The following is a 56,118-nucleotide window of genomic DNA, read 5'->3' as shown; positions in this document are numbered from 1 at the left end:
TGCTCGAAGCCTCAGGCCGGCTGGTGGTGATCAGCTTCCATTCGCTGGAAGACCGCATCGTCAAGCAGTTCATCGCGAAGCATTCGCGCGAGGAATTCGACCGCCGCGCGCCCTTTGCCCCGGCCAAGCCGATGAAGCTGCGCGCCCTCGGGCGCGTGAAGCCCGGCGCCGGGGAAGTGCAGGGCAACCCGCGGGCGCGCAGCGCCATCATGCGCGTGGCCGAGAGGACGGCAGCATGATCCTCCGCCTGAACCTGACCCTGCTGGTGACGGTGATCGCCAGTGCCCTGTACCTGGTGCAGGTGCAGTACGAGTCGCGCCGCCTCTACACGGAGATCGAGCGGGCGCACAACGAGGCGCGCAAGCTGGAGATCGACAACGAGCGCCTGCAGGTGGAGAAGCGGGCCCAGGCCACTTCGGCGCGCGTCGAGAAGGTCGCGCGCGAGCAGCTGCACATGCGCCCCGCGACGCCGGCGATCACCCAGTACGTCACGCTCAAGGGCCAGGCCAGCGAGGCATCCCCATGAGCGGCCGCGTCGTTGCCTATTCTTCCAGCCCGCTGCTGGCCAGCCGCACGCCGGTGTGGCGCAGCAAGTTCATCGTCGCCGGCATCGCGCTGGGCTTCCTGGCGCTCGCCGGGCGCGCCGCGTGGGTGCAGGTGTTCGGCAACGACTTCTATCGCAGGCAGGGCGAGGTGCGTTTCGCCCGCACCCTGGAGCTGCCGGCCAACCGCGGCCGCATCTTCGACCGCAACGGCCTGCTGCTCGCGACCAGCGTTCCGGTGCCGAGCATCTGGGCGATCCCCGAGGACGTGGAGCGCGACCCGCCCAGGCTCGCGAAGCTCGCGAAGCTGCTGCAGGTGCCGCTGGCGGAACTGATGGCCAAGCTGGAGGAGGACCGCAACTTCGTCTGGCTCAAGCGCCAGGTCGACGAGGCCACGGCGAAACAGATTGCCGCCCTCGACCTCAAGGGCATCTACCAGCGCAAGGAATACCGCCGGCAGTACCCCGAAGGCGAGGCCGCGGCGCATGTCGTCGGCTTCACCAACGTCGAGGACCTCGGGCAGGAGGGCGTGGAGCTGGCCTTCAACAAGGACCTGGCCGGCCGGCCGGGTTCGCGCCGCGTGATCAAGGACCGCCTGGGCCGCATCGTCGAAGACGTGGGCGAGCAGGTGCCGCCGGTGGCCGGCAAGGACCTGCAGCTGTCCATCGACAGCAAGGTGCAGTTCTTCGCCTACCAGCAGCTGCGCGACGCCGTGGTCGCCAACAAGGCCAAGGCGGGCAGCGTCGTCGTGCTGGATGTCGACACCGGCGAGGTGCTGGCGCTGGCCAACTATCCGAGCTACTCGCCGGCGCACCGGCAGAACCTCACCGGGGCGCAGTTGCGCAACCGCGCGCTCACCGACAGCTTCGAGCCCGGTTCGACGATGAAGCCGTTCGCGGTGTCGCTGGCGCTGGAGAAGGGGCTGGTCAAGCCCACCACGCTGATCCCGACCGCGCCGGGCCGGCTCACGATCGCCGGTTCCACGATCAGCGACTCGCATGCGCACGGGGACCTGACGGTCACCGAGGTGATCCAGAAATCCAGCAACGTCGGCACGGTGCGCATGGCGATGCAGCTGCAGCCGCGCGAGATGTGGGAGCTGTACACGCAGGTCGGCTTCGGCCAGCGGCCGCAGGTGCCGTTCCCCGGCACGGTGAGCGGCAAGCTGCGCGCCTGGAAGACCTGGCGGCCGATCGAGCAGGCGACCATGAGCTACGGCTACGGCGTCTCGACCAGCCTGTTCCAGCTCGCGCGCGCCTACACGGTGTTCGCGCGCGACGGCGAGCTGGTGCCCGTGACGCTGCTCAAGACCGACACGGCCACGCCCGGCGTGCGCGTGCTGCAGCCCCAGATCGCGCAGGAGATGCGGCAGATGCTGCACCTGGTGACCATGAGCGGCGGCACCGCGCCCAAGGCGCAGACGATGGGGTATTCGGTGGGCGGCAAGACCGGCACCGCGCACAAGCAGGAAGGACGCGGCTATGCCGAACACAAGTACCGGGGCGTCTTCGTCGGCATCGCGCCGATCGACAAGCCGCGCATCGTGGTGGCCGTGATGATCGACGAGCCGAGCGCGGGCAAGTACTTCGGCGGCGACGTCGCCGCACCGGTGTTCAGTTCCACCGTGCAGCAGACGCTGCGCATGCTGGGCGTGCAGCCGGACATGAGCGTCAAGCCGCAGATCGTGGTGCAGGCGGTGGAGGAGTCGATCTGATGCGGGTGCTGCGCACGCCCCAGGAAGCGGCCGACTGGCTGCGCGAACGCGTGGCCGGCGAAGTCCATTGCGACAGCCGCCGGGTCGGCCACGGCGACGGCTTCATCGCCTGGCCGGGCGCGGCCACGGACGGCCGCAAGTTCGTGCCGGCCGCCCTGCAGCAGGGTGCGACGGCCTGCCTGGTCGAAGCGGCGGGCAGCGAGGCCTTCCAGTTCGGCAGCGACGCGGTCGCCGCCTACCAGGGCCTCAAGGCCGCCACGGGGCCGATCGGCGCGCTGTTCTACGGCGAGCCGACGCAGCAGCTCCAGGTGCTGGCCGTCACCGGCACCAACGGCAAGACCTCCACGGCGTGGTGGCTGGCGCAGGCGCTCACGAACGTCGGCATGCCGTGCGGCATCGTGGGCACGCTGGGCATCGGCCGGCCGCCGCACGTGGAGCACACCGGCCTGACGACCCCCGACCCGGTGCTGATGCAGCGCCATTTCCGCCGCTTCCTGGAAGAAGGGGCGAAGGCCTGCGCGATCGAGGCGTCTTCCATCGGCATCGTGGAGCGGCGCATGGACGGCACGCGCATCCGCGTGGCCGGCTTCACCAACTTCACGCAGGACCACCTCGACTACCACGGCTCGATGGAAGCCTACTGGGCGGCGAAGGAGGAGTTGTTCGCCTGGCCGGACCTGGAGGCCGCCGTGGTGAACATCGACGACGCCATGGGCGAGCGGCTGGAAGCCCGCTTGTGGAACGGCCGCGTGGACCTGTGGACGGTCTCCTGCGTGCGCGACGCGCGGGTGCGGGCGCTGGACATCGGCTACGGCGACGAGGGCCTGCGCTTCACCGTCGCCGAAGCCGGCGACGCGCAGCGCCTGGTGCTGCAGACGAAGCTGGTCGGCCACTACAACGTATCGAACCTGCTGGGCGTGATCGGCATGATGCGCGCCATCGGCGTGCCGCTGGCCGAGGCGGTGGCGGCCTGCGCCGACCTGCTGCCGGTGCCGGGCCGCATGGAGCGCCTGGTTGCCGCCGGCAAGCCGCTGGTGGCCGTGGACTATGCGCACACGCCGGACGCCCTGGAAAAAGGCCTGCAGGCGCTGCGTCCGCTGGCGCAGCAGCGTGGCGGCAAGCTCTGGTGCGTGTTCGGTTGCGGCGGCGACCGCGATGCGACCAAGCGGCCGCTGATGGCGGCCGTGGCCGAAAAGAACGCCGACCGGGTGGTGGTCACCAGCGACAACCCGCGCACCGAGAAGCCCGAGGCCATCATCAGCCAGATCCTGCTCGGGCTGTCGCACCGCGATTGCGTGCAGGTGCAGTCCGATCGCGCCCTCGCGATCGCCGAGAGCATCGCCTGCGCGCAAGCGCAGGACGTGATCCTGGTGGCCGGCAAGGGCCACGAGGACTACCAGGAGATCGCGGGCGTGAAGCACCCCTTCTCGGACCAGGCGCATGCGCAGAAGGCGCTCATGGATTACGGCAAGCCAGCGACCGAGCCCCTGCCGCCTGCGGCCAAGGCCCGGGGCCGGCGCAAGGAGGCACGCAAGTGAGCGACACCATGTTCAGCCTGCAGCGCGCCGCCGACTGGATCGACGGCGAACTGGTCGGCGACGCCACGGTGCAGGTGCGGCGCGTCCACACCGACACCCGCACGCTGCAAGCCGGCGACCTCTTCGTCGCGCTGAAGGGCGAGCGATTCGACGCCAACGACTTCCTGGCCGATGCGCGCAAGAAGGGCGCCGTCGCGGCCATCGCGCACGCGGGCAAGTTGCCGCCGGGCATGCCCGGCATCGAGGTCGAGGACAGCAAGCTCGCGCTCGGCGCGCTGGCCCATGCCTGGCGCAGGCAGTACAAGCTGCCGCTGATCGCGGTGACGGGCAGCAACGGCAAGACGACGGTCACGCAGATGATCGCGTCCATCCTGCGCGCCTGGCAGCCCGAGGCGCACCTGGCCACGCAGGGCAACCTGAACAACGACATCGGCCTGCCGCTCACGCTGCTGCGCCTGCGCGCCGGCCACCGCGTCGGAGTGATCGAGCTGGGCATGAACCACCCCGGCGAGATCGCCTACCTCTCCCGCATCGCCGCGCCGACCGTGGCCCTGGTGAACAACGCGCAGCGCGAGCACCAGGAGTTCATGGCCACGGTGGAAGCGGTGGCGCAGGAGAACGGCAGCGTCTTCGCCGCCCTTCCGCCCAGCGGCGTGGCGGTGTTCCCCGCCGGCGATCCGTTCACGATGCTGTGGACCGGCCTGGCCGACGCCCGTCCCTGCATGACCTTCGGCGACGCCGCGGGCAGCGATGCCGACGTGCGCCTCGCCGGCGCCGACTGGCAGCAGGGCCAGTGGCAGGTGCGCGCCGAGACGCCCGCCGGCCCGCTGGCCTTCGCGCTGCAGGTCGCCGGCCGCCACAACGTGCGCAACGCGCTGGCCGCAGCGACCTGCGCGCTCGCCGCCGGCGTGCCGCTGCAGTCCATCGTCGCCGGACTCGCATCGTTCGAGCCGGTCAAGGGGCGCTCGCGCGCACTGGCGGTCGCGCTCGGCGGCCGCACGCTCACGGTCATCGACGACAGCTACAACGCCAACCCCGACTCGGTGCGCGCCGCCATCGACGTGCTGGCCGAACTGCCCGGGCCGCGGCTGCTGGTGCTGGGCGACATGGGCGAGGTCGGCGACCAGGGCCCGGCCTTCCACGCCGAGGTCGGCGACTACGCCCGCCAGCGCGGCATCGAGCAGCTCTTCACGCTGGGCGAGCAGGCGCAGGCCATGAAGGGCCGCCACTTCGCCGACGTCGAAGCGCTCAACGCCGCGGTGCTGCAGGCGCTGGCGCAAGCCGAAAGCGTGCTGGTCAAGGGCTCGCGCTTCATGAAGATGGAACGGGTGGTGGAGGCGATCACCGCCCACGCAGGACAACAGGACGAAGGGAGGCCCGATGCTCGTTAGCCTGGCCTCGTGGATGCAAACCCACGGACACGAATTCGGATTCTTCCGGGTCTTCCAGTACATCACCTTCCGCGCCGTGATGGCGGCCATGACGGCGCTGCTGATCGGCATCATCTTCGGGCCCTGGGTGATCCGCCGCCTCGCCGCGCTCAAGATCGGGCAGCCGGTGCGCGAGTACGGCATGCAGTCGCACCTGAAGAAGAGCGGCACGCCCACCATGGGCGGCGTGCTGATTCTGATCTCGGTGACGCTGTCGACGCTGCTGTGGTTCGACTGGACCAACCGCTTCGTTTGGATCGTGATGCTGGTGACGCTGGGCTTCGGCGCGATCGGCTGGGTCGACGACTGGCGCAAGGTGGTCAACAAGGACCCGGAAGGCATGCGCTCGCGCGAGAAGTACTTCTGGCAGTCCCTGATCGGCCTGGTCGCGGCCCTCTACCTCGCGTTCAGCGTGTCCGAGACCACCAACGTGCGCGTGCTGGGCCTCTTCATCGACTGGGTGCGCTCCGGCTTCGACATGAACCTGCCGCCCAAGGCGGGCCTGTGGGTGCCCTTCTTCAAGGAGGTCACCTATCCGCTGGGCGTGTTCGGCTTCATGGTCATGACCTACCTGGTGATCGTGGGCTCCAGCAACGCGGTGAACCTCACCGACGGGCTCGACGGGCTGGCGATCATGCCGGTGGTGATGGTGGGCTCGGCGCTGGGCGTCTTCGCCTACGTGACCGGCAGCGCCGTCTACTCGAAGTACCTGTTCCTGCCGCACATTCCCGGCTCGGGTGAGCTGCTGATCTTCTGCGCCTCGGTGGCGGGGGCCGGCCTGGCCTTCCTGTGGTTCAACGCCCACCCGGCCGAAGTGTTCATGGGCGACGTCGGCGCCCTGGCGCTGGGCGGCGCGCTCGGCACCATCGCCGTGATCGTGCGGCAGGAGATCGTGCTGGCCATCATGGGCGGCATCTTCGTGGTGGAGGCGCTGTCGGTGATGGCGCAGGTGATGTACTTCAAGTACACCAAACGCAAGTACGGGGAGGGCCGGCGCATCCTGCTGATGGCGCCGCTGCACCACCACTTCGAGAAAACCGGCTGGAAGGAGACGCAGGTCGTGATCCGCTTCTGGATCATCACGATGCTGCTGTGCCTGGTCGGCCTGTCCACGCTGAAGCTGCGGTGATGGAAAGCTTGCGCGATCAGGAAGTGCTGGTCCTGGGCTGCGGGGCCTCGGGCCTCGCCATGGCGCGCTGGTGCGCCCGGCATGGCGCCCGCGTGACGGTGGCGGACACCCGCGAGGAGCCGCCGCAGCTGCCGACGCTGCGCGAGCAGGTCCCCGCGGCGCAGTTCGCGGGCGGGGCCTTCACGGCCGAACTGCTGCAGGGCCGGCGGCTGGTGCTGCGCAGCCCGGGCCTCACGCCGGAGCAGGTGGCGCCGGTGGTCGATGCGGCCCGCGCGCAGGGCATCCCGGTGCGCGCCGAACTCGATCTGTTCGCCGATGCACTCGCGGCGCTGCGCGAGGCTGACGGCTACCACCCCGCCGTGCTCGGCGTGACCGGCACCAACGGCAAGACCACCGTCACCTCGCTCACCGGCCAGCTCGTGGAGCGCAGCGGCAAGACGGTGGCGGTGGCCGGCAACATCGGCCCGACGCTGCTGGACACGCTGGCGCAAAAGCGCGAAGCCAACGCGCTGCCGCAGGTGTGGGTGCTGGAGCTCTCCAGCTTCCAGCTCGATGGCGTGACCGGCTTCGAGCCGACCGCGGCCACGGTGCTGAACGTGACGCAGGACCACCTGGACTGGCACGGCACGATGGAAGCCTATGCCGCCGCCAAGGCGCGCGTGTTCGGCCGCACGGGCGTGATGGTGCTCAATCGCGAGGACCCGCTGGTGATGGCCATGCTGCCCGCGCCGGTGCGGCTCAAGGGTGGCAAGTTCGAGCAACGCCCGTACGTGACCTTCGGCGGCGACCTGCCGAAGGGCCCCGGCGACTTCGGCCTCGAGATCGTGCACGGCATGGCGTGGCTGGTGCGCGCCCACGAAGCGGACGAGACGGAGAAACGGCGCAAGGACGCCGAGGAAGAAATCCACCTGCAGCGCCTGATGCCGGCCGACGCGCTGCGCATCCGCGGCCGCCACAACGCGATCAACGCGCTCTCGGCCCTGGCGCTCGCCACCGCCGCCGGTTGCCAGCTCGCGCCCATGCTGTACGGCCTGCGCGACTACCGCGGCGAGCCGCACCGCGTGGAGCCGGTGGGCATCGTCAACGGCGTCGAATACTTCGACGACAGCAAGGGCACCAACGTCGGTGCGACCGTGGCGGCGCTGCAGGGCCTGGGCGCCGAGCGCAAGCTGGTCGTGATCCTGGGCGGCGACGGCAAGGGGCAGGACTTCGCGCCGCTGGCCGAGCCGGTGGCGCGCTTCGCCCGCGCCGCGGTGCTGATCGGCCGCGACGGCCCGCAGATCCGGGCCGTGCTGGAACCCACGGGTGTCCCCCTGGCCGGCGCCGCCACGATGGAAGAGGCCGTGCGCGTCGCGACCCAGCGGGCCCATGCCGGCGACGCCGTGCTGATGTCGCCGGCCTGCGCGAGCTTCGACATGTTCCGCAACTACCCGCATCGCGCGGAGGTGTTCCGCGCCGCCGTCAAGGCCGTCGCCGACGAAGCCGGCGCGATGCTGGAAGGAGGCGAGGCTTGAACCTGTCGCTGGCCAGCGTCGCCGCCATGTTCCGCCGCAACCCGTTCGGCAGGCGCGAGGACGCGCCCTGGGTGGCGCGCGGCGCCGCGCCGGTCGAGGGCCTGCGCCCCTTCGATCCGGCGCTGCTCTGGCTGACGGTGGCGCTGCTGGCCTGGGGCATGGTGATGGTCTATTCGGCCTCCATCGCCCTGCCGGACAACCCGCGCTTCGGCCGCTACGCCCACACGTATTTCCTCAGCCGCCATGCGCTGTTCCTGGTGCTGTCCTTCGTCGCCGGACTGCTCGCCTTCCAGGTGAAGGTGGAGACCTGGGAGCGCGTCGCACCCTGGCTTTTCGTCGGCTCCCTCGTGCTGCTGATGGTGGTGCTGATTCCGCACGTGGGCAAGGGCGTCAACGGCGCGCGCCGCTGGCTGCCGCTGGGCCCGATCTCCTTCCAGCCGTCCGAGCTCGCCAAGTTCGCGGTGCTGCTCTACGCGGCCAACTACATGGTGCGCAAGATGGACGTGAAGGAGCGCTTCTTCCGCGCCGTGCTGCCGATGGCGGCGGCGGTCGCGATGGTGGGCGTGCTGCTGCTGGCCGAGCCCGACATGGGCGCCTTCATGGTGATCGCGGTGATCGCCATGGGCATCCTGTTCCTGGGCGGGGTCAACGCGCGCATGTTCTTCCTGATCGCCGCGGTGATCGTGGTGGCCTTCGTGCTGATGATCGCGTTTTCCGACTGGCGGCGCGAGCGCATCTTCGCCTACCTCGATCCCTGGAACGAGAAGTACGCGCTGGGCAAGGGCTACCAGCTCTCGCACTCGCTGATCGCCATCGGCCGCGGCGAGATCTTCGGCGTCGGCCTCGGCGGCAGCGTGGAGAAGCTGCACTGGCTGCCCGAGGCGCACACCGACTTCCTGCTGGCCGTGATCGGCGAGGAGTTCGGCCTGGTCGGCGTGCTGAGCGTCATCCTCTGCTTCCTGTGGATGACGCGCCGCATGATGCACATCGGCCGCCAGGCGATCGCGCTCGACCGCATCTTCGCCGGCCTCGTCGCGCAGGGCGTGGGCATCTGGGTCGGCTTCCAGGCCTTCATCAACATGGGCGTGAACCTGGGGGCGCTGCCGACCAAGGGCCTGACCCTGCCGCTGATGTCCTATGGCGGCTCCGCGGTGCTGATGAACGTCGTCGCCATCGCGGTGGTGCTGCGGATCGACTTCGAGAACCGCACGCTGATGCGCGGAGGCCGGGCATGAGCGAACGCACGGCACTCGTCATGGCGGGCGGAACGGGAGGGCACATCTTCCCGGGCCTCGCCGTGGCCGAGGCGCTGCGGGCGCGCGGCTGGCGCGTGCACTGGCTGGGCGCGCCGAACAGCATGGAGGCGCAGCTGGTGCCGCCGCGCGGCTTTCCGCTGGAGACCATCGACTTCGGCGGCGTGCGCGGCAAGGGCGTCAAGACGCTCGTGTTCCTGCCGCTCAAGCTGCTGCGCGCCTTCTGGCAGAGCATCCAGGTCGTGCGCCGCGTGCGCCCGCAGGTGGTGGTGGGCCTGGGCGGCTACATCACCTTCCCGGCCGGCATGATGAGCGTGCTGCTCGGCAAACCGCTCGTGCTGCACGAACAGAACTCGGTGGCCGGCATGGCCAACAAGGTGCTGGCCGGCGTCGCCGACCGCGTCTACAGCGCCTTCCCCGAGGTGCTGAAGAAGGGCGAGTGGGTGGGCAACCCGCTGCGCGAAGCCTTCCTGCGCCAGGCCGAACCGGAGCAACGCTTCGCCGGCCGCAGCGGCCCGCTGAAGATCCTCGTGGTCGGCGGCAGCCTCGGCGCCCGGGCGCTCAACGAGATCGTGCCGCAGGCGCTGGCGCGCATCCCGGAGCCGAACCGCCCGCGCGTGCTGCACCAGAGCGGCGCGAAGCAGATCGAGGAACTGCGCGCCAACTACGCCCAGGCGGGCGTGGAGGCGCAGCTCACGCCCTTCATCGACGACACGGCGAGCGCCTATGCCGAAGCCGACCTCGTGATCTGCCGCGCCGGCGCGAGCACGGTCACCGAGCTGGCGGCGGTGGGCGCGCCCGCGCTCTTCGTCCCCTTCCCTCACGCCGTCGACGACCACCAGACCACGAACGCGAAGTTCCTGGTGGACGCCGGCGGCGGCTGGCTCGTGCAGCAGCGCGAGCTCACCCCCGACACGCTGGCCACCATGCTGATCACCCTGACGCGCGAACAACTGCTGCAGCGCGCCGTGGCGGCCAAGCGCATGCAGAAGACCCAGGCGACCGAGCAGGTGGTCGCCGCCTGCGAGGCCCTCGCACGATGAAACACGCCATCAAACACATCCACTTCGTCGAGTCACAGGAAGCCAACGAAATGGAGGCGCTGTGAAACACGCAATCAAGCATATTCATTTCGTTGGCATCGGCGGCGCCGGCATGTCCGGCATCGCCGAAGTGCTGCGCAACCTCGGCTACCTGATCTCCGGATCCGACATCGCCGATTCCCCGACCCTGGGCCGGCTCTCCCAACTGGGCATCCAGACCTTCGTCGGCCACGCGGCCGCCAACGTGATCGGGGCCGATGCCGTGGTCACGTCGACGGCCGTGCAGCAGGACAACCCCGAGGTCGTGGCCGCCCGCAAGCGCAAGATCCCGATCGTGCCGCGCGCGGTGATGCTGGCGGAGCTGATGCGCCTGAAGCAGGGCATCGCCATCGCCGGCACGCACGGCAAGACGACGACCACCAGCCTGGTCGCCAGCGTGCTGGCCGAGGGCGGGCTCGACCCCACCTTCGTGATCGGCGGCCGCCTGAACAGCGCCGGCGCCAACGCCAAGCTCGGCTCGGGCGACTACATCGTGGTGGAGGCGGACGAATCCGACGCGTCCTTCCTCAACCTGTTGCCGGTGATGGCGGTGGTGACCAACATCGACGCCGACCACATGGACACCTACGGGCACGACTTCAACAACCTGAAGAAGGCCTTCCTGGAGTTCCTGCACCGCATGCCCTTCTACGGCACGGCGGTCCTGTGCGTCGAGGACGAATCGGTGCGCTCCATCATCCCGCAGGTGCAGTGCCCGGTGACCACCTACGGCCTGCGCGAGGACGCGCAGGTGCGCGCGGTGGGCGTGAAGGCGGTGGGTCCCCAGATGCACTTCACGGTGCAGCGCCGCAACGGCGTGACGCTGCCCGACATGCACGTGAAGCTGAACCTGGTCGGCATGCACAACGTGCTCAATGCGCTGTCGGCGATCGCCATTGCCGTCGAACTGAACATCCCGGACGACGCGGTGCTCAAGGCCCTGTCGGAGTTCCGCGGCGTCGGTCGCCGCTTCCAGAGCTACGGCGAACTGCCGGTGCCGCCAGAGCAGGGCGGCGGCACGTTCACCGTGATCGAGGACTACGGCCACCACCCGGTGGAGATGCGTGCCACGCTGGCGGCCGCGCGCGGCGCCTTCCCGGAGCAGCGCATCGTGCTGGCGTTCCAGCCGCACCGCTACACCCGCACGCGCGACTGCTTCGAGGACTTCGTGCAGGTGCTGGGCACGGCCGACGCTGTGCTGCTGGCCGAGGTCTATTCCGCCGGCGAGGAGCCGATCGTCGCCGCCGACGGCCGTTCGCTCGCGCGTGCGGTGCGCGTGGCCGGCAAGGTGGAGCCGCAATTCGTGGGCGACATCGCCGGCATGCCGCAGGCGGTGCTGGAGACGGTGCGCAATGGCGACGTCGTGATGTGCATGGGCGCCGGCTCGATCGGCGCCGTGCCCGGCAAGCTGGTGGACCTGGTCGGAGGCCAGCAATGACCGCCATCGACCCGAAATCCTTCGGCAAGGTGGCTGTCCTCATGGGCGGCAAGTCGGCCGAGCGGGAAGTGTCGCTGATGTCCGGCGCGGGCGTGCTCAAGGCGCTGCAATCCAAGGGGGTCGACGCCCACGCCTTCGATCCGGCGGAACGCGACCTGATCGAACTCAAGCGCAAGAACTTCAAGCGGTGCTTCATCGCGCTGCACGGCCGCTTCGGCGAGGACGGCACCGTGCAGGGCGCGCTGGAGCTGCTCGGCATCCCGTACACCGGCTCGGGCGTCATGGCTTCGGCCATCTCGATCGACAAGACGATGACCAAGCGCGTGTGGCTGGCCGAAGGCATCCCGACGCCGAGGTACACGCTGCTCAAGCGCGGGGCCTACCAGCGCGAGGAAGTGGTCAAGATCCCCGACGACCTCGGGATGCCGCTGATCGTGAAGCCGGCGCGCGAAGGCTCGTCCATCGGCGTGGCGAAGGTGCAGGGCTACTCGGAGGTGCTGGCGGCCGTCGATGCCGCCGCGGCGCTGGACACCGACGTGCTGTGCGAGCAGTTCATCGCCGGCGACGAGGTCACCTGCCCGATCCTGGGCACCGGCGACGGTGCCCGCGCGCTGCCGGTGATCCGCATCGTGGCGCCCGAGGGCAACTACGACTACCAGAACAAGTACTTCACCGACGACACCAAGTACCTGGTGCCCTGCGGCCTGCCCGAAGGCGAGGAAGCGGCGATCCAGGACCTGGTCGTGAACGCCTATCGCGTGCTGGGCTGCCGCGGCTGGGGCCGCATCGACGTGATGATCGACGCCGCCACGCGCAAGCCCTCGCTGCTGGAGATCAACACCTCGCCCGGCATGACGGGCCACTCGCTGGTGCCGATGTCCGCCCGCGCCGCCGGCATCAGCTACGAGGACCTGTGCCTGCAACTGCTGGCCGACGCCGCGCTGGACCTGCCGCAGCAGGAGGTGGCGAAGAAATGAGGAAGAATCAGGCGACCGCGCTGCCGTTCGACGTCCGGCTGATGAACATCACCGCCACGGTGCTGTTCGCGACCTGCGGCGCCGTGCTGCTGGCGGCGCTCGCCTGGTGGGCCGTGCGCCATCCGGTGTTCGCGATCCGCGCGATCGTGGTGCAGGGGCAGGTCACGCACAACAGCGCGGCGACGCTGCGCGCGAACGTGGCGCCGCGCCTGGCCGGCAACTTCTTCACCCTGGACCTGCAGCAGGCGCGCGAGGCCTTCGAGAGGGTGCCCTGGGTGCGCAAGGCGGTGGTCAAGCGCGAGTTCCCCAACCGGCTGCGGGTGCAGATCGAGGAGCACCAGCCCGAGGCCCTGTGGGGCATCGATTCCGAATCGCGCCTGGTCAACACCTACGGCGAGGTGTTCGAGGCCAACGCCGGCGACGCGGAGCAGGAGGACATGCCGCGGCTGGCGGGGCCGGAGGGCTCGTCGGCGCAGGTGCTGGCGATGTACCGCGCGCTGCATCCGCTGCTGCAGCCGCTGGAACTCTCGGTGGAGCAGGTGGTGCTGACCGGCCGCGGCGGCTGGACGGCGCAGCTGGACACCGGCGCGATCGTGGAGCTGGGTCGCGGCACGGCGCAGGAGGTGCTGGCGCGCGGCGAGCGCTTCGCCCACACGCTCACGCAGGTCACATCCAAATACGGCCGGCGGCCGGAGGCGCTGGTGACGGCGGACCTGCGGCACGTGAACGGCTACGCAATCAGGTTGAGGGGAGTCGCCACCACCGAGCCGGCGACGAAGAGGAACTGAGGAACAAAGAGGATGGCGAAGGAATACAAGGATCTCGTCGTCGGACTGGACATCGGCACGGCCAAGGTGATGGCGGTGGTGGCCGAAGTCCTGCCCGGCGGCGAGCTGAAGATCGCCGGCCTGGGCGTCGCGCCGGCCACCGGCCTCAAGCGGGGCGTGGTGGTCAACATCGACGCGACGGTGCAGAGCATCCAGCAGGCGCTCAAGGAAGCGGAGTTGATGGCCGACTGCAAGATCACGCGCGTCTACACCGGCATCACCGGCAGCCATATCCGCGGCATCAACTCCAGCGGCATGGTGGCGGTGAAGGACCGCGAGGTCACGCCCGCCGACGTGGCGCGGGTGGTGGAGACGGCGCGCGCCATCAACATCTCGACCGACCAGCGCCTGCTGCTGGTGGAGCCGCAGGAATTCGTGATCGACGGCCAGGACGTGAAGGAGCCGATCGGCATGAGCGGCATCCGGCTGGAAGCCAAGGTGCACATCGTGACCGGGGCCCAGAGCGCGGCGGAGAACATCATCAAGTGCGTGCGGCGCTGCGGGCTCGAGGTGGAGCAGCTGCTGCTCAATCCGCTGGCCTCGTCGCAGTCCGTGCTCTCGGACGACGAGAAGGAACTGGGCGTGGCGTGCGTCGACATCGGCGCGGGCACGACCGACGTGGCGATCTTCACCGGCGGGGCGATCCGCCACACCGCCGTCATCCCGATCGCCGGCGACCTGATCACCAGCGACATCGCGATGGCGCTGCGCACGCCGACCAAGGACGCCGAGGACATCAAGGTGGAGTCGGGCTACGCCAAGCAGCTGCTGGCCGACCCCGAGCAGCAGGTCGAGGTGCCGGGGCTGGGCGACCGCGGCCCGCGCATGCTCTCGAAGCAGGCGCTCGCCGGCGTGATCGAGCCGCGCGTGGAGGAGATCTTCTCGCTGGTGCAGCAGGTGATCCGCGAGTCGGGCTACGAGGAGGTGCTGTCCTCCGGCATCGTGATCACCGGCGGCAGCGCGGTGATGCCCGGCATGGTGGAACTCGGCGAGGACATCTTCCTGAAGCCGGTGCGGCGCGGCCTGCCGCGCTACGGCGGCGCGCTGGCCGACATGGTGGGGCAGCCGCGCGCGGCCACGGTCATGGGACTGCTGGAGGAAGCGCGCCTCGCGCGGGTGCGTGGCGCCCGCGTGGCGCAGAAGCACGGCTCGGTGAAGACCGCCTTCGGCCGCATCCGGGATTTCATCGTGGGGAATTTCTGAATGAATCCCCACCCGTTCTGCCTGGCGCGAGGGAGTCCTCCTCGCAGAAAGGAGCGATGTCGGTGCACCGATCCACCGTTCCCGCGTTAAGCGTTCCAACCAACAAGTATTTGTCAGTGGCAACTGCAAGAGTCAGGAGAATCACATGAGCATTGAAATGATCGAAGTCGAGGAGTTCCACCAGGGCACGCAGATCAAGGTGATCGGCGTCGGCGGTGGCGGTGGCAATGCCGTGGCGCACATGATCGAGCGCAGCGTGCAGGGCGTGGAATTCATCTGCGCCAACACCGATGCGCAGGCGCTGTCGCGCAGCACGGCGCACAAGCTGATCCAGCTCGGTGGCACCGGCCTGGGCGCCGGCAGCAAGCCGGACAAGGGCCGCGAATGCGCGGAGGCGGCCGTCGAAGACATCCGCCAGGCCATCGCCGGCGCGCACATGCTGTTCATCACGGCCGGCATGGGCGGCGGCACCGGCACCGGCGCGGCGCCCGTGATCGCGCGCGTCGCCAAGGAGATGGGCATCCTCACGGTGGGCGTGGTCACCAAGCCCTTCGACTGGGAAGGCGGCCGCCGCATGACCAACGCGGACAACGGCCTGTCCGAACTCGAGGCCAACGTCGATTCGCTGATCGTCGTGCTGAACGAGAAGCTGCTGGAAGTGCTGGGCGACGACATCACCCAGGACGAGGCCTTCGCGCACGCCAACGACGTGCTGAAGAACGCCGTGGGTGGCATCGCGGAAATCATCAACGTCCCCGGCCACGTGAACGTGGACTTCGAGGACGTGCGCACCGTGATGGGCGAGCCGGGCAAGGCGATGATGGGCACGGCGCTGGCCGAGGGGCCGGACCGGGCGCGCATTGCCGCGGAACAGGCCGTGGCCTGCCCGCTGCTGGATGGCATCGATCTCTCGGGCGCCAAGGGCGTGCTGGTGCTGATCACGGCGGCCAAGGGCAGCCTGAAGCTGTCCGAGTCCAAGCTGGCGATGAACACGATCCGCGCCTACGCCTCGCCGGACGCGCACGTGATCTACGGCACGGCCTATGACGACTCGCTGGGCGACCAGGTCCGCGTGACCGTGGTGGCCACGGGCCTGTCGCGCCAGGGCCAGCAGCGCCGCACGGCGCCGCCCCTGCAGGTGCTGCGCACCGGCACCGACAACGTGCCCTTCAACGTGCCGACGATCCACAACGCCGTTGCCGGTCCCGGCGCCATCGTCACCCGCGAAATGGAAGCCGGCCGCGCCGCCGCCCCGCAGCACGCCGACTACGGCAACCTGGCGGTGCCCAGCGTGTGGCGCACCAACCGCTCGCAAGCCGCCGCGAAGGTCGATGCGCTCTCGAACGGCGGGATGGACGACTTCGAGATCCCGGCGTTCCTGCGCAAGCAGGCGGATTGAAGACCGACATCCGAACGCAGAAGCCGCAAAGGCTACGCAAAAGCCGCAAAAGAGGAACCTCCCAAAGGCGCCCTTTTGCGGTTTTTGCGAAACCTTCGCGGCTTTTGCGTTCTGGCTGTGCGGCGATCCGGTTTTACGTCTCCTACATACGCGCTTCACGGCGCGGCGTGAGGCTCAGCCAATGACCTGGCTCTATCGTGGACATGCGGGAAGTCAACCGGGGGGATCCCTGGGCGCCCGTAAAATCGCTTCCATGGTGCGCCAGCGAACCCTCAAGACCCTGACCAAGGCCGTGGGCGTGGGCCTGCACAGCGGTCAGCGCGTGGAGCTGACGCTGCGGCCCGCCCAGCCCGATACCGGCATCGTGTTCCGCCGCACGGACCTGCCCCTGCCCGTCGACATCCCGGTCTCCGCCCAGGCGGTGACGGATACGCGCATGGCCTCGACCATCTCCAACGGCGGCGCCAAGGTCCACACCGTCGAACACCTGATGTCCGCCTGCGCCGGCCTGGGCGTCGACAACCTCTACGTCGACATCACGGCCGAAGAGGTCCCCATCCTCGACGGCTCTTCGGCTTCGTTCGTCTTCCTGCTGCAAAGCGCGGGCATCGAGCAGCAGAACGCGCCGCGCCGCTTCATCCGCGTGCTGCGGACGGTGGAAGTGCGCGAAGGCCAGGGCGAGGACCTGAAGTGGGCGCGGCTCGACCCGTACCACGGCTTCAAGCTGGGCTTCGAGATCGAGTTCCACCACCGCGTGGTCAGCTCCACCGGCCAGCGCTACGAATTCGACCTGAGCTCGGGCCAGTACTCGCGCGACATCGCGCGCGCCCGGACCTTCGGCTTCACGAAGGACCTGGAAATGATGCGCGCCCGCGGCCTGGCCATGGGCGGCGGCATGGACAACGCGATCGTGGTCGACGACTACCGCGTGCTCAACGCCGACGGCCTGCGCTACGACGACGAGTTCGTCAAGCACAAGATCCTCGATGCGATGGGCGACCTGTACCTGATCGGCAAGCCCCTGCTGGCGGCCTACAGCGCCTTCCGTTCGGGCCACGCCCTGAACAACAAGTTGATCCGCGCGCTGCTGGCGGACCAGGATGCCTTCGAGGTGGTGAGCTTCGGCCACGAACGCGAGGCACCCGCCGGTTTCGCCCAGCCGGCCCGCGCCTGGTAGCGTGGGCTTCGTCCGGGTCCTGGTGCTGCTGCTGCTGGTGGCGGCCGGCGTGAGCTTCGCGCTCTTCGCCTTCACCGGCGAGCAGAAGTACAAGCGCTTCGGCCTCGCGCTGTTCAAGTGGACGATGCTGGCGGTGTTGCTGCTCTTCGCCGCGATCTTCGCCGACCGGCTATCTTCCTAGATCACCCGCCCCGTCTTGTACGCGCCGGTGTTGCGCCGCGCGACCCCGCCCGCCGCCTGGATCCGCGCCGTCGCCAGCGCCGCATGCGCGTGCGTGATGGCCAGCCCCAGCGCGTCGGCGGCGTCCTTGCCCGGCAGCCCCGGCAACTGCAGCAGCCGCTGCACCATCAATTGCACCTGCGTCTTGGCGGCCTTGCCGGTGCCCGCCACGGCCTGCTTCATCTGCATCGGCGTGTACTCCGCCACCGGCAGCGCATTGACCACCAGCGCCGTGATGCAGGCACCGCGCGCCTGGCCCAGCAGCAGCGTGGACTGCGGGTTGACGTTCACGAACACGATCTCGATCGCGGCCGCATCCGGCTGGTAGCGCGTGCGCAGCTCGCCGATGCCGTCGTACAGCACCTTGAGCCGCGCCGGCAGGTCGCCCCGCTCCAGGTGCATGGTGCTGATGGTGCCGCTGGCCACGTACTGCAGCGCGTAGCCGTCGGCATCGACGACGCCGAAGCCCGTGGTCTGCAATCCGGGATCGATGCCCAGGATCCGCATCAGGGCAGTTCCGCCGCGCGCATGCGCGCGACGATCGTCGCCGTGCGCCCCGCCAGGTACTTCGAGCCCGGCATCTTCTCGAAGCGCTTGGGCTGCGGCAGCATCACGGCCAGCCGCGCGGCCTCGTAAGCGCTGAGGCGGCTGGCGGGCTTGCGGAAGTAGTGCTGCGCGGCGGCCTCGGCGCCGAACACGCCGTCGCCCCACTCCACGCTATTGAGGTAGATCTCCAGGATCCGCTCCTTCGACAGCGTGTGCTCCAGCGCCATCGTCAGCACGAATTCCTGGCCCTTGCGCAGGAAGCTGCGCTCGCCCGAGAGCAGCAGGTTCTTGGCCAGCTGCTGCGAGATGGTGGAGCCGCCGTAGATCTTGGGCGGCCTGGCCGTCGAGGGCGCAAGCTGCGCCCGCCGGGACGCCTTTTCCTCCGCCTTGGCATTGCGCTCCCAGGCCTTCTCCAGCGCATCCCAGTCCACCCCATCGTGGTAGACGAAGCCGTCGTCCTCCGAAGCGATCACCGCGCGCTTGAGGTTGTCGGAAATCTGCGGGTAAGCCACCCAGCGCTGGCTCCAGCGCAGCCTGTCCTTCTCGGTGGCGATGCGCCAGGCTTCCGAACGCTGGAAGCTGGTCGACTGCGGGTCCACCACCGCCATCAGCGCGATGCGCCCGACGAAGAAGGCCTGCAGCGCGACGAAGGCGATCAGCACCAGCCCGATCCAGCGCAGGACGGCCTTCATCGCGCCAGCTCCTGCCGCAGTTCGGCCAGCACCTGCGCCGACGGCGGCCGCACGCCGCGCCACACCAGGAAGGCCTCCGCCGCCTGTTCCACCAGCATGCCCAGGCCGTCGCGGCCGCTCGCGCCGTGCGCGCGCGCCCACTGCAGGAATCCTTCGGCCGCCGGGCCGTACATCATGTCGCAGGCCAGCGCGCCGGGCCGAAGTACGGAGGCCGGCACCGGCACCTCCGCGCCGCTGAGGCTGCTCGCCGTTCCGTTCACCACGACATCGAAGGCGCCCGGCACCGCGTCCAGCCCGCAGGCCTCGAGCCTCACGCCGGTAGCGTCCGCCAGCATCGCGTGCCGCGCCACCAGGGCCTGCGCCTTTTCGGGCGTGCGGTTGGCCACCACGATGCGGCGCGGCTTCGCTTCGACCAGCGGCCCGAGCACCCCGGCCGCCGCGCCGCCGGCGCCGATCAGGAGCACGTCGCGCCCGGCGAGCGCCACGCCGGCGTTGTCCTGCAGGTCGTGCACCAGGCCCAGGCCATCGGTGTTGTCGCCGTAGATGCCGCCGGCTTCGAAGCGCAGCGTGTTGCAGGCGCCGGCCAGCGCCGCCCGTTCGCTGCGGTGGCTCACCAGCGTGGCAGCCTCGAACTTGAACGGCACGGTCACGTTGCAACCCCGGCCGCCCTCGGCACGGAAAGCCTGCAGCGCCGCGGCGAAGCCCGCCAGCGGCACCAGGCGCCGGCCGTACTCCACCGGCTGCCCGGTCAGTGCGGCGAAGCGCGCGTGGATCCACGGCGAGCGGCTGTGCTCCACGGGATTGCCCATCACGCAATAGCGGTCCACGGTGGCGGCCTCAGCGGTTGGTGAGCCGGGTTTCCAGCGTGTCTTCGCGCGTGAACTTGAAGCGCGACACCACCACGATCTGGTCCGCCTTGCGGCGCATCGCCTCGCTGAAGCGGCCGAACGGGCCGGCGGCGCGCGCGATGGTGGCGGCCCGCCGGTCCAGGGTGCGGTTGCCGGAGCTTTCGACGATCTCGGCGTCGGTGACCCGGCCGTCGTGGTTCACCGTCACGATCATCGTCAGCTCGCCATAGAGCTTGCGGCCGGCGAGTTCCGGGAAGTTGGTGGTGCCGCGTTCCTCGATCTTGCGCCGCAGCGCGTCGTAGTAGACGGCGTACACCTCCTCGCGCGTGGAGGGGCTGATGTAGCGCTTCTTCGGCCGCGCGTTTTCCTCGTTGATGCGCTTCTCGATCTCGGCCAGCAGCTTGACGAGGTGGCGGCGCTTCTCCTCGCGCGCCGCCGCCTCGGGGTTCGAGCGGGCCTGCTTCGGGTCCGCCGGGGGCATGGCGGCGAGCGTGCGCTTGAGGTTGGCGAGCATCACCATCTGCTCTTCCTGCATCGTCTCGATCTTCTGCTGCGCGTCTTCCGCAGCGTCGCCGATGGAGGTGAGCGCCGAGGCCGGCAGGGGCGAGGTGGCGCGGCCCTTCTCGGCCTCGCCGCCGCCGGCGAGCGCCGCCTGGGCGATGGCCTGCGCGCGGTCGACCTTCTCGTTGCTGCGGGCGTTGACCAGCACGACCTCGAGCGGCGTGTCCTGGAACACGCGGTTGAAGCCTTCGGGGTCGACGATGCGCACCGTGAGCAGGGCCGCGTGCACGATGACGGACACGCCCAGTGCGATCTGCAGGGTGCTGAGGGACTTCAGGTTCACGAACTCACGTCTACGCCCGCGGGCGCGCTGACCGGATTGTCCTCGGAAGTGTCCGTGACATCCACCGCGATCGCAATCGGACCCGCGACGCTTTCCTCTTCGCTGTCGTCTTCCACCGACGCCGGCTCCGCAATGGTATCCAGGCGTTGCAGCACCGAGCCGCTGACATCCAGCGTGATCAGGTCGATCTGGCCCAGGCGCAGCCGCACGCGGGCGCCGCGCGGCAGGTCCGCCGTGCCCAGCACCGGCAGCACCAGCGGCAGCGTGTCGGCGCGGGCCAGGCCTTCCTTGAAGACGGTGGCTTCCAGCTCGCGGATGCCGTTCTGCTGCAGGTACTTGAGCGTCCAGTAGCGTTCCATCCCGGCCTGGTGGCCGTTGTAGGCGCTGTAGGCAGCGTCGAAGCCGGAGATGATCGAGAACAGCTCGGCATCCTTCGGCTTGAAGGGCGCCGCAAGCGCGGCGGTGCGGCCGTGGCGCGCCGCCGCGATGATCTGCCACTGGTTCACCAGGTCCGTATAGCGGCGCAGGGGCGAGGTGCTCCACGCGTAACTTTTCACGCCGATGCCGGCGTGCGGCAGCGCCTTGGTGCCCATGCGCACCTTCACGCCCGGGGCCAGGCTGGCCTGGCTGCGGTAGATGCCGGGCACGCCGACCTCAGCCAGCCACTGGCCCCACGTGCTGTTGGCGAGGATCATGGCCTCCGCCACGATCAGGTCCAGCGGCGCACCGCGCTTGCGCACCGTGATCTCCACCGGTTCCTCGCCCGTCGGCCCGTCCTCGCCCGCCGTCGGGACGCGGAAGTTGTAGTCGGGTCGGCTGAAGTTCTCCGGCTTGCCGCGCAGCACCTCGCGCTGCGCCTTCAGCTGCCTGGCAAGGCGGAACAGGAAGGACAGTTCGGCGCGAAAGCGCAAGGCGGGTTCCGGCACCCCCACGGCCGGCGCCGACGGGTTCTCGAGGAAGTCCGCCGGCAGGTGTTCATCGAGCTGGTCGTGCCGCAGGTTGGCCGCGATCGGCACCCGCTCGAGGCGCGTCTCGCTTTCCTTGACGGCCAGCGTGGCTTCGTCGTACTGCACGTAGAGCGAGACGGCGGGGCAGTCGCGGCCTTCCATCAGCGTGTAGGCCTGCACCACGTCCTCGGGCAGCATCGTGATCTTGTGCCCCGGCATGTAGACCGTGGACAGGCGCTGGCGCGCCAGCTGGTCCAGCGGCGTGCCGGTCTGGATGGCGAGGCCGGGCGCGGCGATGTGCACGCCGACGGTGACGGTGCCGGAGCCGAGCCCCTGCACCGACAGCGCGTCGTCGATCTCGGTGGTGCTGGAGTCGTCGACCGAGAACGCCTGCACCGCGGCGAGCGGCAGTTCGTCGCGGATCGCGGGGGCGGCCAGCGGCGGGAAGCCGGTCCCCCTGGGGAACCACTCCAGCAGGAAGCGCTTCCAGTGGAACTGGTAGGGCGAGGTGATCGCGCCGGCGTTCTGCAGCAGCGCGAGCGGTGCGGTCTGGGTGCTGCGGGACGCTTCGACGACGGCCTTGTATTCGGGCGCGTTCTTGTCCGGCTTGAACAGGATCTTGTACAGCTGTTCGCGGATCGCCGGCGGGCAGCTGCCCGAGGCCAGCTCCGCGGCCCAGGCGGAAATCTGCGCCTGCACCTGCTTCTTCTTCTCGATGGCGACGAGCGCCTGCTGCAGGATCTCGGCCGGGGCCTTGCGGAAGCGCCCCTTGCCGGCGCGGCGGAAGTAGTGCGGTGCCTCGAACAGCCGCAGCAGCGCGGCGGCCTGCTGCACCAGCGTGGCCCGTTCGCTGAAATATTCACGGGCCAGGTCGGCGAAGCCGAACTCCTCCTCGGGCGCGAATTCCCAGGCCAGGTCCAGCTCGATGCCGGCGCCGACCTCCTGCGCTTCGCGCAGCAGTTCCAGCGGCTGCGGCTTCTCGAACCTCAGCAGCACGTTGGCGGACTTGACCTTGACGCGCTTGCCGCTCTCGAGCTCGACCTGCGCCGAAGCATCCGACTCGGACAACACCCGGCCGGCGAGGAACTTCCCGGCGTCTTCGAACAGAACGAACATGGGTGGATTGTCCCATGCGGGCCAGGCGGGCCTGTGCGTGCAGCCAATTCAACCGCCGAACGCAGAAGCCGCAAAAACTGCGCAAAAGCCGCAAAAGAAATCATCGGCACTTCTTCGCGGTTTTTGCGTAGCTTTTGCGGTTTTTGCGTTCTGGTTGTTCCTTGGGTTCTGATTGTTCCTGGTGGCATCAAGCGAGGCGCAGGAAAGCGAGGATCTCCGGCAGGTGGGCGTCGAAGTCGGTCAGGCCGTGGTCGCTGCCTTCCAGCAGCTTCATGCCGATGCCCGGGTAGCGGGCGACCATCTCGCGCCAGTCCAGCAGTTCGTCGCCCTTGGCGATCACGGCGAAGTAGCGTTGCGGCTCGGTGATGGGGCCGGCATCCAGCGCCCGCAGTTCTGCGATGAACTCCGGGGCGAAGTAGAAATGCTCGCCGGGGTCGTGGAAGGCCGTCTGCTCGCCGATGTAGCGGGCCAGGTCGCGCGCCGGGTCCACCGCGGGATTGAGCAGCACCGAGCAGCAGCCGGTGGCCTGCGCGACGCAGGTGGCATAGAAGCCGCCCAGGGAGGAGCCGACCACCGCCATGTGCTCGCGCGGCCAGCCTGCGATGGACTGCAGCACCAGCGCCATCGCCTCTTTGGGGGATGGGGGCAGTTGCGGGCAGCACCATGTCACGCCCGGGTGGCGTTCGCGCACCAAGGCGTGCATGCGCTGGGCCTTGAAGGAGCGGGGCGAGGAACGGAAGCCGTGCAGGTAGAGCAGGTGCGTGGTGTGCATCCCACGGATGGTATGCGTCAGCTCCTGTAAGTTGCCTCGCACCGCGATCTTTGCCACACTGCCCTGGTTCAGGAGGAGAGTGGTGGCACACACCAAGGCGGCAGCCCCCCGAGGGGCGTCGCAAGAGTTGATCGAGCGCAGCGTCGGCGTGATCGTCGCGCAGGCGCGGGCGGGCATCGGCAGCGCCCTGGTGATGGGAGCGTTGTTCGGCTTCATCCTGGTGCCGGGTGCGGGCTGGCCGCGCTTCCTGGGCTGGTACGCGGTGTTCGCATGCGGCATGCTGATGCGCCAGCCTTACTTCAAGTACCTGGTGAATCGCCACGGCGTGACGGAGGCGACGCTGCGCCACATCGCGATCGGGGCGGCGGTCACCGGCTGGTTCGTCACCACCAGCATCCCGCTGTTCGCGCCCTTCCTCAGTACCACGCACCTGAGCGTGCTGACCATGATCACGGTGGCCTGGGTTGCGCTCGCCGTGTCGATGCTGGCGGTGCAGCCGCGGGTGTACACCGGCTACCTGCTGGCCTGCATGGTGACGATCTACCTCGGCTTCGCCCACTATGCCTCCACGCCGGACATGGTGCTGATGGGCGTTGCCATGGCCCTGGGCGCCCCCATCATGGTGCGGCTGGCGCGCACGCTGCACCAGCAGCTGCGCGAGATCGTCGACGCGGCGCAGGAGAAGGCGCAGGTGGTGGAGCAGCTGCGCCAGTCGCTCAAGAACCAGCAGGAGACCCAGCGCGCCCGCTCGCGCTTCCTGGGGGCCGCGAGCCACGACCTGCGGCAGCCGGTGCAGGCGCTACTGTTCCTCTCCGACATCTTCCGCAAGTCCACCGACCCGGCGCGCCGCGACCAGATGGCGCAGCAGATCGTGCGCACGGGGCAGTCGATCGACGGCATGTTCCGCCACCTCGTGGACTTCGCGCAGATCGATGCCGGCACCATGAAGGCCGTGGTGCAGCCGGTGCAGCTGGAGCGCCTGCTCGTGTCGGCCAGCTCCGGGTTCGCGGAGAAATGCGCCGCCCGCGGGCTGCGCTTTCGCACCGAGGTGGTGGGTTCCTGCAACGTGTCGGCCGATCCGGTGCTGCTGGAACGCATGCTGCGCAACTTCCTGGACAACGCCTTCAAATACTCTCTGCAAGGCGAGATCCTGCTGCGGGCCGACTGCGCCGGCCAGGAGGCGGTGGTCACCGTCACCGACCAGGGCGTGGGCATGGACCCGGACGACCTGGCGCAGGCCTGCAATGCCTTCTACCGCGGTCGTTCGGCGGCCAAGGCGGAGGCCGAGGGCATCGGCCTGGGCCTGGCGATCTCGCGCCACATGGCGGACCTGATGCACTCCGCGCTCGAGATCTCGTCGCAGCAGGGCGAGGGCACGCGCGTCACGATCCACCTGCCGCTCGCCCGGGAGCCGGCGGCGGTGCTCGCCTGCGCGGCGGCATCGCAGCGCCTCGCGCCCCTGCAGGGGCTGCTGGTGGGGGTGGTCGAGAACGAGCGGCTGGCCCGCGAAGCGCTGTGCGCGTGGCTGCAGGACGTGGGCGCGCGCGTCGCCGTGGGCGGGTCGCTGGCCGAACTGCAGCAGGCGCTGGACGCGCAGGGCGATGCGCCCGACATCCTGCTGGCCGACTACCGCCTGGCCGAAGGCACCGGCGTGGAGGCGGTGGAGGCGGTGCGCAGCCGCTTCGGGCCGGTGCCGGCCGTGATCGTCTCCGGCGAGCCGGACATCCGCGAACGGGGGCTGCCGCTGGCCGTGCTGCAGAAACCCGTGGCCCCCGAGCGGCTGCTCGAGGCGATGCAGGCGGCGCTGGCACGGGTGCCGGCCGCGGCCGTCGCAGACGCGCCGACGCCGGCGTGAGGCCTTCGATCAGTGCGCCCGGGCGGGCGCCGTTTCCAGGTCGCGCATCGTGAGGCCGGCGCGCGCCAGCGCGTACACCGCCTCGGTGCGATTGGAGACCACCAGCGCATCGAGGATGTGCGCCACGTGCGACTTGACCGTGGTATCGGACAGGCCGAGGTCGCGGGCGATCACCTTGTTCGGCTTGCCCTGCACGATGCCCAGCAGCACCTGGCGCTGGCGCTCGGTGAGGTGCGCGCCCAGGCGGGCCCAGGCGTCCTGCTGCGCGCGCGAGGCGGGCGTGCCCACGCTCAGGCTGGTGGGCGGCAGGTAGACGCCGCCGGAAAGCACCAGGGACAGCGCCGCGGTGAATTCGTCGCTGGGCGCGGACTTGGGCACGAAGCCGCAGGCGCCCAGGTCGATGCAGGCACGCACGATGGACGGGTCTTCATTGCCGGAGAGCACCAGTACGGGCAGCTCGGGCCGCCTGGTGCGCACGTTGCGCACCGAATCCGTTCCCTGGTAGCCGGGCATCTGCAGGTCCAGGATCATCAGGTCGACGGCCAGGCCGGCGTCCAGGCGCTGGAACGCCGTTTCGAGCGAAGCGCATTCGACCACGTCGACTTCCATGCCCGTGTTCTGCAGGGTATGGACGACGCCGCTGCGGTACAGGGGGTGGTCGTCGACGACAAGGATGTTCATGGTGCGCGCCTTCGGTTCGTTCCCATGGTAGCAGCGGGACCGTGGCCGGGAACAGGCCATTTGGAGGATTGGAGGATCCCTTCCCGGAACCCGCCTGCCGCGCCTGCCGCTCCCGGATAATCCGGCGATGGCTGCAGTCTTCGACCAACCCTCGCTGCGCCGGCGCGTCTCCCCCATGCTGCAGGGGTTCGACGGTCCGCTGGCGTTTGCCGTCTTCCTGCTGGCGTGCGCCGGGATGCTGACGATGTACAGCTCCGGCTACGACCACGGCGCGCGCTTCTACGACCACGGCCGCAACATGGTGCTGGCCGGCGTGCTGATGTTCGTGGTGGCGCAGGTGCCGCCCCAGCGGCTGATGAGCTTCGCGGTGCCGCTGTACGTGCTCGGCGTGGCCCTGCTGGTCGCCGTCGCCGTGTTCGGCATCACGAAGAAGGGCGCCCGGCGCTGGATCAACATCGGCGTGGTCATCCAGCCTTCCGAGATCCTCAAGATCGCCGCGCCGCTGATGCTGGCCTGGTGGTTCCAGAAGCGCGAAGGCCAGCTGCGCGCGTTCGACTACGTGGTGGCCGGCCTGCTGCTCGCCCTGCCGGTGGGGCTGATCATGAAGCAGCCGGACCTCGGCACGGCCGTGCTGGTGATGGCCGCAGGCATGGCGGTGATCTTCTTCGCCGGCCTGTCCTGGAAGCTCATCATCCCGCCGGTGGTGCTGGGCATCGTCGCCGTGGTGCTGATCGTGATGTTCGAGCCGATGCTGTGCGCCGAGGGCTTCCGCTGGCCGGTGCTGCACGACTACCAGCAGCAGCGCATCTGCACCCTGCTGGACCCGACCAAGGATCCCCTGGGCAAGGGCTTCCACATCATCCAGGGGATGATCGCGATCGGCTCGGGCGGCGTGTTCGGCAAGGGCTTCATGCAGGGCACGCAGACGCACCTGGAGTTCATCCCGGAGCGCACCACCGACTTCATCTTCGCCGCCTACTCGGAGGAGTTCGGCCTGGCGGGCAACCTGTTCCTGATCGCCAGCTTCCTGTTCCTCGTGCTGCGCGGGCTGGCCATCGCGCTGGAGGCGCCGACGCTGTTCGCGCGGCTGCTGGCCGGGGCGATCACCATGATCTTCTTCACCTATGCCTTCGTGAACATGGGCATGGTCAGCGGCATCCTGCCGGTGGTGGGGGTGCCGCTGCCCTTCATCAGCTATGGCGGCACGGCCATGGTGACGCTGGGGCTGGGGCTGGGGATCCTGATGTCGATCTCCAAGTCCAAACGCCTGGTCCAGAGCTGAGAAGCCGGTGGCAGGCACCGTCGGCATCGTCGGCGTGGGCAACATGGGCGGCGCCATGGCCGCCCGGCTGCTGGGCTGCGGCTGGCAGGTGCAGGCCTGCGATCTGGTGCAGGCGAAGGTGCAGGTGCTCGTGGGGCAGGGCGCACGCGCCGCCGCCCGCCCGCGCGATGCGGCCGAGGGCGCCGAGGCGCTGATCGTGTCCGTGGTCGATGCCGCGCAGGCCCGCGAGGTGCTGTTCGGCCCCGATGGCGCCGCGGCGGCGCTGGCGCCCGCGGCCGCCGTCCTGCTGTGCCCCACCATCGCGCCGCAGGATGTCGAGGACCTCGCCGCAGGCCTGGCCGAGCGAGGCCTGTGCCCCATCGACGCGCCGATGTCCGGCGGACCGGCCCGTGCCCGCGACGGCAGCATGAGCCTGATGGTGGCCTGTGCCGATGCGGTCTACGAGGCCCACCGGGCGCTGCTGGACGCCTTGAGCGGCAAGGTGTTCCGCGTCGGCACCCGCCTCGGGGACGGCGCGCGCACCAAGCTCGTCAACAACCTGCTGGCCGGGATCAACCTCGCCGGCGCGGCCGAAGCCCTGGGGCTGGCGCAGCGGCTCGGCCTGGACCTGGCGCGCACGCTGGACGTCATCGAGCAGTCCAGCGGCCAGAGCTGGATCGCCTCGGACCGCATGCGCCGGGCGATCGCCGGCGACTACGCGCCCCGTGCCCACGTCACCCTGCTGCAGAAGGACACGGGCCTGGCGCTGCAGGCGGCCCGCGCCGCCGGCTTCGACGCCAGCCTCGGCCCGGTCGCGCACGAAGCCTTCAACCGCGCAGTGGCTGCCGGCGATGCCGAACTCGACGACGCGGCGCTGCTGCGTCTCTACGGGAGACCGGACCCTACAATGGTCCGATGATCTCCCGCGAACCCACCATCGAGCGCCTGGCCATCGCCCGGGCGCTGCTGCTCGAACCCTTCGGCCTCGACGAAAGCCACCTCTCGCGGGCGCTGGCGGAGATCCGCGCGCACCGCGTCGACGATGCCGACCTGTACTTCCAGTACACGCGCAGCGAAGGCTGGAGCCTGGAAGAGGGCATCGTCAAGACCGGCAGCTTCAGCATCGACCAGGGTGTCGGTGTGCGTGCCGTCAGCCGCGAGAAGACCGCCTTCGCCTATTCCGACGACATCTCCGAGACTTCGCTGCTCGATGCCGCGCGGGTCGTGCGCTCGATCGGCGCGGCCGGCGATGGCGCGATCGTGCAGATCCCCTCGCCGCAGGTGGCCGGCAGCCGCTCGCTGTACCAGGGGCTGGACCCGATCTCCACGCTCGATAGCGCCGCCAAGGTCAAGCTGCTGGAGCGCGTGGAGCAGATGGCGCGGGCACGGGATCCGCGCATCGCGCAGGTGATGGCGGGGCTGGCCAGCGAATACGACGTGGTGCTCGTGGCCCGGGCCGACGGCACGCTGGCCGCCGACGTGCGGCCGCTGGTGCGCATGTCGGTCACCGTGATCGCCGAACAGAACGGCCGGCGCGAGATGGGCACCGGTGGCGGTGGCGGCCGCTTCGGCCTGGCTTATTTCGACGACGAGCGCCTGCAGTCCTATGTCAATGACGCGGTGCGCGCCGCGCTCACCAACCTCGAATCGCGCCCCGCACCCGCCGGCCACATGACGGTGGTGCTGGGCCCGGGCTGGCCCGGCATCCTGCTGCACGAAGCGGTGGGCCATGGCCTGGAGGGCGACTTCAACCGCAAGGGCTCGAGCGCCTTCTCGGGCCGCGTGGGCCAGCGCGTCGCGGCCAAGGGCGTGACCGTGCTCGATGACGGCACCATCGCCGATCGCCGCGGCTCGCTGAACGTCGACGACGAGGGCAACCCCAGCCAGCGCAACGTCCTGATCGAGGACGGCATCCTGCGCGGCTACATCCAGGACTCGCTCAATGCCCGCCTGATGGGCGTGGCGCCCACCGGCAACGGCCGCCGCGAGAGCTATGCCCACATCCCGATGCCGCGCATGACCAACACCTACATGCTCGGTGGCGACATGGACCCGCAGGAGATCGTGGCCAGCATCGACAAGGGCCTGTATGCCAGCAACTTCGGCGGCGGCCAGGTCGACATCACGTCCGGCAAGTTCGTCTTTTCCGCCAGCGAGGCCTATTGGGTCGAGAACGGCAAGATCCTCTATCCGGTCAAGGGCGCGACCATCGTCGGCAACGGCCCGGACGCGCTGACGCGCGTCAGCATGATCGGCAACGACATGCGCCTGGACACCGGCGTGGGCACCTGCGGCAAGGAAGGCCAGAGCGTGCCGGTCGGCGTGGGCCAGCCAACCCTGCGGATCGACGGGCTCACCGTCGGCGGTACGGCCTGACCTGGACAGAAGGGACTTCCCTACTCGACCGTAAGCATGGATCATGGCGATACTCCGGTCCCGCCATGTCGAGCTTTCCGCCGTCCACCACCCAGCGCCTGTCGACCGACCCGTTCTCCGACCTGCCGGGCATCGACACCTTCGACGGGCTGAGCCACCTCCTGCGCGGGGCGATCGCCGACGAGGACAGCCGCATCTTCTCCGAGAACCTGGGCCAGCTCGCGGCGCAGGCGGAGGGCGTGGTCGCGGGCCTGCGCGTGAGCCGCCACCGCGACCACGTGAGCCCGCTGCTGATGGACATGCTCACGGTGCTGCGCGCGCACCGGGCGTTCGTGGTGAACCTCGACACGACCTGGCGCGGCCTCTACGAATACGCCGCCTACCTGCAGACGCTGAACAACCTGCGCGTCCTGATCGGCCAGTGGCTGGTGCATGCGGCCCCCTGGGACGACGAACTGGGCGTGACCGCCGCCGAGTTCGAACTCGCCGCCTGGCGCACGCTGGGCGAGGGCATGCTGCTGGTCGACGTCTACGAGCAGTGGCTGCTGCGCGACGACCCGGACGAACAGCACTCCGCCCTGGGCGAACTGCAGGCGCCGCAGGTCGCGAAAGTGCTGCAGTGGTGGCAGAAGCTGCGCCGCTGAGGGCCCTGGGCGAACCTGCGGCTGGCGCGCAACGTCCCGACGATCGTGCTGGACAGGGCCCCCGGGGCCTGTGTTAAATTGCACGCATGCGTCCCGTTCGCGCCTTCTTTTTTGGCTACTTCTGGTTCTCCAGCGCCCCCGGCGGAAGAGAGATCTGAGCGTACCCGCGACAAACGCAAAGAACCTCGAAAAACCGCCGGCACCCCCGGCGGTTTTTTCTTGGGCCCGCAAGAACCGACACCACCAGCGAGAACAGCCGTCATGAATCCGCCCAAAGCCGCCGCCGCCGATGCCTGGCAAGCGCACCCCGTCGACCGCACCAGCCAGACCGACGACCAGCGCATCAAGGACATCACGGTGCTGCCCCCTCCCGAACACCTGATCCGCTTCTTCCCGATCCGCGGGACCGCGGTGGAGACCCTGGTGAGCGGCACGCGGCGCGCGATCCACAACATCATGGCGGGGCAGGACGACCGGCTGCTGGTGGTGATCGGCCCCTGCTCGATCCACGACCCGAATGCGGCCCTCGACTACGCGCGCAAGCTGAAGGAAGCGCGCGACAAGTACCGCGACACGCTGGAGATCGTGATGCGCGTGTACTTCGAGAAGCCGCGCACCACCGTGGGCTGGAAGGGCCTGATCAACGACCCGTACCTGGACGAGAGCTTCCGCATCGACGAAGGCCTGCGCATCGCGCGCCAGCTCCTCATCGACATCAACCGCCAGGGCGTGCCCGCCGGCAGCGAGTTCCTGGACGTGATCTCGCCGCAGTACATCGGCGACCTGATCTCCTGGGGGGCGATCGGCGCGCGCACCACCGAAAGCCAGGTGCACCGCGAGCTCGCCTCCGGCCTGTCCGCGCCGATCGGGTTCAAGAACGGCACCGACGGCAACATCAAGATCGCCACCGACGCGATCCAGGCCGCCGCCCGCGGGCACCACTTCCTGTCGGTGCACAAGAACGGCCAGGTGGCGATCGTGCAGACCAACGGCAACCGCGACTGCCACGTGATCCTGCGGGGCGGCAAGGCGCCGAACTACGATGCCGACAGCGTCGCCAGCGCCTGCCGCGAGCTGGAGGCGTCCAAGTTGCGCCCGGTGCTGATGGTGGACTGCAGCCATGCCAACAGCAGCAAGCAGCACGAGCGCCAGATCGAGGTCGCGCGGGACATCGCCGGCCAGGTGGCGGGTGGCTCGCGCAGCATCTTCGGCCTGATGGTGGAAAGCCATCTGACCGGCGGGGCACAGAAGTTCACGCCCGGCAAGGACGACCCCAAGGCCCTGGCTTACGGGAAAAGCATTACCGACGCCTGCATCGGCTGGAGCGAGTCGAACGAAGTGCTCGATGTTCTCGCGGAATCCGTGAATCGGCGACGGAATCGACCGTCCGTCTGATTTACATGTTGTAACTGTGCCGCTACATTTGTTTCGACTCGGCCCCATCCCTGGGCGAGGAGGAACGAATGACCATCGAGGTGCCTGCCCTGCGTCTGGGCCTGGCGGGTTTCAGCGACGCGCAACAGAAGCTGGCGGCGGAAGCGGCGAAGGCGGCGGCGACGCCGCGCGCCACCTGGGAACTCGCGTCCTTCGCGGACGCCGACGCGTGGTGGCTGGACGGGCGCCGCACGCTGTTCATGCCCAACAAGCACCTGCGGGTGCAGCCCGCCGTGCCGTCCGGCCGTTCCGTGCAGATCGCACTGTCCGACGTCGACCGGCCCGTGGCCTTTTCGCTGCCGCTCGCGCCGGACTTCAAGCCGGCGGTGAGCTTCGCGCTGGAGGACCATGGCGCCTCGGTGCAGGTTCTGCACCAGTTCGCGGGCTTCATGCAGACGATGCTGGCGCAGTTCTGCCTGGCTTCCAGCATCGCCGACAACCAGCCCACGCTGGGCGCCGGCTCCTGGGAGGTGCTGCGGGGGGGTGACCTGGTGGCGGTGGTCGACATCAAGCTGGGGGCCGTGGTCGACCCCTCGGTCGCGCCAGGTGATTTCGATGACGTGACGTGGTGCGTGCGCGACCACGGTGCCGTCATGATCCCCGTGAACTGGCCGCGGGCCAGCGTGTCGCAGCTGATGTGGCAGTACGCGCAGCGCAGCCAGCGCGACCTGCTGCCGCCGCACTACCGCAGCAAGCCGCTGTTCTTCCGCCGGCCGCCGCGCCTGGCGCAGCGCCAGTTGCGCGATGCGCACCTGCTGCTGATGCGCGAGCTGGTCGCCCAGCCCGGAATGACGTTCGACGCGCTGCAGCAGGCCACCGGCCTGGCCGACGTGCCGCTGGCGCGCTACCTGTCCGCCCTGTACGTGGTCGGCTCCATCACCTCGAATCCGCGCCGCGCCAGCGCCGCCGCCAACCTGGCCGCCGCCGTCCGCGATCCGGCGCCTTCCAAGCAGAGCCTGTTCGAGTCGGTGCTGGACACCACCCCGCGGCATTCCGAGCTGGTGCCGCGGCCGCAGCTGGACCTGACGGCGCCGCTGCCGCTCACGCGGCACTAGACGCAGGCCGCCTCAGGCGGCCTGCGCCAGCCGCTCCAGCAGCATCGCGTGGATGCCGCCGAAGCCGCCATTGCTCATGCAGAGGATGTGGTCGCCCGGCCGCGCCGCCGCCATGACCTGGTCGGCCAGTTCGGCGATGGTCTGCGCGATGCGCGCCTTGTCGCCCATCGGCTGCAGGGCGTCGGCCGGATCCCAGCCGAGGCCGCCGGCGTGGCAGAAGGACAGGTCCGCCTGTTCCAGGCTCCAGGGCAGCTGCGCCTTCATCGATCCCAGCTTCATCGTGTTGCTGCGCGGCTCGAACACCGCCAGGATGCGCTGCGTGCCGACCTGGCGGCGCAGGCCGTCGATGGTGGTGCGGATCGCCGTGGGGTGGTGCGCGAAGTCGTCGTACACCGTGACGCCGTCGGCGATGCCGCGCACTTCCATGCGCCGCTTGACGTTGCGGAATTCGCGCAGCGCCGTGGCCGAGACGGCCGGCGTGACGCCCACGTGCTGCGCGGCGGCGATCGCCGCCAGTGCATTGAGCTGGTTGTGCACCCCGGCCACGTCCCAGTGCACCTGGGCCACCCGGTGGCCCTGTTCCAGCACGTCGAAGCGGGTCGGCTCGCCCTCGGCGCGGTAGTCGCTGACGGCGGCGCCGAAGCTGCGCAGCTCGCTCCAGCAACCCTGGTGCAGCACGCGCTGCAGGCTTTCCTCCAGGCCGTTGACGACGACGCGCCCGGTCGACGGGATGGTGCGCACCAGGTGGTGGAACTGCCGTTCGATGGCCGCGAGGTCGTCGAAGATGTCGGCGTGGTCGTATTCCAGGTTGTTCAGGATCGCCGTGCGCGGGCGGTAGTGGACGAACTTGCTGCGCTTGTCGAAGAACGCCGTGTCGTATTCGTCGGCCTCGATCACGAAGGCGGTGTTCGGCCGGGCCAGGTTGCCCAGGCGCGCCGAGACGCCGAAATTCAGGGGCACGCCGCCGACCAGGAAGCCCGGTTGCAGGCCGGCGTGTTCCAGGATCCAGGCCAGCATCGAGGTGGTGGTCGTCTTGCCGTGGGTGCCGGCGACCGCCAGCACGTGGCGGCCCTGCAGCACGTGTTCCGCCAGCCACTGCGGCCCGCTGGTGTAGGGCAGGCCCTGGTCCAGGATGGCTTCCATCAAGGGGTAGCGGGGCGTGCCGTCCGCGGTGCGGGCGCGCGAGACGACGTTGCCGACGACCCACATGTCCGGCTTCAGTGCGAGCTGCTCGGTGCCGAAGCCTTCGATCAGGTCGATGCCGAGGGCGCGCAGCTGGTCGCTCATGGGCGGGTAGACACCCGCGTCGCAACCGGTCACCTTGTGTCCGGCCTCGCGGGCCAGGGCCGCCAGCCCGCCCATGAAGGTGCCGCAGATGCCGAGGATATGGATATGCATGGGCGGCGATTATCGCGGCGGGGTGTAAGTCGGCCGTAACGGCGGCTCCAAAACCGGACAGCCGAACGCAGAAGCCGCAAAAGTCACGCAGAAGCCGCAAAAAATACCGATGAAGTTTTTCGCGGCTTTTGCGTCGCTTTTGCGGCTTCTGCGTTCCTTTTCCCGATCTCGCGCAGCGCCTATTCAGGGAACATCTGCCGCAGCTTCAGCTTCCAGAACTTGCCGGTCGACGTGCGCGGGACGGCTTCGATGAATTCGTAGCGTTCGGGGAGCTGCCACTTGGCGAAGCTGCGCTGCTGCAGGTGCGCGTTCAGGTCGCCGGGATGCGTGTCGGCGCCTTTCTTCAGCACCACGCAGGCCAGGGGGCGCTCGCCCCATTTCTCGTGCGGGATGGCGATCACGGCGGCTTCGGCGACGGCGGGGTGCGCCATCAGCGCGTTCTCCAGGTCCACCGAGCTGATCCACTCGCCGCCCGACTTGATCAGGTCCTTGGTGCGGTCGGTGATGCGCACGAAACCGAGTTCGTCCACGCTCGCCACGTCGCCGGTGCGCAGCCAGCCGTCGTCGGTGAACTTGCCCGGCTCGCGCGGCACCTGGTGGTAGCTGCCGGTGATGAAGGGGCCGCGCACCTGGATCTCGCCCACGCTCTTGCCGTCCCAGGGCTGCAGGCCCGCATCGCCCACCACGCGCAGGTCCACCAGCGGCACCGGCACGCCGGCCATCGCGGCGCGCCGGTACTTCTCGTCGTCGCTGGCGCCCTGCAGCTCCGCGCGCGGGTAGGAGATGGTGCAGACCGGCGAGGTCTCGGTCATGCCCCAGCCCTGCTCGATCCAGATGCCATGCTGGTCGAAGGCGCGGATCAGCGCTTCGGGCACGGCCGCGCCGCCCACCAGCGAACGCATGCCGCGCGGGAGTTTCCAGCGGCCGTGGTTCGGCGAATCGGGCTTCTGCGCCGCGTCGTAGGCCTGGATCAGCGACAGCCAGATGGTCGGCACGCCGAGCGACAAGGTCGGCGGCTCCAGCTGCATCAGGTCGAGGATGTCGTCCGGATGCAGGTGCGGGCCGGGGAAGACCAGTTTCACGCCCATCATCACGGCGCCATAGGGCATGCCCCAGCTGTTGGCGTGGAACATGGGCGTGACGGGCAGCACGACGTCCGTGCCGCGCAGGCCCCAGAAGTCGCCCAGGCTGGCGACCAGCGTGTGCAGGATCGTGGAGCGGTGCGAATACGCCACCCCCTTCGGCCGCCCCGTGGTGCCCGAGGTGTAGCACATGGCCACCGGGTCGTCCTCGCCGTGCTCCGCATAGGTGAAGCGCTCCGGGTCGGCGCCCGCCAGCAGCTTCTCGTAGTTCTCGAATTCGGGCGCCACGTCCGCGCCCGAGAAGGGAAAGACGATCACTTTCTCGAATCGGTGCAGGCCGGCGAACTGCCGGTACAGGGGCAGCAGCACGTCGTCGACCACGAGGAAGCGGTCCTGCGCGTCGCCTGCGATCCAGCCGATCTCGTCCGGCGACAGGCGCAGGTTCAGGGTGTGCAGCACGCCGCCCGCCGCCGGCACGCCGAAGTAGCACTCCAGGTGGGCATGGTGGTTCCAGCACAGGGTGGCGACGCGGTCGCCCTTCTTCAGCCCGAGCTGCTGCAGTGCCGACGCCAGCGCGCGTGTGCGCCGGTGGAACGCGCCGTAGCTGTGCCGCACCAGGGACTTGTCCGGCAGCCGCGAGACGATCTGGTTGCGGTGGAACAGCTGGCCCGCACGTTCCAGCAGGTGGTTGAGCGACAGGGGCGTCGCCATCATCGTGCTCTGCATGCCCGGTCTCCTGCGCCTGAGGCGGCGCGGCCACTGTACGGTGCAGGCGGCGCGGCGTCCATGCAGAATGGACCCGATGGACACCCTGCAGTCGGAGATCGCCGCCGCCGCCGCGCGGCTGGTGGTGGAGGAGGGCCTGGAGTACGGGCCGGCCAAGCGCCGCGCCGTGAAGGTGCTGGGACTGAACGCGCGCACGGCCCTGCCGGACAACGACGCACTGGAAGATGCCGTGCGCGAATACATCGCCGTCTTCTGCGGCGATACCCAGCCCGGGGAGCTGGCCGCGCTGCGCCGCCTGGCCCTCACCTGGATGGAGCGGCTGGCGGAATTCCGCCCCTACCTGGGTGGAGCGGTCTGGCACGGCACCGCCACCCGCCTGTCCGACATCTACCTGCAGCTGTTCTGCGACGACCCCAAGTCGGCGGAAATCGCGCTGATCGAGCACCAGGTTGACTACACCCCGCGCACGGTGACCGGCTTCCATGGAGAATCGGTGGAGGCGCTCAGTATCAGCAGCATGAGCCGCGAGCTGGGCGAGTCCGTCGGGGTGCACCTGCTGGTCTACGACCACGACGACCTGCGCGGGGCGCTGAGACCGGATTCGAAAGGGCGCACGCCGCGCGGGGACCTGGCGGCCGTGCGCGCATTGGTGGAGGAGTCTGAACATGGATGATGCAAGGAACACCGGCGCGGCGCCGGCCACGCGGCGCGGTGCGCTGTTCGTCGGGGTGGGCGTCGCAGCGGCCCTGGCCGGGGCGGGCTATGCGTGGATGCGCAGCAGGCAGTCGGGGCCGGTCGCGACGCCGGCGTCCGGCACCGGCACCGCCCCGGGCACCGACCATGCAGCCGCCGATGCCGACCAGGCGGGCGCGCAGCAGTTCTGGGCGCAGGAATACGAGACCCCGCAAGGCACGAAGCTCGCCATGGCGTCGTTCAAGGGCAAGCCGCTGATCCTGAACTTCTGGGCCACCTGGTGCGCGCCATGCATCGAGGAAATGCCGCAGCTCGACGCCTTCTACAAGCAAAACAGCGCAAAAGGCTGGCAACTGGTCGGTTTGGCGATCGACCAGCCGTCCTCGGTGCGCAAGTTCCTGGACAAGACGGCGGTCAGCTACCCGATCGCCCTGGCCGGCTTCGGGGGCACCGAACTCACCAAGGCGCTGGGGGATGCGGCCGGGGGCCTGCCCTTTTCCGTGCTGTTCGACAAGGATGGCAAGGTGCGCCAGCGTAGAATAGGCCGCCTCTCGGAAGCCGACCTGCAGGCCTGGTCCGGCTTGGCCTGAGACGGAATGTCGTCCCCGCGTCGGCGGGGACCGGGGGACGCGCCCGCCGCGTCCAACGCGCAAACCCCGGATTCCCGCTTGGGCGGGCATGACGGCTTGAGGGCTGCATCAAACTAAATGCAGTCAGTTGCTGCCAAAAGAAAGAAGTAGGCGAGTTTTGCTGTAAATTCGCCTCTCTCACAACGAGGCAGGAGACCTCCCCATGGACTTGCGCAAACTCAAGACGCTGATCGACCTGGTGTCGGAATCGAACGTTTCCGAACTGGAGATCACGGAGGCCGAGGGCAAGGTCCGCATCGTCAAGGGAGGCCCGGCGATGGTGCAGGGCTCGCAGCAGATGCAGATGCCGATGCAGGCGAACGTCGCCGCAGCGGCACCCGCGCTCGCCCCGGCTGCGGCGCCCGTAGCGGCGGCGCCCGAAGCGCCCAAGGGACACATCGTCAAGTCCCCGATGGTGGGCACCTTCTACCGCGCCTCTTCTCCGGGCGCGAAGTCCTTCGTGGAAGTGGGCAGCCAGGTCAAGGAAGGCGACACGGTCTGCATCATCGAGGCCATGAAGATCCTCAACGAGATCGAGGCCGACAAGTCCGGGACCATCATCGAGATCCTGTGCGAGAACGGGCAGGCGGTCGAATATGGCCAGTCGCTGTTCGTGATCGAATAAGAAATGTTCAAAAAGATCCTTGTTGCGAACCGCGGGGAAATCGCGCTTCGCATCCAGCGGGCCTGCCGCGAACTGGGCGTCAAGGCCGTGATGGTCTACTCCGAGGCCGACCGCGAAGCCAAGTACGTGAAGCTGGCCGAAGAGGCGGTGTGCATCGGCCCGGCGCCCTCGAACCTGAGCTACCTCAACATGCCGGCCATCATCTCGGCGGCCGAAGTGACGGATGCCGAGGCGATCCACCCGGGCTACGGCTTCCTGTCCGAGAACGCGGACTTCGCCGAGCGGGTGGAGAAGAGCGGCTTCCAGTTCATCGGGCCGACGCCGGAGTCGATCCGCCTCATGGGCGACAAGGTGTCGGCCAAGCAGGCCATGATCAAGGCGGGCGTGCCCTGCGTGCCCGGCTCCGAAGGCGAACTGCCGGACAACCCGGCGGAAGTCCGCCGCATGGCCAAGACGATCGGCTATCCCGTGATCATCAAGGCGGCCGGCGGCGGCGGTGGCCGCGGCATGCGCGTCGTGCACACCGAGGCGGCGCTGGTGAACGCGGTGCAGATGACGAAGGCCGAGGCCCTGGCCGCATTCGGCAACGGCGCGGTGTACATGGAGAAGTACCTCCAGAACCCGCGCCACGTCGAGATCCAGGTGATGGCCGACAAGCACAAGAACGCCGTCTACCTCGGCGAGCGCGACTGCTCGATGCAGCGGCGCCACCAGAAGGTGCTGGAGGAAGCGCCGGCCCCCGGCATCCCGCGCAAGCTGATCGAGAAGATCGGCGAGCGCTGCGCCGCCGCCTGCAAGAAGATCGGCTACCGCGGCGCCGGCACCTTCGAATTCCTGTACGAGGACGGCGAGTTCTATTTCATCGAGATGAACACGCGGGTGCAGGTGGAGCACCCGGTGACGGAGCTGATCACCGGCATCGACATCGTCAAGACGCAGATCCTGGTGGCCGCGGGCGAGAAGCTGCCCTTCAAGCAGGGCGACATCGTGCTGCGCGGCCATGCCATCGAGTGCCGCGTGAACGCCGAGGACCCGTACAACTTCATGCCCTCGCCGGGGCGCATCACGCTGTGGCACCCGCCCGGCGGACCGGGTGTGCGCGTGGACTCGCACGTGTACAACAACTATTTCGTGCCCTCCAACTACGACTCGATGATCGGCAAGATCATCGTCCACGCCGACACGCGCGAGATGGCGCTGGCGCGCATGCGCAGCGCGCTGGGCGAGATGGTGGTGGAAGGCATCAAGACCAACGTCCCGCTGCACCGCGAGCTGCTGGTCGACGCCAAGTTCATGGCGGGCGGCACCAACATCCACTACCTGGAAGAGTGGCTGTCGCAGCACAAACGCTGATGTTCGAACTGCGCCTGCTCTGCCCCGAAGAGCGCGTCGAGGCCGTCGGCGATGCCCTCGAGGCGCTCGATGCCCTGAGCGTCTCGGTGGAGGACGCGGACGCGCAGACGTCCGCGGAGCAGGCCCTGTTCGGCGAACCCGGCATGCCGCCGCCCAAGGAGGGCTGGCAGCGCTCGCTGGTGATCGCGCTGTTCCACGAAGAAGCCCAGGCCGGCGAGGCGGCGCAGCTGCTCGCGCCGCAGGACTTCTTCGCCGACTGCAGGATCGTCGGCCTGCAGGCGGTGCCGGAGCAGGACTGGGTGCGCCTGACGCAATCGCAGTTCGAGCCGGTGCAGATCACGCCGGCCTTCTGGATCGTGCCGAGCTGGCACGAGCCGCCGGCGGGTGCGCAGCAGGTGATCCGGCTCGATCCGGGCCTGGCCTTCGGCACCGGCACGCACCCGACCACGCGCATGTGCCTGCGCTGGATCGCCGCGCATCCCCCGCAAGGCGGGCGCGTGCTCGATTACGGCTGCGGCTCGGGCATTCTCGCCATCGGCGCCGCCAAGCATGGCGCCGCCAGCGTCGATGCGGTCGACATCGACGAGGCCGCGGTGCGCTCGACGCAAGCCAATGCCGAAGCGAACGGCGTGCAGCTCACGGCCGGACTTCCGGACCGGGCGCACGGCCGCTACGACACGGTGCTGGCCAACATCCTCGCCACGCCGCTGAAGGTGCTGGCCCCCCTGCTCACCGCGCACGTGGCACCGGGGGGCGCGCTGGTGCTGGCCGGCATCCTGGCGCGCCAGGCCGGAGAGCTGAAGGAGGCCTACGCGCCGTACTGCCAGCTCGAAGTCAGCGACGAAGAGGACGGCTGGATCCTCATGACGGCGAAGCTGTAGCTCGGAGGCTCCCGGCCTCTCTACAATCGCGGGCTCATGAGCCTGATCACCAGCTGCCCCGCCTGCGGGACGATGTTCCGCGTCGTGCCGGACCAGCTGAAGATCTCCGAGGGCTGGGTGCGCTGCGGCCATTGCAGCGAGGTGTTCGACGCCGGCGCCCACATGGTCGACGAATCGGTGCTGGAGCAACTGCGCTCCGCGGAGGCCGCCGGGCGGCCCGAGGCGCCGGATTTCCCCCATTTCCTGGCGGCGCGCCGGGACGAGCCCGAAGAGGAGTTCGAAGCGGGGTGGGAGGCCGAGGCGGATTCGCAGCCGGAGGCGGAGTCCGAACCGGAGCTTGAACCAGAGCAGGAGCACGTGCCCGGACTGGAGTCCGAACCGGAACCCGAGCCGGAACCGGAGTCCGAGGCGGAACCCGAATCGGAGGCGGATCCGGACCAGAAGCACGAGCGCGGGGCGGAGCCTCTCCCCGAACGCGCACCTGAACCTCCGGCCGAGCCCGAAACCGAAGCGACGGAACTCGCCGCCTCGCGCGAGCCGGCCACGGCGCAGCTCGGCATGCCGGCGCGTGCGCCGGCGCCGTTCGGAGCGCTCCTGCGCCGGGAGGCCGCGGCCACCCCGCCGGCCCATGGGCAGAGTTCCTTCGGTCCCGACAGCGAATCGCTGGAACCCTCGCCCCTCGACAGCCCTTTCGTCTTTCGCCGCTCCGACCTGCTGGAGCGCGAGGATGCCTCCATCCTGCCGCCGGTGCCCGCGGACACGGAGTGGCCCGAGTCGCGCGACGAGGGAGCCGCCCAGGAACTGCACGACGTGTCCTTCGTGCGGCAGGCGCGGCGCCGCGCGTTCTGGCGCCGCCCGCGCGTGCGCGGCCTGCTGGTGCTGTCCGGAGTCGTGCTGGCCTTGCTGCTGGCGCTGCAGGTGGGCTACCAGGACCGCGACCGGCTGGCGCTGTCGCAGCCGGAACTGCGGCCGGCGCTCGCGCGCATGTGCGAGCTGCTGCAGTGCCGGCTCGGTGCCCCGCGCCAGATCGAAGCCATCGTGATCGAGAGCTCGGGCTTCACGCGCGTGCGCAACGACACCTACCGCCTCGCCTTCAGCGTGCGCAACACGGCGCGCGTCCCGGTTGCCGTGCCCGCCATGGAGCTGACCATCACCGACGCCCAGGACCAGCCGATCGCCCGCCGCGTGCTGATGCCGCCGGAGCTCGGCGCGCCGGGCGAGTCCATCGCGGCGGCGTCCGAGTGGACGGGCGCGGTGGGCGTGGTCGTCGACACCCCCGGTTCCGCGCGCGTGGCCGGCTACCGCCTGCTCGCCTTCTATCCCTGAACCCACCGAAAGACCATCATGGCCGCCGTCATCTGCGGATCGCTCGCCTTCGACAACATCATGAATTTCGAAGGCCGGTTCGCCGAGCAGATCCTGCCCGACCAGCTGCACATCCTGAACGTGTCCTTCCTCGTGCCCTCGCTGCGGCGCGACTTCGGCGGCTGCGCGGGCAACATCGCCTATGCGCTCAAGCTGCTGGGCGGCGAGCCGCTGCCGCTGGGCGCCATCGGCAGCGACGGCGGCGACTACCTGCAGCGTTTCGACCAGCTGGGGATCAGCACCGAGTTCGTGCTGCGCGTGGACGACACCTACACCGCGCAGGCGATGATCATGACGGACCGCGACAACAACCAGATCACCGCCTTCCACCCCGGCGCGATGATGCAGGCCCATCACATGAAGGTGCAGGCGCGCCAGGACATCAAGGTGGGGATGATCTCGCCCGACGGCCGCGACGCGATGCTGCAGCACGCCGAGCAGTTCCAGCAGGCCGGCATCCCCTTCGTCTTCGATCCGGGCCAGGGCCTGCCGATGTTCGACGGTTGGGAACTCGCCAACTTCATCGAGCAGGCGACCTGGGTGACGGTGAACGACTACGAGGGCAAGATGCTCTCCGAGCGCACCGGCTGGAGCAGCGCCGAGATCTCGCGCCGCGTGCGCGGCCTGGTGGTCACGCTCGGCGGCGACGGCTGCGAGGTGTGGGTCGATGGCGAAGTCACCGTGGTGCCGCCGGAGCATCCGACCGCCGTCGTCGACCCGACCGGCTGCGGCGATGCCTGGCGCGGCGCGCTGCTGTACGGCCTGGAGCAGGGCTGGACGCTCACCCGCTGCGCCCAACTGGGCAACAAGGTCGGCGCGATCAAGATTGCAAGCCGGGGGCCGCAGAACTACACGCTGGATGGGATGGCGCGCTGAAGCGTTGAGCGTTGAGCGTTTGGCGTTTGGCGTTTGGCGTTTGGCGTTTGGCGTTTGCGCGCTGCAGGGTGGTAGCGTTGCAACGCTGAGGCGCCGCACCAAACGTCGTCACCCCCGCGCAGGCGGGGGCCCAGAGCACGCACGAAGTGCGTAAAGCCGCAGGCGCTGGAGATCGCTTGGGGGAAGGGGGGCGCTCCGTTACCCCCGTGCCGGATCAGCCCGGGCCTGTCCGTCTCAGCGACTGTCCCCCGGCGCGGGTGAGTACCGTTACCCGTGCAGGGGCCCCGCCCGCGCCTCCTCCTTGATGTCGCAGAGCCGGACAGTCCCGGGCTGATCCTGCGGCGTGCGTGATCGAGCGTCGCGGCTTCGTTCGAGCTCGCCGCCAGCAATCCAGGCGGCGGTCGAGAGAGGCCGGCTTCCCACTGCGGCGCGGTACAGGACCAGGATGGGACAGTCCGGCTCGGCGACATCAAGGAGGAGGCGCGGGCGCGCTGCCATCAAGGGCAGCGGGTCCCATCCGCGCCGGGGGACAGTCGCAGAGACGGACTGTCCCATCCTGGTCCGGCGCAGGGGCCACGCTGCGTCCCGAGATGACTCGTACAAGGCTGCACCCCGCCCGCCAACTCAACTCCCCCGCGCGAACGTCACCCCGCCATCCACCACGATCGTCTCGCCCACCACGTAGTCCCCCGCCCGCGACGCGAGGAAGACTGCGGCTCCCGCCATGTCCTCCGGTTGCCCGATGCGCCCCGCCGGCACGCGCTGCGCCACCTCGTCGCCATGGTCGCGCGCCTGCTTGTTCATCTCGGAGGCGAAGGGCCCCGGCGCGATGCCGTTCACCACGATGTGGTCGGGCGCGAGGCGGAGCGCCAGGCGCTTGGTCAGGTGGATCAGCCCGGCCTTGCTGGCGGTGTACGAGTAGGTCTCCCACTGGTTGACGGAGATGCCGTCGATGGAGGCGATGTTGATCACCTTCGCCGGCCGCCCGGCGCTGCCTGCCTTGCGCAGGTGGGCGTGCAGCGCCTGCGTGAGGAAGAATGGCGCCTTCATGTTGAGGTCGACGACCTTGTCCCAGCCGCTCTCGGGAAAGGTGTCGAAGGCTTCGCCCCAGGCGGCGCCGGCGTTGTTGACGAGGATGTCGAGCGCCGGTTCGCGTTCCATCACCCGGGCCGCGAGCGCGCGTGCGCCTTCGACGCTGGAGACGTCGGCCGGCAGCGAGAGGCAGGGGCCGATCTGCGACAGCTCCTCGGCCGTGGCATCGCAGGCCGCGGCCTTGCGCGCCGTGATGTAGACCTTGGCGCCGTGGTGCAGCAGGCCGGTGGCGATCATGCGGCCGATGCCGCGCGAGCCGCCGGTGACGAGCGCCACGCGCCCCTGTAGGGAAAACAGCTCTTTCATGCGGGAACTCCTTTGCCGTCGGCGCAGCCTAATGCACGCGCGCGCCGCCACCAATCACCTGAATGACAACGATCCCAGCGCGTCGCACTCGTCGCGCGCGCATCGACGGACGCTGGCAAGGAGATGACATGCAACGACGTGCCCTGATTTCCCTCGCCGCGCTCGCGGCCCTCGGTGTCGCGGGCTGCGCCACCTCAGTGGCCGATCCGCAGGCGGTGCTGCGCCAGGCCGACGCCGCGATGGGCGCCGGCCAGTTGAAGACGCTGCGCTTCGCCGCCAACGGCAGCGGCGGCACCTTCGGCCAGGCCTTCGTGCCGGGGCAGGCGTGGCCGCGCATCAACATCCCCAGCTTCGCCCGCTGGATCGACTACGACAACGCGGCGATGCGCGAGGACTCGGTGCGCACGCGCGCGGAGCCCACCGGCGGCGGCGCGCTGCCGCTGATGGGCACGGGCGAGCAGCGCGTCTCCGCCTGGGTCCGCGGCAACCAGGCCTGGAACATGGCGGGCACGAACCCGCAGCCGGCGCCGGTGGCGCTCGATGCCCGCATCCACGACCTGTGGACCACGCCGCACGGCGTGGTCAAGGCGGCGATGCGCAATAACGCGACGGTGCGCGCCGAGGGCGGCCTGAACGTCGTCTCCTTCAACGAACCCGGGCGCTATCGCGCGACGGCCTACATCGGCGCCGATGGCCTGGTGCAGCGGGTCGACTCGGTGATGCCGAATCCGGTCACCGGCGACACGCAGGTGAGCACGGTCTACTCGGGCTGGCGCGACTGGGGTGGCGTGAAATTCCCGAGCCGCATCCAGCAGACCCAGGGCGGCCATCCGGTCTACGACCTGACGGTCACCGAGGTGCAGGCCAATCCGGCGCTCGACATGCCGGTGCCGGCGCCCGTCGCCGGCTTCAGCGAGAAGGTGGATGCGCAGCAGGTCGTGCCGGGCGTCTGGTTCCTGGCCGGGGGCTCGCACAACAGCGTGCTGGTGGAATTCTCGGACCACCTGATGCTGATCGAGAGCCCGCTCTACGATGGCCGCGCGCAGGCGGTGCTGGCGGAGGCGCGGCGGCTCGTGCCGAACAAGCCGGTCCGCTACGTCGTGAACTCGCACCACCACTTCGACCACGCGGGTGGCCTGCGCACCGCGGCGTCCAGCGGCGCAACGCTGGTGGTGAGCGAGCAGGCGCGGCCCTGGTACGAACGGGTCTTCGCGACGCCGAATGCGATCCGGCCCGACCTGCTGCAGCAGTCCGGCCGTCGCGCGACGCTGACCGGCGTGAACGGCTCGCGCACCTTCGGCGATGCCACGCGCACGGTCGAAGTGCACTTCATCGACGGCAGCGTGCACGCGCAGGGCTTCATGATGGCGTGGCTGCCGCGCGAACGCCTGCTGGTCGAAGCGGACGCCTACACGCCGGCGCCGCCGAACGCGCCGCCGCCGAATCCGGTGAACGCCAACAACGTGAACCTGTTCGAGAACGTGCAGCGGCTCGGCTGGAATCCGGACCGCATCCTGCCCCTGCACGGGCGGGTGGTGCCGTTCAGCGAACTGCGCACGGCGATCGGGCGGAACTGAAGACCTGAACAGCCGACAACCGACAACCGAACGCGAAGGCCGCAAAGGTTACGCAAAAGCCGCGAAAGAAATACTCGAAGGACTTCCTGGTTTCTTTCGCGTTCTTTGCGAATCCTTTGCGCCCTTTGCGTTCGGTTGTCCGGGTTCCCTCAGCCCTTGGATTTGCGCCGATCCCGCCAGGCCATCAGCTCGCCCACCACGCCCTTGCGGAACGCCAGCACGCAGACGACGAAGATCGCGCCGATGATGACGGTGACCCACTCGCCCACCTTGTCGGCCAGCATGTCCTGCAGCGCGACGACGACGCCGGCGCCCAGCACGGGGCCGAAGAAGGTGCCCACGCCGCCCAGCAGGCTCATGAGGATCACCTCGCCGGACATCGACCAGTGCACGTCGGTCAGCGTGGCGAACTTCATCACCAGCGTCTTGAGCGAGCCGGCCAGCCCCGCCAGCGAAGCCGACAACACGAAGGCGAGCAGCTTGTAGCGATCGACCTCGTAGCCGAGCGAGACGGCGCGCGGCTCGTTCTCGCGGATCATCTTCAGCACCTGGCCGAAAGGCGAGGTGACGATGCGCAGGATGCCCATGAAGCAGGCCACGAACACCGCCAGCACCACGTAGTACATGAGGGTGTCGTTGATCAGCGGCACCACGCCGAACAGCTTGCCGCGCAGCACGCCCTGCAGGCCGTCCTCGCCGCCCGTGAAGGGCGCCTGCAGGCAGAAGAAGAACACCATCTGCGACAGCGCCAGGGTGATCATGGCGAAGTAGATGCCCTGGCGGCGGATCGCCACCAGCCCGAACACCAGCCCGAGCAGCGCGGCGACCACGACGCCGGCCAGCACGCCGAGTTCCGGCGTCCAGTTCTGCACCTTCACCAGCCAGGCCGTGACGTAGGCGGCGAAGCCGAAGAAGGCCGCATGACCGAAGGACAGCAGGCCGGTGAATCCGAGCAGCAGGTTGAAGGCGCAGGCGAACAGCGCGAAGCACAGGAGCTTCATCACGAACACCGGGTACAGGCCGATCATCGGCGCCACCAGGGCCAGCACGAGCAGCGCCAGGTAGGTGAGGCGCACGCCCTTGCCGAGCGCGGTGCCTTGCGGCGCCATGGGCGCGGCTGCCTTGGCCGTCGGCTGCGGCATCGCCAAGGACTCGGGCGCGGCGACGGAAGTGGAAGGCGTGGACATTTCAGGCTTCCTTGCCGAACAGGCCGGCGGGACGCAGCATCAGGACGATGGCCATGATGACGAACACGACCACGTTGGAGGCTTCGGGGTAGAACACGCGGGTGAAGCCCTCGACGACGCCGAGCACCAGCCCGGTGATCACCGATCCCAGGATCGAACCCATGCCGCCGATCACGACGACGGCGAACACCACGATGATCAGGTTGGAGCCCATGAGGGGTGTCACCTGGATCACCGGGGCGGCCAGCACGCCCGCCAGGCCGGCCAGCGCCGCGCCGCCAGCGTAGGTGAGCGTCACCATCAGCGGCACGTTGACGCCGAAGGCCTGCACCAGCTTCGCGTTCTCGGTGCCGGCGCGCAGGTAGGCGCCCAGCCGGGTGCGTTCGATCAGGTACCAGGTCGCCAGGCAGACGGTGAGCGAAGCCACCACCACCCAGGCGCGGTAGTTGGGCAGCACCATGAAGCCGAGGTTCGTGGCGCCGGAGAGCAGTTTCGGCACGGAATACGACTGGCCCGATACGCCGTACTGGCGGCGGAACGCGCCTTCCAGGATCAGCGACAGGCCGAATGTGAGCAGCAGCCCGTACAGCGGGTCGAGCCCGTACAGGCGCTTGAGGAACAGCCGCTCGATGATGGCGCCGAGCACCCCCACCGTGAGGGGCGCGAGGACGAGGGCGAGCCAGTAGTTCACGCCCCAGCTGTCCAGCATGATCCAGGCGGCGAAGGCGCCCACCATGTACAGCGCGCCGTGCGCGAAGTTCACGATGTCCAGCAGGCCGAAGATCACCGCCAGGCCCAGGCTCAACATCGCATAGAACGCGCCGTTGACGAGGCCGAGCATCAGCTGGCCGAGGAAGGCTTGGTGGGGGATGCCGAAGATTTCCATGAGCGGGAAGTGGTGCCCCTCTCCCCTTGCGGGGAGAGGGGAGTCTCTCTTACTTCTTCAACAGCGAGCACTTGGACTCGGCGACCGTGGTGAACGCCTGGTCACCCGGCACCTTGGCCACGAGCTTGTAGTAGTCCCACGGCGTGGTCGACTCCTTGGCCGACTTCACCTGGAACAGGTACATGTCGTGGATCATCCGGCCGTCGCCGCGGACGTGGCCGTTCTTCTGGTAGAAGTCGGTGTACTTCATCGACTTCAGCTGGCCCATCACCTTCTCGGTCTCGGTGGTGCCGGCGGCCTGCACGGCCTTCAGGTAGTTCATGGCGGCCGAGTAGTCGGCGGCATGCAGGCTCGAAGGCATGCGCTTGAACTTGTCGAAGAAGCGCTTGGCGAACTTGCGCGACTCGTCGTCCTGGTTCCAGTACCAGCTGTCGGCGACCTGCAGGCCTTCGGCGTTCTGGACGCCCACGGCGTGCACGTCGTTCAGGAACACCAGCAGGCCGGCGACCTTCATCTGCTTGGTGATGCCGAATTCCTTGGCGGCCTTCATCGCGTTGACGAAGTCGCCGCCGGCGTTGGCCATGGCCAGGATGTCGGCCTTGGAGCCCTGCGCCTGCAGCAGGAAGGAGGAGAAGTCCGAGGCGTTCAGCGGGTGCTTGACCGAGCCCACCACCGTGCCGCCGTTCTCCTTCACGACCTTGGTCGCGTCGGCTTCCAGCGAGTGGCCGAAGGCGTAGTCGGCGGTCAGGAAGTACCACTTCTTGGCGCCGCTCTTGATCAGCGCATTGCCGCCGACCTTGGCCAGCGCCACGGTGTCGTAGGCGTAGTGGATGGTGTAGGGCGTGCAGTCCTCGTTGGTCAGGCGGGCCGAGCCGGCGCCGATGGAGATGAAGGGACGCTTCTTCTCCTTGGCCACGCCGGCCATGGCCAGGTTGGTGCCGGAGGAGGTGCCGCCGATCAGCAGGGCCAGGTTCTGGCTGTCGATCCACTCGCGCGCCTTGGAGGCAGCGACGTCAGCCTTGTTCTGGTGGTCGGCCGTCAGCACCTCGATCGGCCGGTTCAGCACCTTGCCGCCGAAATCCTGCACCGCCATCTTGATCATCTCGGCGCCGGCGGGACCGTCGATGTCCGCGTACAGGCTGGCCATGTCGGTGATGAAGCCGATGCGCACCGGCCCGGTCTGGGCCTGGGCGAAGGCGCCGGCGGCTCCGAAGCCGAGGGCGATGGCAGTCACGAGGGTCTTGAGTTTCATTGCACTTCTCCTGAAAAACGGTTCGCTCTCACACTCCCAGGAATTCCTGGAGCATGCTCATGTTCTCGTTCAGCTGATGCTGCTCGAATTCCCGCACCATGCGGCCGTGCTCCATGACGTAGAAGCGGTCGGCCAGCGGCGCGGCGAAACGGAAGTTCTGTTCCACCAGCACCACGGTGTAGCCCTTGGACTTGAGCGTGCGGATGGTCTCGGCGAGCTTCTGCACGATGACCGGCGCCAGGCCTTCGGAAATCTCGTCCAGCAGCAGCAGGCGGGCGCCGGTGCGCAGGATCCGCGCCACGGCGAGCATCTGCTGTTCGCCGCCCGACAGGCGCGTGCCGGGGCTGGCGGCGCGTTCCTTCAGGTTGGGGAACATGTCGTAGATCTCGGCCACGCTCATGCCGCCTTGCGCGATGAGCGGCGGCAGCAGCAGGTTCTCTTCGGCCGAGAGGCTGGCGAAAATGCCGCGCTCCTCCGGGCAGTAGCCGACGCCCAGCCTGGCCACCTTGTGCGGCGGCAGGTTGATCGCCTCCTGGCCGCGGATGCGGATCGAGCCGGTGCGCCGGCCGGTGAGGCCGACGATCGCGCGCAGGGTGGTGGTGCGGCCGGCGCCGTTGCGCCCGAGGATCGACACGACCTCGCCCTCGTTGACCGACAGGCTCACGCCGTGCAGCACGTGCGATTCGCCGTACCAGGCGTGCAGGTTGCCGATGCGCAGGAGTTCGTTCGATGCCATGTTCAGTGCGCTCCCTGCAGCTCGTTGTCGGCCGAGCCCATGTAGGCCTCGACCACCTGCGGGTTGCGCGACACCTCGGCGTAGGGGCCGTCGGCGATCACGGCACCGCGCTGCAGCACCGTGATGCGGTCGGCGATGGAGGACACGACGTTCATGTTGTGCTCCACCATCAGGATGGTGCGGCCGGCCGAGACCTTCTTGATCAACTGCGTGACGCGATGGACGTCCTCGTGGCCCATGCCCTGCGTGGGTTCGTCGAGCAGCATCAGCTCGGGCTCCAGCGCCATGGTGGTGGCCAGTTCCAGCGCGCGCTTGCGGCCGTAGGGCAGGTTCACCGTGAGCTCGTCCGCGAAGCCTTGCAGGTCGACCGCATGCAGCAGTTCCATGGCGCGGCCGTGCAGGTGGTGCAGCGAGCGCTCCGGCTTCCAGAAGTGGAAGGAGGTGCCCAGGTTGCGCTGCAGGGCGGCGCGCACGTTCTCCAGCGCGGTGAGGTGAGGGAAGACGGCGGAGATCTGGAACGAGCGGACGATGCCGCGGCGGGCCGTCTGCGCCGGCCGCTCGTGCGTGATGTCGGTGCCGCGGTAGTTGATGGTGCCGCGCGTGGGCGGCAGGAACTTCGTCAGCAGGTTGAAGAAGGTCGTCTTGCCGGCGCCGTTGGGGCCGATCAGTGCATGGATATCGCCGCGCCTGACCTTCAGGTCCACGTTGTTCACGGCCACGAAGCCCTTGAACTCCTTGGTCAGGCCCTGGGTTTCCAGGATCGTTTCAGCGGACAAACTTCAGCTCCAGCGTGTTGTTGGCGCGGCTGCGCCCGACAGTCCCGTCGAAGGGGCCTATGGTGCGCATCGTGCTGCGCCGCGAGAAGAGGGTCCAACCCTAGGTAGTTCCGCGTGCGCGTCGTCCAGGCTTGCAGGACGCTGACTCGGCGGCCCGCGGGCTACCATCGGCGCGTGGAAACCCACGGGAGAGTGGACATGGACGACCAGCGCGTGCGGGTGGAGGTGGACGGCCACGGTGTGGCCGAGGTGGCGCTTGCGCGCCCCGACAAGATGAACGCGCTGGACACCGCGATGTTCGAGGCGCTGATCGATGCGATCGCGCGCGTACGTGCCGACCCGAAGATTCGCGCCGTGGTGCTGCATGGCGAGGGCCGGGCGTTCTGCGCCGGCCTCGACAAGGCCAGCCTGCAGGGCCTCGCCGATCCGGCATCGGGCATCGGCGACCTGGTGGTGCGCACGCATGGCCTCGCCAACTTCTGGCAGCAGGTCGCCTGGGGCTGGCGCGAACTGCCGGTGCCGGTGATCGCGGCAGTGCATGGCGTGGCCTTCGGCGGCGGCCTGCAGATCGCGCTGGGCGCCGACGTGCGCTGCGTGCATCGCGAGGCGCAGCTCTCGGTGATGGAAGTCAGGTGGGGCCTGGTGCCGGACATGGCCGGCTGCGTGCTGCTGACGCAGTTGTGCCGCGGCGACGTGGCGCGGGAGCTGACGTTCACCGGGCGGGTGGTGTCCGGGATCGAAGCCGTGGCGCTCGGGCTCGCGACGCGGGCGAGCGAGGATCCGTTGGCCGATGCGCGGGCGATGGCGCGGCAGATCGCCAACAGCAATCCCGATGCGGTGCGCGCGGCCAAGCGTCTGTTCAACACCGCCACGCCGGTCGATGCGGCACGCGTGCTGGTGGCGGAGGCCTTCGAGCAGCAGCGCCTGATCGGCAGCGCGAACCAGCGGGAAGCGGTGCAGGCGCAGATGGAGAAGCGGGCGCCGGTGTTTCGCTAGTCCCGCGTTCGACGGCCGCCCCGTCCGTCATTCCCGCGAAGGCGGGAATCCAGGGCGTTCAAAAAGAAAGGCGCCGCAATGCGGCGCTCCCTGGGTCCCCGCCTGCGCGGGGATGACGGCTTCCGCCCAACGGCTGTCGCCGCAACGGCATCGCCCCAACCACTTTCCTCAACGCACCACCAGCCGCGCCCCCGCGCTCGCTGCCCGGGCCTGCCCGATCACCGCGGCCTGCCCGAAGCCGTGCTTGCGGAACACGTCGATCACCTCGCCCACGCTCTCGGGCGTGCACGACACCAGCAGCCCGCCGCTCGTCTGCGGATCCGTCAGCAGCGCCTGCTCCGCTTCGCCGAAGCCGGCGGGCAGCGCGACATCCGCGCCATAGCCGATCCAGTTGCGCCCCGACGCGCCGGTGACGAACCCCGCCTGCGCCAGTTCGCGCACGCCCTGCAGCACCGGCACCTTGCTCCACTCGATCTCGATCGAGAGATCGGCACCGCGCGCCAGTTCCAGGCCATGCCCCGCCAGGCCGAAGCCGGTGACGTCCGTCAGCGCATGCACGCCTTCGATGGCGGCGAGTTCGGGGCCGGGCGTGTTCAGGCGGGTGGTGGTGGAGATCATCCGCTCGTAGCCGGCGGCATCGAGCTTCTCCTTCTTCAGCGCGGCCGACAGCACGCCCACGCCCAGCGGCTTGCCCAGCACCAGCACGTCGCCGGCACGCGCGTCGGCGTTGCGCTTCACGCGCTGCGGATGCACCAGCCCCAGCGCCACCAGGCCGTAGATCGGCTCGACGGAATCGATGGTGTGGCCGCCCGCGATCGGGATGCCGGCCGCCTTGCAGACCGACTCGCCGCCTTCCAGGATGCGCCCGATGGTGGCGGTGGACAGCACGCTGATCGGCATGCCCACCAGCGCCAGCGCCATGATCGGCTTGCCGCCCATCGCATAGACGTCGGAGATGGCGTTGGTGGCCGCGATGCGGCCGAAGTCGAACGGATCGTCCACGATCGGCATGAAGAAGTCCGTCGTGGCGATCAGCGCCTGTTCCTCGTTGAGCTTGTAGACGGCGGCGTCGTCGGCCGTCTCGATGCCCACCAGCAGCTCCGGCGGCACCGGCAGCCGCGCCGTGCCCTTGAGGATTTCGGACAGCACGCCGGGCGCGATCTTGCAGCCGCAGCCGCCACCGTGCGACAGCGAGGTGAGGCGGGGTTCGGCAGTGGGCAGGGGAGCGTTCATCGGGCGGATTCCAGTTCTTGCAGGAGGTTCAGGAGCGCGCTGCGCTCCGCGGCCGCATCGAACAGCGGCGCGCGCAGGGCGCATTGTGCGGCCAGCCGACCCAGCAGGTGGACCGCGGGGTTTTCGGCCTGCTGCCCGGCCCGGCCCGCGAGCAGCAGCTCGGCCAGCATGCCGGCGTCGCCGTGCGGGAAGTAGCCTTCGTAGTCGCGCCCCAGCATGCCGACGTTGCCCGGCACGCGACTTGCCAGGACCGGCGTGCCGCAGCGCACCGCTTCCAGGATCACGTGGGCGCCGCCTTCGAGGGCGCTGGTGTGCACCAGCACGTCGGCGCGGCGGATCTCCTCGAGCGTTTCCGGATGCGGCAGCGCGCCCAGCCATTCGTAGTTGGGGCAGTCGCGCCGGGTGGCGCGGGCCTCGTCGGCGAGCACGGGCTCCCCGCTGCCGTCGCCGATGTGGCGGATGCGGATGTCGCTGCGCTGGCACAGCAGGCGCGCGGCGGCGAACAGCGTCTGCGGCGACTTCACCTGCCGCAGGTGACCCACCATGACGGCGGTGAGCTGCCCGGCATCGCGGGGCAGCGGGGGCAGGGCGGGGCTGGACTGGCAGATCACGCGCGCCTTGCCACGCAGCCACACCGGCAAGGCCTCGGGGCCGCACTCCTGCAGCACCACCAGCCGCTGCGCCAGCTCCAGCGAGCGCTGGGCGGCGGCCTCGGTCTGGATGTCCTGGTACAGGTCGGTGCCGGTCAGGATGACGGCCAGGCCGTGGCCGGGATGCGCCTGGGCCCAGGCCGCGATCGGCGCGGCCGAGCGGCGCGCATGCAGGGCCAGCATCACCGCATCGGCGGCTGCGTCCGCGTCCGGCCATTCCTTCGTGATGCGCACCGGGTGCGCGCCGGCCAGCAGTTCCTGCCACCGGCGGGCGGTGCGCCAGTTGCCGTTGTTGGCGTCGGCGAGGGCGGGGCTTACGATGACGACCGATGCGGCACGGGACATCCGACGGTTATAGCGTGGCGGCGGCCACCGAGGCGCTGGCGCTGCGCCAAGGCCCCCCTGCCGCCGTGCGTTCGGCCCTGCTGGCCGCGCGCGAGCGCACGCTGCGGCTGGCGGAGGACTTCCGCGAGGCCCTCGGCCCTGCGCCGCACATTCCCTACGCCGCCGAACTGAATCCGCCGCTGTGGGAGCTGGGGCACATCGGCTGGTTCCAGGAATGGTGGATCGCGCGCAACCCGCAGCGCCACCTGGGGATCCGCGCCGATCCGCACACGGCCCGTCCGCCCTCCCTGCTGGCCGAGGCCGACCGCTGGTACGACTCCAGCCGCGTTCCCCACCGCACCCGCTGGGAGTTGCCGCTGCCCGATGCCGCTCGCACGCAGGGCTACCTGGCCCATTCGCTGGAGCGCACGCTGCACCTGCTCGATGCGCTCGATGCTCCCGACGACCCGGGCCTGTATTTCTTCCGGCTGGCCGCGGTGCACGAGCAGATGCACGCCGAGGCCGCGGTCGCCATGGCGCAGAGCCTGGGCATCCCGGTGCGCGAGAACGTCGAGCCGGCCCAGGTGCAGGAGGCGGCGCAGTTGACGGTGGGACCGCTGCGTTTCGGGCTGGGCACGAGCTGCGCCGGCTTCGCCTTCGACAACGAACTGCCCGCGCACGAAGTGGAGCTGCCGCGCTACGCCATCGATGCCGCGCCGGTCACCTGGGGCGCCTTCCTGCCTTTCGTGGAGGCGGGTGGCTATGAGACCGCGCAATGGTGGACGCCCGAGGGCCTGGCCTGGCTTGCCTCGCTGCGCCAGCGCCGGCCCGCCGGCCTGCATCGCGGCGCGGCAGGCTGGGAGCAGATGCGCCACGGCGCCTGGCACGCCCTGCAGCCGCAGCAGGTGGCCCTGCACCTGAACGCCCACGAAGCGGAGGCCTGGTGCCGCTGGGCCGGGCGCCGCCTGCCCACCGAAGCCGAATGGGAGTGCGCCGCCCTGACCCAGCCGCGCTTCCGCTGGGGCCAGGCCTGGGAATGGACGGCGAGCTGCTTCGAACCCTATCCGGGCTTCGCGCCGCATCCCTACCGGGACTATTCGCAGCCCTGGTTCGGCAGCCGGCGCGTGCTGCGGGGGGCCTCCGCCGCCACCGCGCCCCTGCTGGCGCATGCCCGCTACCGCAACTTCTACGAGCCGCACCGGCGCGACATCCTGGCCGGCTTCCGCAGCGTGCGCAGCGCCTGAAACGCCAGTTCCCGAGCCGCTGAAAGGGCTGTGACATCGCCCTATACTTGGCCCGCTTCGACAGCCCGGCCTTGCCGGGCTGTGCCCGTTCGCATTTTCTCCATCCACCGGAAGCTGCCATGACCGTTCAACTCTCGCGTCGCGATTTCGTCAAGACCGCGTCCGCCGCGCTGGCCGTGGGCAGCGGCCCGCTGGTGCACGCCCAGGAGGCAGCGCGCCGCTTCGAACCCCGTCCGGCCGGCTGGCGCAGCTTCGAGGTGACCACGACGGTGACGCTGCGCGACGCCGCCGGCGCGGCCGACCTCTGGCTGCCGGTGCCCTCGCTGGAGACGCCCTGGCAGCGCACCTCGGACATCAGCTGGACCGGCAACGCCAGCAACGTGCGGCTCGCCTCCGACGGCGCCACCGGCGCCAAGGTGCTGGTGGCGCGCTTCGAAGGCGGCACGCCGGAGCCGCGCATCGTGCTGACCAACCGCGTGGAGACGCAGAACCGCGGCGTCGACTGGAAGCAGCCCGCCAACGCGCAGCCTGCCGATCCGGCGGACCTGCGGCACTGGCTCGCCCCGAGCGAACTGATCACCACCGATGGCATCGTGCGCAAGGTGGCGAAGCAGATCGTGCTCGGCGCGCGCGACGACCGCGAGAAGGTGCAGCGCATCTACGACTGGGTGATCGTCAGCAGCTACCGCGAGCCCAAGGTGCGCGGCTGCGGCGCCGGCGACATCAAGGCGATGCTGGAGAGCGGCAACCTGAGCGGCAAGTGCGCCGACATCAACGCGCTGTTCGTCGGGCTGTGCCGCGCCGCCGGCGTCCCGGCCCGCGACATCTATGGCGTGCGGCTGGTGCCCAGCGCCTTCAATTACCGCGAGCTCGGGGCCAACCCGGCCAGCCTCAAGGGCGCGCAGCATTGCCGCGCCGAGGTGTACCTGAAGGCGCATGGCTGGGTGGCCATGGACCCCGCGGACGTCACCAAGGTGATGCGCCAGGAAACCGCGGAGTGGATCAAGGATCCCGGACATCCCGTCGTCACGCCGGTGCGCAAGGCGCTGTTCGGCAGCTGGGAGGGCAACTGGATGGGCTACAACACGGCCAGCGACGTCAAGCTGCCGGGAGCCAGGCAGGGCAAGCTCGGCTTCTTCATGTACCCGCAGGCCGAGACGGCCGCCGGTGCGCGCGATCCGTACGAGCCGGACAGCTTCGCCTACCAGATCACGGCGCGCGAGATCACGGCCTGAACGTCCGACGATGCAGACGTCCTCCGGACCGGGCCCGCAGCAGCCCTCTCCCCTCACCGGCAGCGCGCCCGCGGCCCTGACGCTGGCCGGCATCGCCGCGCTGCTTTCTTCGGCCTGCTGCGTGGTGCCGCTGGTGTTCGCGATCGTCGGCATCTCCGGCGCCTGGATCGGCCAGTTGCGGGTGCTGGAGCCGTGGTCCGGCGTGCTGTCCGCGCTGGCACTCGCCGCGCTGGGCACGGCGGGCTGGCGCCTGTACCGTCCCGCGGCCGATGCGGCCTGCGATACCCGCGATCCCGCGGCCTGCCGCCGCGTCGGTTCCACCGCGCGGCGCTGGTTCTGGCTGGTGGCGGTGCTCACGCTGATTCCCCTGCTGGTGCCGCTCGCCGCGCCGCTGTTCTATTGAGGAAGTGCTGACATGAACAAGTTCTTCGCCGCCGCGGCCCTCGGCCTCCTGGCCGCCGCCGGCCCGGCGCTCGCGGCACC

The 56,118-nt window shown here is 69.4% G+C and carries 53 protein-coding genes (2 of these 53 running past the window's edge); 36 read left to right on the top strand and 17 right to left on the bottom strand.

Annotated features, from left to right (window positions below):
- The 16 genes from rsmH to JI746_RS01240 form a co-directional block, all read left to right on the top strand.
- Positions 1-239: the final stretch of a 16S rRNA (cytosine(1402)-N(4))-methyltransferase RsmH gene (gene rsmH / locus JI746_RS01315; RefSeq protein ID WP_201686971.1), read on the top strand. 673 nt of this gene lie to the left of the window's left edge; only the last 239 of its 912 coding nucleotides appear in the window; its start codon lies off the left edge, out of view; the stop codon is at positions 237-239.
- On the top strand, positions 239-526 hold the full coding sequence (gene ftsL / locus JI746_RS01310) for a cell division protein FtsL (RefSeq protein WP_201687281.1): 288 nt from the start codon (positions 239-241) through the stop codon (positions 524-526). Before rsmH ends, ftsL begins: the two co-directional genes overlap by 1 nt.
- On the top strand, positions 523-2,256 hold the full coding sequence (locus JI746_RS01305; protein ID WP_201686970.1) for a peptidoglycan D,D-transpeptidase FtsI family protein: 1,734 nt from the start codon (positions 523-525) through the stop codon (positions 2,254-2,256). Before ftsL ends, JI746_RS01305 begins: the two co-directional genes overlap by 4 nt.
- Positions 2,256-3,794 carry a UDP-N-acetylmuramoyl-L-alanyl-D-glutamate--2,6-diaminopimelate ligase gene (locus JI746_RS01300; RefSeq protein WP_201686969.1) on the top strand — a complete coding sequence of 513 codons (1,539 nt, stop codon included), beginning with the start codon at positions 2,256-2,258 and terminating at the stop codon, positions 3,792-3,794. Before JI746_RS01305 ends, JI746_RS01300 begins: the two co-directional genes overlap by 1 nt.
- Before the next feature lie 8 nt (positions 3,795-3,802).
- Positions 3,803-5,185 (top strand): UDP-N-acetylmuramoyl-tripeptide--D-alanyl-D-alanine ligase, encoded by a 1,383-nt coding sequence (locus tag JI746_RS01295; RefSeq protein WP_201687280.1) that lies wholly within the window; start codon positions 3,803-3,805, stop codon positions 5,183-5,185.
- Positions 5,175-6,353, top strand: coding sequence for a phospho-N-acetylmuramoyl-pentapeptide-transferase (gene mraY, locus JI746_RS01290; RefSeq protein WP_201686968.1), 1,179 nt, complete (start codon positions 5,175-5,177; stop codon positions 6,351-6,353). Before JI746_RS01295 ends, mraY begins: the two co-directional genes overlap by 11 nt.
- Positions 6,353-7,867, top strand: coding sequence for a UDP-N-acetylmuramoyl-L-alanine--D-glutamate ligase (murD, locus tag JI746_RS01285; RefSeq protein ID WP_201686967.1), 1,515 nt, complete (start codon positions 6,353-6,355; stop codon positions 7,865-7,867). The genes mraY and murD overlap by 1 nt, the downstream gene beginning before the upstream one ends.
- Before the next feature lie 26 nt (positions 7,868-7,893).
- Positions 7,894-9,102: a putative lipid II flippase FtsW gene (ftsW, locus tag JI746_RS01280; protein ID WP_201687279.1), complete on the top strand. Its 1,209-nt coding sequence runs from the start codon at positions 7,894-7,896 to the stop codon at positions 9,100-9,102.
- Positions 9,099-10,163, top strand: coding sequence for an undecaprenyldiphospho-muramoylpentapeptide beta-N-acetylglucosaminyltransferase (gene murG, locus JI746_RS01275; RefSeq protein ID WP_201686966.1), 1,065 nt, complete (start codon positions 9,099-9,101; stop codon positions 10,161-10,163). Before ftsW ends, murG begins: the two co-directional genes overlap by 4 nt.
- 61 nt (positions 10,164-10,224) lie before the next feature.
- Entirely contained in the window at positions 10,225-11,640 is a 1,416-nt protein-coding gene (gene murC / locus JI746_RS01270) for a UDP-N-acetylmuramate--L-alanine ligase (RefSeq protein WP_201686965.1), read from the top strand.
- The gene (locus JI746_RS01265) at positions 11,637-12,617 is read left to right on the top strand and encodes a D-alanine--D-alanine ligase (RefSeq protein ID WP_201686964.1); all 981 of its coding nucleotides are present in this window, start codon (positions 11,637-11,639) and stop codon (positions 12,615-12,617) included. Before murC ends, JI746_RS01265 begins: the two co-directional genes overlap by 4 nt.
- Complete coding sequence (locus JI746_RS01260; RefSeq protein ID WP_201686963.1) at positions 12,614-13,405, top strand: cell division protein FtsQ/DivIB; 792 nt, start codon at positions 12,614-12,616, stop codon at positions 13,403-13,405. Before JI746_RS01265 ends, JI746_RS01260 begins: the two co-directional genes overlap by 4 nt.
- A 12-nt stretch (positions 13,406-13,417) precedes the next feature.
- On the top strand, positions 13,418-14,647 hold the full coding sequence (gene ftsA, locus JI746_RS01255) for a cell division protein FtsA (protein ID WP_201686962.1): 1,230 nt from the start codon (positions 13,418-13,420) through the stop codon (positions 14,645-14,647).
- Between the two features lie 145 nt (positions 14,648-14,792).
- On the top strand, positions 14,793-16,046 hold the full coding sequence (gene ftsZ, locus JI746_RS01250) for a cell division protein FtsZ (RefSeq protein WP_201686961.1): 1,254 nt from the start codon (positions 14,793-14,795) through the stop codon (positions 16,044-16,046).
- Between the two features lie 253 nt (positions 16,047-16,299).
- Entirely contained in the window at positions 16,300-17,223 is a 924-nt protein-coding gene (gene lpxC, locus JI746_RS01245; RefSeq protein ID WP_201686960.1) for a UDP-3-O-acyl-N-acetylglucosamine deacetylase, read from the top strand.
- 1 nt (position 17,224) lies between these two features.
- A complete protein-coding gene (locus JI746_RS01240) occupies positions 17,225-17,404 on the top strand; it encodes a hypothetical protein (RefSeq protein WP_201686959.1) in 180 nt (59 codons plus the stop codon).
- Here JI746_RS01240 and ruvC read toward each other — a convergent pair.
- The 6 genes from ruvC to JI746_RS01210 all read right to left on the bottom strand — a co-directional run bounded on the left by ruvC (position 17,401) and on the right by JI746_RS01210 (position 23,207).
- Positions 17,401-17,949 (bottom strand): crossover junction endodeoxyribonuclease RuvC, encoded by a 549-nt coding sequence (gene ruvC, locus JI746_RS01235; RefSeq protein ID WP_201686958.1) that lies wholly within the window; start codon positions 17,947-17,949, stop codon positions 17,401-17,403. The genes JI746_RS01240 and ruvC overlap by 4 nt on opposite strands.
- Entirely contained in the window at positions 17,949-18,680 is a 732-nt protein-coding gene (mtgA, locus tag JI746_RS01230; protein ID WP_201686957.1) for a monofunctional biosynthetic peptidoglycan transglycosylase, read from the bottom strand. Before mtgA ends, ruvC begins: the two co-directional genes overlap by 1 nt.
- The gene (gene aroE / locus JI746_RS01225; RefSeq protein ID WP_201686956.1) at positions 18,677-19,507 is read right to left on the bottom strand and encodes a shikimate dehydrogenase; all 831 of its coding nucleotides are present in this window, start codon (positions 19,505-19,507) and stop codon (positions 18,677-18,679) included. The genes mtgA and aroE overlap by 4 nt, the downstream gene beginning before the upstream one ends.
- 10 nt (positions 19,508-19,517) lie before the next feature.
- A complete protein-coding gene (locus JI746_RS01220) occupies positions 19,518-20,366 on the bottom strand; it encodes an energy transducer TonB (protein ID WP_201687278.1) in 849 nt (282 codons plus the stop codon).
- A 2-nt stretch (positions 20,367-20,368) separates the two neighbouring features.
- Positions 20,369-22,435 (bottom strand): ribonuclease catalytic domain-containing protein, encoded by a 2,067-nt coding sequence (locus JI746_RS01215; protein ID WP_201686955.1) that lies wholly within the window; start codon positions 22,433-22,435, stop codon positions 20,369-20,371.
- A gap of 187 nt (positions 22,436-22,622) precedes the next feature.
- Positions 22,623-23,207, bottom strand: a complete 585-nt coding sequence (locus tag JI746_RS01210) for a YqiA/YcfP family alpha/beta fold hydrolase (RefSeq protein WP_201686954.1) — start codon at positions 23,205-23,207, stop codon at positions 22,623-22,625.
- Positions 23,208-23,289: 82 nt separating this feature from the next.
- On the opposite strand from JI746_RS01210, the gene JI746_RS01205 reads away from it, so the two are divergent.
- Positions 23,290-25,062: an ATP-binding response regulator gene (locus tag JI746_RS01205; protein ID WP_201686953.1), complete on the top strand. Its 1,773-nt coding sequence runs from the start codon at positions 23,290-23,292 to the stop codon at positions 25,060-25,062.
- A gap of 9 nt (positions 25,063-25,071) precedes the next feature.
- On the opposite strand, the gene JI746_RS01200 is transcribed toward JI746_RS01205, so the two are convergent.
- Complete coding sequence (locus JI746_RS01200) at positions 25,072-25,743, bottom strand: response regulator (protein WP_201686952.1); 672 nt, start codon at positions 25,741-25,743, stop codon at positions 25,072-25,074.
- A gap of 127 nt (positions 25,744-25,870) precedes the next feature.
- Between JI746_RS01200 and rodA the strand changes: the two genes are divergently transcribed.
- The 6 genes from rodA (at position 25,871) to JI746_RS01170 (ending at position 32,513) form a co-directional block, all read left to right on the top strand.
- Entirely contained in the window at positions 25,871-27,025 is a 1,155-nt protein-coding gene (gene rodA / locus JI746_RS01195) for a rod shape-determining protein RodA (RefSeq protein WP_201686951.1), read from the top strand.
- Between the two features lie 7 nt (positions 27,026-27,032).
- Entirely contained in the window at positions 27,033-27,923 is an 891-nt protein-coding gene (locus tag JI746_RS28140) for an NAD(P)-dependent oxidoreductase (protein WP_330892798.1), read from the top strand.
- A complete protein-coding gene (gene tldD, locus JI746_RS01185; RefSeq protein ID WP_201686950.1) occupies positions 27,920-29,380 on the top strand; it encodes a metalloprotease TldD in 1,461 nt (486 codons plus the stop codon). The genes JI746_RS28140 and tldD overlap by 4 nt, the downstream gene beginning before the upstream one ends.
- A gap of 65 nt (positions 29,381-29,445) precedes the next feature.
- Positions 29,446-30,024, top strand: coding sequence for a hypothetical protein (locus tag JI746_RS01180; protein WP_201686949.1), 579 nt, complete (start codon positions 29,446-29,448; stop codon positions 30,022-30,024).
- 261 nt (positions 30,025-30,285) lie between these two features.
- Complete coding sequence (locus JI746_RS01175; RefSeq protein ID WP_201686948.1) at positions 30,286-31,419, top strand: 3-deoxy-7-phosphoheptulonate synthase; 1,134 nt, start codon at positions 30,286-30,288, stop codon at positions 31,417-31,419.
- A 68-nt stretch (positions 31,420-31,487) separates the two neighbouring features.
- Complete coding sequence (locus JI746_RS01170; RefSeq protein WP_201686947.1) at positions 31,488-32,513, top strand: hypothetical protein; 1,026 nt, start codon at positions 31,488-31,490, stop codon at positions 32,511-32,513.
- Between the two features lie 12 nt (positions 32,514-32,525).
- Here JI746_RS01170 and mpl read toward each other — a convergent pair whose 3' ends face one another.
- Positions 32,526-33,911, bottom strand: coding sequence for a UDP-N-acetylmuramate:L-alanyl-gamma-D-glutamyl-meso-diaminopimelate ligase (gene mpl / locus JI746_RS01165; protein WP_201686946.1), 1,386 nt, complete (start codon positions 33,909-33,911; stop codon positions 32,526-32,528).
- Between the two features lie 179 nt (positions 33,912-34,090).
- Positions 34,091-35,719 (bottom strand): long-chain fatty acid--CoA ligase, encoded by a 1,629-nt coding sequence (locus JI746_RS01160; protein WP_201686945.1) that lies wholly within the window; start codon positions 35,717-35,719, stop codon positions 34,091-34,093.
- 76 nt (positions 35,720-35,795) lie between these two features.
- Here JI746_RS01160 and JI746_RS01155 point away from each other — a divergent pair, with 76 nt between their 5' ends.
- From JI746_RS01155 to JI746_RS01125, 7 genes are all read left to right on the top strand, one after another.
- Positions 35,796-36,392, top strand: coding sequence for a hypothetical protein (locus JI746_RS01155; protein WP_201686944.1), 597 nt, complete (start codon positions 35,796-35,798; stop codon positions 36,390-36,392).
- On the top strand, positions 36,385-37,002 hold the full coding sequence (locus tag JI746_RS01150; protein ID WP_201686943.1) for a TlpA family protein disulfide reductase: 618 nt from the start codon (positions 36,385-36,387) through the stop codon (positions 37,000-37,002). The genes JI746_RS01155 and JI746_RS01150 overlap by 8 nt, the downstream gene beginning before the upstream one ends.
- Positions 37,003-37,204: 202 nt before the next feature.
- Entirely contained in the window at positions 37,205-37,666 is a 462-nt protein-coding gene (gene accB, locus JI746_RS01145; RefSeq protein WP_201686942.1) for an acetyl-CoA carboxylase biotin carboxyl carrier protein, read from the top strand.
- A gap of 3 nt (positions 37,667-37,669) precedes the next feature.
- The gene (accC, locus tag JI746_RS01140) at positions 37,670-39,019 is read left to right on the top strand and encodes an acetyl-CoA carboxylase biotin carboxylase subunit (protein ID WP_201686941.1); all 1,350 of its coding nucleotides are present in this window, start codon (positions 37,670-37,672) and stop codon (positions 39,017-39,019) included.
- Positions 39,019-39,900: a 50S ribosomal protein L11 methyltransferase gene (gene prmA, locus JI746_RS01135; RefSeq protein ID WP_201686940.1), complete on the top strand. Its 882-nt coding sequence runs from the start codon at positions 39,019-39,021 to the stop codon at positions 39,898-39,900. Before accC ends, prmA begins: the two co-directional genes overlap by 1 nt.
- Before the next feature lie 36 nt (positions 39,901-39,936).
- The gene (locus JI746_RS01130; protein ID WP_201687276.1) at positions 39,937-41,226 is read left to right on the top strand and encodes a DUF3426 domain-containing protein; all 1,290 of its coding nucleotides are present in this window, start codon (positions 39,937-39,939) and stop codon (positions 41,224-41,226) included.
- An 18-nt stretch (positions 41,227-41,244) separates the two neighbouring features.
- A complete protein-coding gene (locus JI746_RS01125; RefSeq protein WP_201686939.1) occupies positions 41,245-42,141 on the top strand; it encodes a carbohydrate kinase family protein in 897 nt (298 codons plus the stop codon).
- 624 nt (positions 42,142-42,765) lie between these two features.
- Here the strand turns inward: JI746_RS01125 and JI746_RS01120 are convergent.
- Positions 42,766-43,539, bottom strand: a complete 774-nt coding sequence (locus JI746_RS01120; RefSeq protein ID WP_201686938.1) for an SDR family oxidoreductase — start codon at positions 43,537-43,539, stop codon at positions 42,766-42,768.
- A gap of 128 nt (positions 43,540-43,667) precedes the next feature.
- On the opposite strand from JI746_RS01120, the gene JI746_RS01115 reads away from it, so the two are divergent.
- A complete protein-coding gene (locus JI746_RS01115) occupies positions 43,668-45,116 on the top strand; it encodes an MBL fold metallo-hydrolase (protein ID WP_201686937.1) in 1,449 nt (482 codons plus the stop codon).
- 149 nt (positions 45,117-45,265) lie between these two features.
- Here JI746_RS01115 and JI746_RS01110 read toward each other — a convergent pair whose 3' ends face one another.
- The 5 genes from JI746_RS01110 to JI746_RS01090 form a co-directional block, all read right to left on the bottom strand.
- On the bottom strand, positions 45,266-46,225 hold the full coding sequence (locus JI746_RS01110; protein WP_236599510.1) for a branched-chain amino acid ABC transporter permease: 960 nt from the start codon (positions 46,223-46,225) through the stop codon (positions 45,266-45,268).
- 79 nt (positions 46,226-46,304) lie between these two features.
- The gene (locus tag JI746_RS01105; RefSeq protein ID WP_201686935.1) at positions 46,305-47,189 is read right to left on the bottom strand and encodes a branched-chain amino acid ABC transporter permease; all 885 of its coding nucleotides are present in this window, start codon (positions 47,187-47,189) and stop codon (positions 46,305-46,307) included.
- A 49-nt stretch (positions 47,190-47,238) separates the two neighbouring features.
- Positions 47,239-48,441 carry an ABC transporter substrate-binding protein gene (locus tag JI746_RS01100; RefSeq protein WP_201686934.1) on the bottom strand — a complete coding sequence of 401 codons (1,203 nt, stop codon included), beginning with the start codon at positions 48,439-48,441 and terminating at the stop codon, positions 47,239-47,241.
- Between the two features lie 28 nt (positions 48,442-48,469).
- Complete coding sequence (locus JI746_RS01095; RefSeq protein WP_201686933.1) at positions 48,470-49,177, bottom strand: ABC transporter ATP-binding protein; 708 nt, start codon at positions 49,175-49,177, stop codon at positions 48,470-48,472.
- A 2-nt stretch (positions 49,178-49,179) separates the two neighbouring features.
- Positions 49,180-49,953, bottom strand: coding sequence for an ABC transporter ATP-binding protein (locus tag JI746_RS01090; protein ID WP_201686932.1), 774 nt, complete (start codon positions 49,951-49,953; stop codon positions 49,180-49,182).
- Positions 49,954-50,151: 198 nt separating this feature from the next.
- Between JI746_RS01090 and JI746_RS01085 the strand changes: the two genes are divergently transcribed.
- Positions 50,152-50,949, top strand: coding sequence for a crotonase/enoyl-CoA hydratase family protein (locus JI746_RS01085; RefSeq protein ID WP_201686931.1), 798 nt, complete (start codon positions 50,152-50,154; stop codon positions 50,947-50,949).
- A 168-nt stretch (positions 50,950-51,117) separates the two neighbouring features.
- Here JI746_RS01085 and selD read toward each other — a convergent pair whose 3' ends face one another.
- Entirely contained in the window at positions 51,118-52,182 is a 1,065-nt protein-coding gene (selD, locus tag JI746_RS01080) for a selenide, water dikinase SelD (RefSeq protein WP_201686930.1), read from the bottom strand.
- On the bottom strand, positions 52,179-53,177 hold the full coding sequence (senB, locus tag JI746_RS01075; protein WP_201686929.1) for a selenoneine biosynthesis selenosugar synthase SenB: 999 nt from the start codon (positions 53,175-53,177) through the stop codon (positions 52,179-52,181). Before senB ends, selD begins: the two co-directional genes overlap by 4 nt.
- Here senB and senA point away from each other — a divergent pair.
- The 4 genes from senA to merP all read left to right on the top strand — a co-directional run.
- Positions 53,162-54,400: a selenoneine synthase SenA gene (senA, locus tag JI746_RS01070; protein ID WP_201686928.1), complete on the top strand. Its 1,239-nt coding sequence runs from the start codon at positions 53,162-53,164 to the stop codon at positions 54,398-54,400. The two genes, senB and senA, sit on opposite strands and share 16 nt — an antisense overlap.
- 119 nt (positions 54,401-54,519) lie before the next feature.
- Positions 54,520-55,635 (top strand): transglutaminase-like domain-containing protein, encoded by a 1,116-nt coding sequence (locus tag JI746_RS01065; RefSeq protein WP_201686927.1) that lies wholly within the window; start codon positions 54,520-54,522, stop codon positions 55,633-55,635.
- A 10-nt stretch (positions 55,636-55,645) separates the two neighbouring features.
- Positions 55,646-56,038 (top strand): mercuric transporter MerT family protein, encoded by a 393-nt coding sequence (locus JI746_RS01060; RefSeq protein WP_201686926.1) that lies wholly within the window; start codon positions 55,646-55,648, stop codon positions 56,036-56,038.
- A gap of 12 nt (positions 56,039-56,050) precedes the next feature.
- Positions 56,051-56,118, top strand: the start of a protein-coding gene (gene merP, locus JI746_RS01055; RefSeq protein WP_201686925.1) for a mercury resistance system periplasmic binding protein MerP. It continues 220 nt past the right edge of the window; 68 of the gene's 288 nt are visible here — the first part of the coding sequence; its start codon is at positions 56,051-56,053; its stop codon lies beyond the right edge, outside the window.

It is taken from the genome of Ramlibacter alkalitolerans (genome assembly GCF_016722765.1).
In the GTDB taxonomy this organism is placed as follows: Bacteria; Pseudomonadota; Gammaproteobacteria; order Burkholderiales; family Burkholderiaceae_C; genus Ramlibacter; species Ramlibacter alkalitolerans.
This window is presented reverse-complemented; position numbering and strand designations above follow the sequence as displayed.

Excerpts from the sequence above, each read along its gene's own strand:
- lpxC (WP_201686960.1), top strand. The coding sequence starts at position 16,300 with ATGGTGCGCCAGCGAACCCTCAAGACCCTGACCAAGGCCGTGGGCGTG.
- JI746_RS01200 (WP_201686952.1), bottom strand. The coding sequence starts at position 25,743 with ATGAACATCCTTGTCGTCGACGACCACCCCCTGTACCGCAGCGGCGTC.
- prmA (WP_201686940.1), top strand. The coding sequence starts at position 39,019 with ATGTTCGAACTGCGCCTGCTCTGCCCCGAAGAGCGCGTCGAGGCCGTC.
- JI746_RS01305 (WP_201686970.1), top strand. The coding sequence starts at position 523 with ATGAGCGGCCGCGTCGTTGCCTATTCTTCCAGCCCGCTGCTGGCCAGC.
- JI746_RS01085 (WP_201686931.1), top strand. The coding sequence starts at position 50,152 with ATGGACGACCAGCGCGTGCGGGTGGAGGTGGACGGCCACGGTGTGGCC.
- JI746_RS01160 (WP_201686945.1), bottom strand. The coding sequence starts at position 35,719 with ATGCAGAGCACGATGATGGCGACGCCCCTGTCGCTCAACCACCTGCTG.
- selD (WP_201686930.1), bottom strand. The coding sequence starts at position 52,182 with ATGAACGCTCCCCTGCCCACTGCCGAACCCCGCCTCACCTCGCTGTCG.
- mtgA (WP_201686957.1), bottom strand. The coding sequence starts at position 18,680 with ATGAAGGCCGTCCTGCGCTGGATCGGGCTGGTGCTGATCGCCTTCGTC.
- JI746_RS01210 (WP_201686954.1), bottom strand. The coding sequence starts at position 23,207 with ATGCACACCACGCACCTGCTCTACCTGCACGGCTTCCGTTCCTCGCCC.
- senA (WP_201686928.1), top strand. The coding sequence starts at position 53,162 with ATGCGGCACGGGACATCCGACGGTTATAGCGTGGCGGCGGCCACCGAG.
- rodA (WP_201686951.1), top strand. The coding sequence starts at position 25,871 with ATGGCTGCAGTCTTCGACCAACCCTCGCTGCGCCGGCGCGTCTCCCCC.
- ftsA (WP_201686962.1), top strand. The coding sequence starts at position 13,418 with ATGGCGAAGGAATACAAGGATCTCGTCGTCGGACTGGACATCGGCACG.
- murG (WP_201686966.1), top strand. The coding sequence starts at position 9,099 with ATGAGCGAACGCACGGCACTCGTCATGGCGGGCGGAACGGGAGGGCAC.
- JI746_RS01260 (WP_201686963.1), top strand. The coding sequence starts at position 12,614 with ATGAGGAAGAATCAGGCGACCGCGCTGCCGTTCGACGTCCGGCTGATG.
- JI746_RS01170 (WP_201686947.1), top strand. The coding sequence starts at position 31,488 with ATGACCATCGAGGTGCCTGCCCTGCGTCTGGGCCTGGCGGGTTTCAGC.
- JI746_RS01215 (WP_201686955.1), bottom strand. The coding sequence starts at position 22,435 with ATGTTCGTTCTGTTCGAAGACGCCGGGAAGTTCCTCGCCGGCCGGGTG.
- JI746_RS01175 (WP_201686948.1), top strand. The coding sequence starts at position 30,286 with ATGAATCCGCCCAAAGCCGCCGCCGCCGATGCCTGGCAAGCGCACCCC.
- JI746_RS01300 (WP_201686969.1), top strand. The coding sequence starts at position 2,256 with ATGCGGGTGCTGCGCACGCCCCAGGAAGCGGCCGACTGGCTGCGCGAA.
- tldD (WP_201686950.1), top strand. The coding sequence starts at position 27,920 with ATGATCTCCCGCGAACCCACCATCGAGCGCCTGGCCATCGCCCGGGCG.
- accC (WP_201686941.1), top strand. The coding sequence starts at position 37,670 with ATGTTCAAAAAGATCCTTGTTGCGAACCGCGGGGAAATCGCGCTTCGC.
- murD (WP_201686967.1), top strand. The coding sequence starts at position 6,353 with ATGGAAAGCTTGCGCGATCAGGAAGTGCTGGTCCTGGGCTGCGGGGCC.
- mraY (WP_201686968.1), top strand. The coding sequence starts at position 5,175 with ATGCTCGTTAGCCTGGCCTCGTGGATGCAAACCCACGGACACGAATTC.
- ftsW (WP_201687279.1), top strand. The coding sequence starts at position 7,894 with ATGTTCCGCCGCAACCCGTTCGGCAGGCGCGAGGACGCGCCCTGGGTG.
- JI746_RS01155 (WP_201686944.1), top strand. The coding sequence starts at position 35,796 with ATGGACACCCTGCAGTCGGAGATCGCCGCCGCCGCCGCGCGGCTGGTG.
- JI746_RS01295 (WP_201687280.1), top strand. The coding sequence starts at position 3,803 with ATGTTCAGCCTGCAGCGCGCCGCCGACTGGATCGACGGCGAACTGGTC.
- JI746_RS01180 (WP_201686949.1), top strand. The coding sequence starts at position 29,446 with ATGTCGAGCTTTCCGCCGTCCACCACCCAGCGCCTGTCGACCGACCCG.
- JI746_RS01095 (WP_201686933.1), bottom strand. The coding sequence starts at position 49,177 with ATGGCATCGAACGAACTCCTGCGCATCGGCAACCTGCACGCCTGGTAC.
- mpl (WP_201686946.1), bottom strand. The coding sequence starts at position 33,911 with ATGCATATCCATATCCTCGGCATCTGCGGCACCTTCATGGGCGGGCTG.
- JI746_RS01110 (WP_236599510.1), bottom strand. The coding sequence starts at position 46,225 with ATGGCGCCGCAAGGCACCGCGCTCGGCAAGGGCGTGCGCCTCACCTAC.
- ruvC (WP_201686958.1), bottom strand. The coding sequence starts at position 17,949 with ATGCGGATCCTGGGCATCGATCCCGGATTGCAGACCACGGGCTTCGGC.
- JI746_RS01120 (WP_201686938.1), bottom strand. The coding sequence starts at position 43,539 with ATGAAAGAGCTGTTTTCCCTACAGGGGCGCGTGGCGCTCGTCACCGGC.
- JI746_RS01105 (WP_201686935.1), bottom strand. The coding sequence starts at position 47,189 with ATGGAAATCTTCGGCATCCCCCACCAAGCCTTCCTCGGCCAGCTGATG.
- JI746_RS01125 (WP_201686939.1), top strand. The coding sequence starts at position 41,245 with ATGGCCGCCGTCATCTGCGGATCGCTCGCCTTCGACAACATCATGAAT.
- JI746_RS01100 (WP_201686934.1), bottom strand. The coding sequence starts at position 48,441 with ATGAAACTCAAGACCCTCGTGACTGCCATCGCCCTCGGCTTCGGAGCC.
- senB (WP_201686929.1), bottom strand. The coding sequence starts at position 53,177 with ATGTCCCGTGCCGCATCGGTCGTCATCGTAAGCCCCGCCCTCGCCGAC.
- JI746_RS01150 (WP_201686943.1), top strand. The coding sequence starts at position 36,385 with ATGGATGATGCAAGGAACACCGGCGCGGCGCCGGCCACGCGGCGCGGT.
- JI746_RS01130 (WP_201687276.1), top strand. The coding sequence starts at position 39,937 with ATGAGCCTGATCACCAGCTGCCCCGCCTGCGGGACGATGTTCCGCGTC.
- ftsZ (WP_201686961.1), top strand. The coding sequence starts at position 14,793 with ATGAGCATTGAAATGATCGAAGTCGAGGAGTTCCACCAGGGCACGCAG.
- JI746_RS01265 (WP_201686964.1), top strand. The coding sequence starts at position 11,637 with ATGACCGCCATCGACCCGAAATCCTTCGGCAAGGTGGCTGTCCTCATG.
- JI746_RS01065 (WP_201686927.1), top strand. The coding sequence starts at position 54,520 with ATGACCGTTCAACTCTCGCGTCGCGATTTCGTCAAGACCGCGTCCGCC.
- accB (WP_201686942.1), top strand. The coding sequence starts at position 37,205 with ATGGACTTGCGCAAACTCAAGACGCTGATCGACCTGGTGTCGGAATCG.
- JI746_RS01060 (WP_201686926.1), top strand. The coding sequence starts at position 55,646 with ATGCAGACGTCCTCCGGACCGGGCCCGCAGCAGCCCTCTCCCCTCACC.
- JI746_RS01115 (WP_201686937.1), top strand. The coding sequence starts at position 43,668 with ATGCAACGACGTGCCCTGATTTCCCTCGCCGCGCTCGCGGCCCTCGGT.